This is a genomic window from Phaeobacter sp. SYSU ZJ3003, from assembly GCF_041300735.1.
GTDB classification, from domain to species: Bacteria; Pseudomonadota; Alphaproteobacteria; order Rhodobacterales; family Rhodobacteraceae; genus Phycobacter; species Phycobacter gallaeciensis_A.
Window position 1 is genome coordinate 1 of sequence record NZ_PXNU01000044.1, and the last position, 51,447, is coordinate 51,447.

The 51,447-nt window shown below is 60.8% G+C and carries 50 protein-coding genes and 2 tRNA genes; 29 read left to right on the top strand and 23 right to left on the bottom strand.

Translation table 11 applies throughout. The features are described from left to right. Window positions 1-195 (top strand): hypothetical protein (locus C6W91_RS15735; RefSeq protein WP_370571105.1); only part of this gene is annotated, 195 nt, incomplete at its 5' end. A 17-nt stretch (window positions 196-212) separates the two neighbouring features. On the opposite strand, the gene C6W91_RS15740 is transcribed toward C6W91_RS15735, so the two are convergent. Both C6W91_RS15740 and metF read right to left on the bottom strand, forming a co-directional pair. Beyond that, entirely contained in the window at window positions 213-704 is a 492-nt protein-coding gene (locus C6W91_RS15740) for a PaaI family thioesterase (RefSeq protein WP_274838515.1), read from the bottom strand. Window positions 705-806: 102 nt separating this feature from the next. Continuing rightward, complete coding sequence (gene metF, locus C6W91_RS15745) at window positions 807-1,676, bottom strand: methylenetetrahydrofolate reductase [NAD(P)H] (protein ID WP_065270680.1); 870 nt, start codon at window positions 1,674-1,676, stop codon at window positions 807-809. A 94-nt stretch (window positions 1,677-1,770) separates the two neighbouring features. Between metF and C6W91_RS15750 the strand changes: the two genes are divergently transcribed. Then, window positions 1,771-2,676, top strand: a complete 906-nt coding sequence (locus C6W91_RS15750; protein ID WP_274828422.1) for a LysR family transcriptional regulator — start codon at window positions 1,771-1,773, stop codon at window positions 2,674-2,676. Window positions 2,677-2,742: 66 nt separating this feature from the next. Here C6W91_RS15750 and C6W91_RS15755 read toward each other — a convergent pair whose 3' ends face one another. Further along, window positions 2,743-3,783, bottom strand: coding sequence for an NADP-dependent oxidoreductase (locus C6W91_RS15755; RefSeq protein ID WP_274838516.1), 1,041 nt, complete (start codon window positions 3,781-3,783; stop codon window positions 2,743-2,745). Window positions 3,784-4,027: 244 nt separating this feature from the next. Here C6W91_RS15755 and C6W91_RS15760 point away from each other — a divergent pair, with 244 nt between their 5' ends. Then, complete coding sequence (locus tag C6W91_RS15760) at window positions 4,028-4,813, top strand: inositol monophosphatase family protein (RefSeq protein WP_065270677.1); 786 nt, start codon at window positions 4,028-4,030, stop codon at window positions 4,811-4,813. Between the two features lie 120 nt (window positions 4,814-4,933). On the opposite strand, the gene C6W91_RS15765 is transcribed toward C6W91_RS15760, so the two are convergent. Both C6W91_RS15765 and putA read right to left on the bottom strand, forming a co-directional pair. After that, a complete protein-coding gene (locus C6W91_RS15765; protein WP_274838517.1) occupies window positions 4,934-5,716 on the bottom strand; it encodes a rhomboid family intramembrane serine protease in 783 nt (260 codons plus the stop codon). A gap of 72 nt (window positions 5,717-5,788) precedes the next feature. Continuing rightward, window positions 5,789-9,229, bottom strand: a complete 3,441-nt coding sequence (gene putA / locus C6W91_RS15770; RefSeq protein ID WP_274838518.1) for a bifunctional proline dehydrogenase/L-glutamate gamma-semialdehyde dehydrogenase PutA — start codon at window positions 9,227-9,229, stop codon at window positions 5,789-5,791. A 127-nt stretch (window positions 9,230-9,356) separates the two neighbouring features. On the opposite strand from putA, the gene C6W91_RS15775 reads away from it, so the two are divergent. From C6W91_RS15775 to C6W91_RS15785, 3 genes are all read left to right on the top strand, one after another. Then, a complete protein-coding gene (locus tag C6W91_RS15775; protein ID WP_274828426.1) occupies window positions 9,357-9,827 on the top strand; it encodes an Lrp/AsnC family transcriptional regulator in 471 nt (156 codons plus the stop codon). Window positions 9,828-9,949: 122 nt separating this feature from the next. Next, window positions 9,950-10,525: a histidine phosphatase family protein gene (locus C6W91_RS15780; protein ID WP_274835669.1), complete on the top strand. Its 576-nt coding sequence runs from the start codon at window positions 9,950-9,952 to the stop codon at window positions 10,523-10,525. Window positions 10,526-10,598: 73 nt separating this feature from the next. Then, window positions 10,599-10,674 (top strand) — tRNA-Val (locus C6W91_RS15785). A gap of 285 nt (window positions 10,675-10,959) precedes the next feature. On the opposite strand, the gene queF is transcribed toward C6W91_RS15785, so the two are convergent. The 7 genes from queF to C6W91_RS15820 form a co-directional block, all read right to left on the bottom strand. Then, complete coding sequence (gene queF, locus C6W91_RS15790; protein ID WP_274835668.1) at window positions 10,960-11,424, bottom strand: preQ(1) synthase; 465 nt, start codon at window positions 11,422-11,424, stop codon at window positions 10,960-10,962. A 16-nt stretch (window positions 11,425-11,440) separates the two neighbouring features. Further along, entirely contained in the window at window positions 11,441-12,148 is a 708-nt protein-coding gene (queE, locus tag C6W91_RS15795) for a 7-carboxy-7-deazaguanine synthase QueE (protein WP_274835667.1), read from the bottom strand. Then, on the bottom strand, window positions 12,145-12,498 hold the full coding sequence (gene queD, locus C6W91_RS15800; protein ID WP_274835666.1) for a 6-carboxytetrahydropterin synthase QueD: 354 nt from the start codon (window positions 12,496-12,498) through the stop codon (window positions 12,145-12,147). Before queD ends, queE begins: the two co-directional genes overlap by 4 nt. Next, window positions 12,498-13,199, bottom strand: a complete 702-nt coding sequence (gene queC, locus C6W91_RS15805) for a 7-cyano-7-deazaguanine synthase QueC (protein ID WP_065270659.1) — start codon at window positions 13,197-13,199, stop codon at window positions 12,498-12,500. Before queC ends, queD begins: the two co-directional genes overlap by 1 nt. 155 nt (window positions 13,200-13,354) lie before the next feature. Continuing rightward, on the bottom strand, window positions 13,355-13,690 hold the full coding sequence (locus tag C6W91_RS15810; RefSeq protein WP_274834222.1) for a hypothetical protein: 336 nt from the start codon (window positions 13,688-13,690) through the stop codon (window positions 13,355-13,357). A 330-nt stretch (window positions 13,691-14,020) separates the two neighbouring features. Then, on the bottom strand, window positions 14,021-14,827 hold the full coding sequence (locus tag C6W91_RS15815; protein WP_065270658.1) for a crotonase/enoyl-CoA hydratase family protein: 807 nt from the start codon (window positions 14,825-14,827) through the stop codon (window positions 14,021-14,023). A 72-nt stretch (window positions 14,828-14,899) separates the two neighbouring features. Further along, entirely contained in the window at window positions 14,900-16,669 is a 1,770-nt protein-coding gene (locus C6W91_RS15820) for an acyl-CoA dehydrogenase (protein ID WP_274838777.1), read from the bottom strand. A gap of 105 nt (window positions 16,670-16,774) precedes the next feature. Between C6W91_RS15820 and C6W91_RS15825 the strand changes: the two genes are divergently transcribed. Continuing rightward, on the top strand, window positions 16,775-17,809 hold the full coding sequence (locus C6W91_RS15825; protein WP_274838776.1) for an AraC family transcriptional regulator: 1,035 nt from the start codon (window positions 16,775-16,777) through the stop codon (window positions 17,807-17,809). A 15-nt stretch (window positions 17,810-17,824) separates the two neighbouring features. On the opposite strand, the gene C6W91_RS15830 is transcribed toward C6W91_RS15825, so the two are convergent. Next, window positions 17,825-19,420: a class I SAM-dependent methyltransferase gene (locus C6W91_RS15830; protein ID WP_274838775.1), complete on the bottom strand. Its 1,596-nt coding sequence runs from the start codon at window positions 19,418-19,420 to the stop codon at window positions 17,825-17,827. 248 nt (window positions 19,421-19,668) lie between these two features. Between C6W91_RS15830 and C6W91_RS15835 the strand changes: the two genes are divergently transcribed. The 4 genes from C6W91_RS15835 to C6W91_RS15850 all read left to right on the top strand — a co-directional run bounded on the left by C6W91_RS15835 (window position 19,669) and on the right by C6W91_RS15850 (window position 23,264). Then, on the top strand, window positions 19,669-20,127 hold the full coding sequence (locus C6W91_RS15835) for an Rrf2 family transcriptional regulator (protein WP_274838774.1): 459 nt from the start codon (window positions 19,669-19,671) through the stop codon (window positions 20,125-20,127). Further along, the gene (locus tag C6W91_RS15840) at window positions 20,124-20,810 is read left to right on the top strand and encodes a Crp/Fnr family transcriptional regulator (RefSeq protein ID WP_368981640.1); all 687 of its coding nucleotides are present in this window, start codon (window positions 20,124-20,126) and stop codon (window positions 20,808-20,810) included. Before C6W91_RS15835 ends, C6W91_RS15840 begins: the two co-directional genes overlap by 4 nt. A 197-nt stretch (window positions 20,811-21,007) precedes the next feature. After that, entirely contained in the window at window positions 21,008-22,681 is a 1,674-nt protein-coding gene (locus C6W91_RS15845) for a bifunctional protein tyrosine phosphatase family protein/NAD(P)/FAD-dependent oxidoreductase (RefSeq protein ID WP_065270655.1), read from the top strand. A 190-nt stretch (window positions 22,682-22,871) separates the two neighbouring features. Then, complete coding sequence (locus C6W91_RS15850) at window positions 22,872-23,264, top strand: rhodanese-like domain-containing protein (protein WP_065270653.1); 393 nt, start codon at window positions 22,872-22,874, stop codon at window positions 23,262-23,264. 57 nt (window positions 23,265-23,321) lie between these two features. Here C6W91_RS15850 and C6W91_RS15855 read toward each other — a convergent pair whose 3' ends face one another. After that, the gene (locus tag C6W91_RS15855; RefSeq protein ID WP_274838772.1) at window positions 23,322-24,080 is read right to left on the bottom strand and encodes an alpha/beta fold hydrolase; all 759 of its coding nucleotides are present in this window, start codon (window positions 24,078-24,080) and stop codon (window positions 23,322-23,324) included. Between the two features lie 115 nt (window positions 24,081-24,195). Between C6W91_RS15855 and C6W91_RS15860 the strand changes: the two genes are divergently transcribed. After that, window positions 24,196-24,561, top strand: coding sequence for a hypothetical protein (locus C6W91_RS15860; RefSeq protein ID WP_065270651.1), 366 nt, complete (start codon window positions 24,196-24,198; stop codon window positions 24,559-24,561). A gap of 5 nt (window positions 24,562-24,566) precedes the next feature. On the opposite strand, the gene C6W91_RS15865 is transcribed toward C6W91_RS15860, so the two are convergent. Together C6W91_RS15865 and glyA are read right to left on the bottom strand one after the other, a co-directional pair. After that, window positions 24,567-25,469, bottom strand: coding sequence for a DUF817 domain-containing protein (locus C6W91_RS15865; RefSeq protein ID WP_370571108.1), 903 nt, complete (start codon window positions 25,467-25,469; stop codon window positions 24,567-24,569). 179 nt (window positions 25,470-25,648) lie between these two features. After that, window positions 25,649-26,944, bottom strand: a complete 1,296-nt coding sequence (glyA, locus tag C6W91_RS15870; RefSeq protein WP_274834205.1) for a serine hydroxymethyltransferase — start codon at window positions 26,942-26,944, stop codon at window positions 25,649-25,651. Window positions 26,945-27,166: 222 nt separating this feature from the next. Here glyA and C6W91_RS15875 point away from each other — a divergent pair, with 222 nt between their 5' ends. Beyond that, window positions 27,167-27,922, top strand: coding sequence for an NAD kinase (locus C6W91_RS15875; protein WP_274828442.1), 756 nt, complete (start codon window positions 27,167-27,169; stop codon window positions 27,920-27,922). Between the two features lie 82 nt (window positions 27,923-28,004). Here the strand turns inward: C6W91_RS15875 and C6W91_RS15880 are convergent, their stop codons facing one another. Continuing rightward, on the bottom strand, window positions 28,005-29,441 hold the full coding sequence (locus C6W91_RS15880) for an amidase family protein (protein WP_274838770.1): 1,437 nt from the start codon (window positions 29,439-29,441) through the stop codon (window positions 28,005-28,007). A 394-nt stretch (window positions 29,442-29,835) separates the two neighbouring features. Here C6W91_RS15880 and prpE point away from each other — a divergent pair, with 394 nt between their 5' ends. Then, the gene (gene prpE / locus C6W91_RS15885) at window positions 29,836-31,728 is read left to right on the top strand and encodes a propionate-CoA ligase PrpE (protein WP_274835656.1); all 1,893 of its coding nucleotides are present in this window, start codon (window positions 29,836-29,838) and stop codon (window positions 31,726-31,728) included. A gap of 108 nt (window positions 31,729-31,836) precedes the next feature. Here prpE and C6W91_RS15890 read toward each other — a convergent pair whose 3' ends face one another. Next, on the bottom strand, window positions 31,837-33,225 hold the full coding sequence (locus C6W91_RS15890) for a methyl-accepting chemotaxis protein (protein WP_370571109.1): 1,389 nt from the start codon (window positions 33,223-33,225) through the stop codon (window positions 31,837-31,839). A 475-nt stretch (window positions 33,226-33,700) separates the two neighbouring features. Between C6W91_RS15890 and C6W91_RS15895 the strand changes: the two genes are divergently transcribed. Then, window positions 33,701-34,738, top strand: coding sequence for a calcium-binding protein (locus C6W91_RS15895; RefSeq protein WP_274838768.1), 1,038 nt, complete (start codon window positions 33,701-33,703; stop codon window positions 34,736-34,738). Between the two features lie 133 nt (window positions 34,739-34,871). On the opposite strand, the gene C6W91_RS15900 is transcribed toward C6W91_RS15895, so the two are convergent. Continuing rightward, complete coding sequence (locus tag C6W91_RS15900) at window positions 34,872-35,294, bottom strand: tellurite resistance TerB family protein (RefSeq protein ID WP_065270643.1); 423 nt, start codon at window positions 35,292-35,294, stop codon at window positions 34,872-34,874. A gap of 270 nt (window positions 35,295-35,564) precedes the next feature. On the opposite strand from C6W91_RS15900, the gene C6W91_RS15905 reads away from it, so the two are divergent. The 4 genes from C6W91_RS15905 to C6W91_RS15920 all read left to right on the top strand — a co-directional run bounded on the left by C6W91_RS15905 (window position 35,565) and on the right by C6W91_RS15920 (window position 41,131). After that, window positions 35,565-37,145, top strand: a complete 1,581-nt coding sequence (locus C6W91_RS15905; RefSeq protein ID WP_370571112.1) for a lysine--tRNA ligase — start codon at window positions 35,565-35,567, stop codon at window positions 37,143-37,145. Between the two features lie 273 nt (window positions 37,146-37,418). After that, the gene (locus tag C6W91_RS15910; RefSeq protein ID WP_274838766.1) at window positions 37,419-38,072 is read left to right on the top strand and encodes an RNA methyltransferase; all 654 of its coding nucleotides are present in this window, start codon (window positions 37,419-37,421) and stop codon (window positions 38,070-38,072) included. A 250-nt stretch (window positions 38,073-38,322) separates the two neighbouring features. Further along, window positions 38,323-38,727, top strand: coding sequence for a DUF4864 domain-containing protein (locus tag C6W91_RS15915; protein WP_274838765.1), 405 nt, complete (start codon window positions 38,323-38,325; stop codon window positions 38,725-38,727). A gap of 118 nt (window positions 38,728-38,845) precedes the next feature. Further along, window positions 38,846-41,131, top strand: coding sequence for a glycosyl hydrolase family 28-related protein (locus C6W91_RS15920; protein ID WP_274835650.1), 2,286 nt, complete (start codon window positions 38,846-38,848; stop codon window positions 41,129-41,131). Window positions 41,132-41,139: 8 nt separating this feature from the next. Here the strand turns inward: C6W91_RS15920 and C6W91_RS15925 are convergent, their stop codons facing one another. Continuing rightward, window positions 41,140-41,625, bottom strand: coding sequence for a HugZ family protein (locus tag C6W91_RS15925; RefSeq protein ID WP_274838764.1), 486 nt, complete (start codon window positions 41,623-41,625; stop codon window positions 41,140-41,142). A 23-nt stretch (window positions 41,626-41,648) separates the two neighbouring features. Beyond that, complete coding sequence (locus tag C6W91_RS15930; RefSeq protein WP_274838763.1) at window positions 41,649-42,317, bottom strand: hypothetical protein; 669 nt, start codon at window positions 42,315-42,317, stop codon at window positions 41,649-41,651. A gap of 147 nt (window positions 42,318-42,464) precedes the next feature. On the opposite strand from C6W91_RS15930, the gene C6W91_RS15935 reads away from it, so the two are divergent. Next, window positions 42,465-42,785, top strand: coding sequence for an antibiotic biosynthesis monooxygenase (locus C6W91_RS15935; RefSeq protein WP_065270639.1), 321 nt, complete (start codon window positions 42,465-42,467; stop codon window positions 42,783-42,785). Between the two features lie 86 nt (window positions 42,786-42,871). Beyond that, window positions 42,872-43,279: a universal stress protein gene (locus C6W91_RS15940; protein ID WP_065270638.1), complete on the top strand. Its 408-nt coding sequence runs from the start codon at window positions 42,872-42,874 to the stop codon at window positions 43,277-43,279. A gap of 107 nt (window positions 43,280-43,386) precedes the next feature. On the opposite strand, the gene C6W91_RS15945 is transcribed toward C6W91_RS15940, so the two are convergent. Further along, window positions 43,387-43,992, bottom strand: a complete 606-nt coding sequence (locus tag C6W91_RS15945; protein WP_274838762.1) for a hypothetical protein — start codon at window positions 43,990-43,992, stop codon at window positions 43,387-43,389. A gap of 116 nt (window positions 43,993-44,108) precedes the next feature. Continuing rightward, window positions 44,109-46,301: an excinuclease ABC subunit UvrB gene (gene uvrB / locus C6W91_RS15950; RefSeq protein WP_274835647.1), complete on the bottom strand. Its 2,193-nt coding sequence runs from the start codon at window positions 46,299-46,301 to the stop codon at window positions 44,109-44,111. 168 nt (window positions 46,302-46,469) lie between these two features. On the opposite strand from uvrB, the gene C6W91_RS15955 reads away from it, so the two are divergent. The 8 genes from C6W91_RS15955 to C6W91_RS15990 all read left to right on the top strand — a co-directional run. Further along, window positions 46,470-47,594, top strand: a complete 1,125-nt coding sequence (locus tag C6W91_RS15955; RefSeq protein ID WP_274838761.1) for a PepSY domain-containing protein — start codon at window positions 46,470-46,472, stop codon at window positions 47,592-47,594. 87 nt (window positions 47,595-47,681) lie between these two features. Continuing rightward, window positions 47,682-47,993 carry an ETC complex I subunit gene (locus tag C6W91_RS15960; protein WP_065270634.1) on the top strand — a complete coding sequence of 104 codons (312 nt, stop codon included), beginning with the start codon at window positions 47,682-47,684 and terminating at the stop codon, window positions 47,991-47,993. A gap of 195 nt (window positions 47,994-48,188) precedes the next feature. Continuing rightward, complete coding sequence (locus C6W91_RS15965; RefSeq protein WP_274838760.1) at window positions 48,189-49,124, top strand: MYG1 family protein; 936 nt, start codon at window positions 48,189-48,191, stop codon at window positions 49,122-49,124. Between the two features lie 33 nt (window positions 49,125-49,157). Further along, a complete protein-coding gene (locus C6W91_RS15970) occupies window positions 49,158-49,790 on the top strand; it encodes an alpha/beta family hydrolase (protein WP_274838759.1) in 633 nt (210 codons plus the stop codon). Between the two features lie 130 nt (window positions 49,791-49,920). After that, complete coding sequence (locus tag C6W91_RS15975; RefSeq protein ID WP_274838758.1) at window positions 49,921-50,226, top strand: hypothetical protein; 306 nt, start codon at window positions 49,921-49,923, stop codon at window positions 50,224-50,226. A 316-nt stretch (window positions 50,227-50,542) separates the two neighbouring features. Beyond that, a complete protein-coding gene (locus C6W91_RS15980; RefSeq protein ID WP_274835762.1) occupies window positions 50,543-51,019 on the top strand; it encodes a GNAT family N-acetyltransferase in 477 nt (158 codons plus the stop codon). 35 nt (window positions 51,020-51,054) lie between these two features. Next, window positions 51,055-51,131 (top strand) — tRNA-Arg (locus C6W91_RS15985). 47 nt (window positions 51,132-51,178) lie between these two features. Then, a partial coding sequence (locus tag C6W91_RS15990; RefSeq protein ID WP_370571113.1) for a hypothetical protein occupies window positions 51,179-51,447 on the top strand: 269 nt, incomplete at its 3' end.

Consider the following 51,447-nt stretch of genomic DNA (forward strand, 5'->3'; position numbering starts at 1 on the left):
CCTACGGCTCAGGGAAAGCAACGCCACCCTTCAAGCAAAGTTCAACATCAACAGGGACATCCCCAAAAGCTAGCCAAGGCTCTTTCTGCCGCGCTGTTGGAGCGAGGCATCTGTGAGGCACCGATGTGGATCGGCTGGCACCGGAGCGAGGAACAGGGTGGGCAAGCGGTTGGAGATCTGTTCGAACTAGACTGAAGATCACAAGGTATCGATCAGCCTTTTGCGGGCGGCAGTTTCATCACGATGCAGGTGGTTGAACCTGTCGCATAGAGCTTGCCATCCTCGACGCCGCGGATTTCGCCATGGGCCACGCCGGTCGACCGTCCCACGTGATCGGTGACGCCGATGCAATCCACTGTGACGCCCAGTGGAATTGAGCGCAGGATGTTGATCTTGTATTCCAGCGTTGTGTAGGCGGATCCCTTGGGCACGCGAGTCATCACCGCGCAGGCCATGGCGCTGTCCAAGAGCGTACCGTACCAGCCGCCATGAACGGTGCCCATGGGGTTGGTCATGGAAAACTCCGGCGTGCCGCGGAAGACGATGCGGCCGTCGCCAACCTCGTGCAGAGCATAGCCCAGCTGCGCGCCGATGGGCGGGCCGGGCAGTTTGCCATCCAGAATACCTTGCATGAATTCAAGGCCCGACAGCTGGGTGATTTCCGACATCGGCAGCAGGTCCGCAGGCGATTTTGCAATGAACATGAAAGAGATGCCCCATCCAATTGAAGTGCCCGGCGCCAAGGCCGGGCAATCAGAGTTCCATTTTGGAATGAGGCTAGGTGCGGCTTACGGCGCCAGCAAGTCTTACGCCACGTTCTCGAGCGAGACCTTGGGCGTGATGCCAAGGGCGAAACAGACATCGCGGGTAAGCTCGGGACGGTTCAGCGTGTAGAAATGCAGCTTTTCGACGCCGCCTTCGAGCAGCTCGGTGCAGAGCTCGCTGCACATCGCGGTGGCCAGCAGATCAGCGCGGTCATCGCGCAGCGCCTTTTCAAAGGCATCTTCGACCCAGGCGGGGATCTTGGTCCCGCAGCGGCGGGCAAAATTGCGGGCGCCTTTCCAGTTCTCGATCGGCAGGATACCCGGCGTCAGTTTCGAGCCGTCGATGCCCGCCTTTTCGCAGGCATCGCGGAAGCGGAAGAAGGTTTCGGGTTCAAAGAAGAACTGGGTCAGCGCTTCGTCCGCGCCTGCGTCCAGCTTGCGCTTCAGCCAGTCGACATCGGCCTGAGCGGTTGCAGCATCGGGGTGCTGGTCAGGGTAGGCGCCGACACGCACGGTGAACTTTCCGGTGTCCGCCAGGGCCTCGATCAGTTCAACCGAATTGGCGAACCCGTCGGGGTGCGGGGTGAACTTGCCTTCGCCCTTGGGCGGGTCGCCGCGCAGGGCAACGATTTCAGACACGCCTGCCTCGGCAAAGCGGTCCGCGATCTCCATCGTTTCGGCCTTGGTCGCCTGCACGCAGGTCAGGTGCGCGGCCACATTAAGGCCCGAGGATTTATGCAGCGTCGCCACCGCATCGCGGGTTAGATCGCGGGTGGTGCCACCGGCGCCATAGGTGACAGATACAAAGCGCGGGTCCAGCGGTGCCAGAACCTGAACCGTGTCCCAAAGGCGGAAAGAAGCCTCAAGCGACTGCGGCGGAAAGAACTCGAACGAGATGTCAGGGGTCTTCATTAGGGGATCTCCGACTGATTTGACCTCTTGTTGCACACGCAGCATTGTGAGACAAACTCATAATTCTCAAGAACAACATGAGCGACGCGATAGAATGCACATCGAATTCCGCCATCTGCGCACGATCAAGGCCATCCACGAAGCCGGCGGTCTGGCCCGCGCGGCCGAGCAGTTGAACATCACGCAAAGCGCGCTCAGCCATCAGATCAAGGGGCTGGAGGAACAAGCGGGGGTGGAGTTGTTCCTGCGCCGCTCCAAGCCGATGAAACTGTCGCCTGCCGGGCTGCGGCTATTGCGTTTGGCCGAACAGGTCCTGCCGCAGGTCGAGGCCGCACAGGCCGAGTTTTCCAACCTGCGCGAGGGTCACGCCGGGCGGATGCATATCGCCATCGAATGCCACGCCTGTTTCGAATGGCTGTTCCCCGTGCTTGAGGCCTTTCGCAAAAGCTGGTCGGACGTGGATGTGGATATCCGACCGGGCCTCGCCTTTGACGCACTTCCCGCGCTGCAAAAGGAAGAGGTGGATCTGGTGGTCTCCTCCGACCCGGACACGCTGCCGGGCGTCGAATTCATCGAGTTGTTTGATTACCGACCGGTCTTTGTCGCCTCATCGCAGAACCCGCTGGCGGCAAAACCCTATATCGAGGCTGAGGATTTCCGGGATCAGACGCTGATCACCTATCCGGTGGAGAAATCCCGTCTGGATGTGTTCAGCCAGCTCCTGACACCGGCGGGGGTCGAGCCTGCGTCTATCCGTCAGGTCGAGTTGACCGCCGTGATCCTCTTGCTGGTGGCGTCGAACCGGGGGGTGTCTGTTCTGCCAGATTGGGTGGTGCGCGAGGTCAAGTATTCCTCGGACTATGTGACCCGGCCGCTGACCGCAGAGGGGATTACCCGCAGGCTCTATGCTGCGGTGCGCAGCGAGGACCGCGAAAAGCCCTACATGCAAGAGCTGATCCGCCTGGCCAAGGTCGAGGCGCGCAAGCTGCAGCAGCAATAACGCGTTTGGCAGTGCCCCCGCCGGGCTGATCTCGGCGGGGGCGGTTTCTTGGACGTAAACAGGCGGTCAGATAAGTTTGACGATCTGCTTGCCAGTATTGCCGCCCTTCAGCAGCGAGCGGAACGCCTCGGGGGCGTTTTCCAGACCAGTGGCGATGTCCTCAAGGAAGCGGATCTCACCCGAGGCCACCTTGGGCGCGACTTCTTTCAGGAACTCCGGGTAGCGGTCGAAGTGATTCGAGATGATGAAGCCGTTCACCGACAGGAATTTCACCAGGATATTGCGCCAGATGTTCGGCCCGGTCAGCGCCACATCCGATGCGCCTGCGCCCAGACCGCCGGCGTTGTACCAGGCGATCATACCGCAGATCGGGATACGCCCATGCGGGTTCATCAGCGGTAGCACCGCCTCCAGCACCTTGCCGCCGACGTTCTCGAAATAGATGTCGATGCCCTTGGGGCAGGCCTCGGCCAGATCCTTGCGCAGGGATTTTGCATCCGCATAGGCACGGTGATCCAGGCAGGCGTCAAAGCCGAAGGTCTCGGTCGCCAGTTTGCATTTGTCGGCGCCGCCCGCGATGCCTACAACGCGCAGGCCTGCCAGTTTGGCCAGTTGTCCGACCATTGAACCAACGGGACCGGTTGCGGCGGCCACTACCAGGGTTTCGCCCGCTTCAGGTCGGCCATAGGCGGTCAAGCCATGCCATCCAGTAAAACCGGGCATGCCCAGCACGCCAAGCGCTGCGGTGATCGGACCCTGCGCCGAATCCAGCTTGCGCAGTTCCTTGGCTGGCAGGCAGCCGTGGCTGGCCCAACCCAGCATGCCAAAGGCGAAATCGCCCGGTTTGAAGTGCGGGCTGTTCGACGCGATGACCTCACCCACGGCGCCGGCCTCCATGGTGCCGCCGATAGGCACCGGCGCGGCATAGGATTTGGCATCGTCCATGCGGCCACGCATATAGGGATCCAGCGACATATAGTGCGATTTAACAAGCACTTCGCCCTCGCCGGGCTGCGGCAGGTCAACGGTTTCAAGGCGGAAATTGTCATCCGTTGGCTCGCCGTCCGGGCGGCTGGCCAGCACGATACGCTGCATCTGTTCGGTCATTTGGATCTCCCTATCCATTGTGTCACTGTCCGTCTCACCTGTGTCTCACTGGGGCGATGCGGCTTATCTGAACTGTGTAGTTCAGTTTTCCGGAATGCAACCATCCTCGAAAATAACCCGACGGCAAAGAAGGCGAAGACGCTGTCCCGGAATTGCAGGGTATTGGCTCTTGGCAAGAAGGGGCAGGGCGCGTATAGGCACGGTTTGACCGGCATCTCCCCGACCGACACAGGAGTCTGCAGATATGATTGGCAGCGCGAACCTTAATGTGATGATCAAGGCCGCCCGCAAGGCAGGCCGCTCCCTCGTGAAAGACTTTCGCGAGGTTGAGAACCTTCAGGTCTCGATGAAAGGCGCGGGTGACTTTGTGTCCCGGGCGGATATCGCCGCGGAAAAGATCCTCAAGGATGAGCTGATGGGCGCGCGTCCGACCTATGGCTGGCTGGCCGAAGAGGGCGGAGAGACCCCCGGCGAGGATCCCACCCGCCGCTGGATCGTGGATCCGCTGGATGGCACCACCAACTTCCTGCACGGCCTGCCGCATTGGGCGATTTCGATAGCGCTTGAGCACAAGGGCAAGATCGTGGCCGGGGTGATCTATGATGCCGCCAAGGACGAGATGTTCTTTGCCGAAAAGGGCGCCGGTGCCTGGATGAACGACACCCGCATCCGGGTGTCGGGCCGTCACCGGATGATCGAATCCATTTTTGCAACCGGTTTGCCGTTTGGTGGCCGCTCGGATCTGCCTGCGACTCTGCAGGATCTGGCGCGGCTGATGCCCGCCTGCGCCGGTGTGCGCCGCTGGGGCGCTGCGGCGCTGGACATGGCCTATGTGGCGGCTGGCCGCTACGAAGGGTTCTGGGAACGTCGCCTGAACGCCTGGGACATGGCGGCTGGCATCATCATCGTCAAAGAGGCAGGCGGGTTGATCGAGGCGCTGGACCCCGAGGAGAGCATTCTCGAATCCGGCGAAGTCGTTTGCGCGAACGAGCCGATGTTCGAAGCCTTCGCCAAGGTGATCCGGGGCTGATCCCAAGACAGGGGTGCCGGGGTTATCCCCAGGAACTCCACAAGAATTCCACATGAAGAAGCGCGTGCAATCCCAGCGGTTGCGCGCGCTTCTTCATTTATCCACCTGGGCAGGATTTGGTTATTTGCCCCAGGGACCCGGCCTTGAATGCGGATGGCGGCTCTTGCGGTGCAGGCGGGGAATGCGGCTGGGGCTATAGGTGTAATGGGTATCAGGATGATCGGGGCGACCATGGGTACGGTTCCAGAACACAGGGCCGCCGCGTTTCATCCACAGGGGCAGGCAGAGCGCCATGCCAACGACGAAACCGCCCGTATGCGCCCAATAGGCGACCCCGCCGGTGTTGGGATCAGCGCCAAGCCCGCCGATGAATTGCAGCGCCAGCCAGACCCCCAGCATGATGAAGGCAGGGATCGAAAAGACCCGGAAATAGATGATGAGCACCAGAAGGATATCCACCCGCGCCTTTGGAAACATCAGAAGGTAGCCCCCCATGACCCCGGCAATCGCACCAGATGCCCCGACCGTGGGCACGTTGGACATTGGGCCTGCCATCACGTGGATCAGTCCGGCGCCAAGCCCTGCCAATAGGTAGAAACCCAGAAACGGCAGGTGGCCCATCTCGTCTTCGAGGTTGTCGCCGAAAATCCAAAGGAACAGCATATTCCCGGCCAGATGCATGAAACCCGCGTGCAGGAACATCGAGGTGAACAAGCTACTGAGATGGCGACCGTAGGAGAGTTCAGCCGGAACGATGCCGTAGGTATAGTAGAAGCCTGCCATCAGCCGGGGGCTGGTGTAGGTGGTCACGGCATATAGAAACACCGCGATATTCACTGCCATCAGCAGGTAGACGACATAGGGCGTGCGCCCGGATGGATTGTGATCACGCAGCGGAAACATGCGGGAACGCTGGGCCGGTTTCGGCCCAGCGTCAAGCAGTTATCGGGCGGAGCTGTTGCCGGATCTTGAGCGTCAGGCGTTGCCGCCCAGCAGCGCGGCGTTGCCGCCGGCGGCCGTCGTATCGACGCAGACGTGGCGCTCGGCCAGGACCCGGGCACGGTCGGGCTGTCCGGGGATCAGCGGTACGATGGGGCCGTCCCGTTTGGCGAGGGTCTCTTCGATCTGGCGACCGGCGTCCTCATCGCCCCACCACAGAACACCCGCGATGTCCTGAAGGTTCACAAGCTGCTGCAGGTCGAGCATGCCGTTCGCCTGAATGGCGGTGCCGCCAAGCTGCATGACCGCCTTAGCCTGTGCGGCGGCAGCCTTGGCCCCCGGCCCCATGCACAGAAGCGGCGGGCGGGCGGTGACGGTCAGCCGGTTGGATTCGCCGGTCGGCCCGGGCAGAGAGGTGGTGACGGGCGCCGTCGCCGTCCCGAGTGCGCCGGGCAGCTGGCCTGCAGCGCCTGACCAGGTCTCTGCGCTGTTTTGACGATCCGGCGCGCAGAAGCGCGACAGGTAGAAGGGGCCACCCGCCTTGGGGCCGGTGCCGGACAGGCCTTCGCCGCCAAAGGGCTGGCTGCCGACAATGGCGCCGATCTGGTTGCGGTTGACGTAGATATTGCCCGCGTGGATCCGATCGCAAACGTGTTGCACCCTGTCGTCGATCCGGGTGTGCAGGCCAAAGGTCAGACCATAACCGGTGCCGTTGATCTCGGCGATCACCCGGTCCAGATCCCGCGATTTGAAACGCGCCACATGCAGCACCGGACCAAAGATTTCCTGCTCCAGGGCCGCGATGCCGGGCACTTCGATCAGGGTCGGTGCCACAAAGGTGCCGCCCTGCGGTGTCTGCATCTCTTTCAGCACCCGACCTTCGGCGCGCGCGGCGTCGATATGGGCCAGAATGCCCGCCCGTGCGGTTGCGTCGATGACCGGGCCGCTGTCGGTGGACAGATGCCAGGGGTCGCCAAGGGTCAGCGTGTCCATCGCGCCTTTCAGCATCTTCAGGAAATCATCCGCGATGTCTTCCTGCACATAGAGGCAGCGCAGCGCACTGCAGCGCTGGCCTGCGGATTGAAAGGCGCTTTCGAGGATCGATTGCACGGCCTGTTCCGGCAGCGCAGTGGAATCCACGATCATCGCGTTCAGCCCGCCGGTTTCCGCAATCAGCGGCGCGCCGGGTTTCAGGTTTGCCGCCATGGCGCGGCGGATACGCAGGGCTGTTGCGGTTGAGCCGGTAAAGGCCACGCCGCCAACGCGCGGGTCCGAGGTCAGGGCCGCACCAACGCGCGAGCCGGGGCCGGGCACCAGTTGCAGGGCGGACCGCGGAACGCCTGCCTCATGCAGCAGCTGCACGGCGCGATGGGCGATCAGCGGCGTCTGCTCGGCTGGTTTGGCCAGAACGGCGTTGCCAGCAGCCAGCGCTGCTGAAACCTGCCCCGAGAAGATCGCGAGCGGGAAATTCCAGGGCGAAATGCAGGTGAAGATCCCGGCTGGCGCAGCATCCGGAATGCGGGCGGCGTAGTAGCGCAGGAAGTCCACTGCTTCGCGCAGTTCGGCGACGGCATCGGGGATAGATTTACCCGCCTCCCGTGCCAGCAGCGCGAAGAGTTCGCCGTAGTTTGCCTCGTACAGATCCGCCGCCTTGTTGAGGGCCGCCGCCCGATCCGCAGCAGAGGCGTTCCAGGGCTGGGCGGATGAGAGCGCCGTTTCGATATCCGCCGCGCTCGATGGGGTGAGCTGTCCCACTGGCGTCAGATCCGAGGGGTTGGTCACATCCTCGGCGGCATCCGGTGTGGCTGTGCCTGCCAGCAAGGGACCTGCCTGCCATTGGTGATCGCGCCAAGGCGCGCGGGCGGCTTCGATGGCAGCCAGCGTCGGCGCGTGGCCCAGATCAAACCCCATGGAGTTGCTGCGTTCGGGCGCAAACATCTCGGGGCCGGTGGGGATGCTGCGGCTGACATCGGCAACTGCATCGAAGGGATCGGCGGCCACCACCTCGGGCGGGACGTTCTCATCGACGATCTGGTTCACAAAAGAGCTGTTGGCACCGTTTTCCAGCAGACGCCGCACCAGATAGGCCAGCAGATCACGGTGCGCCCCAACGGGCGCGTAGATCCGGCAGTTGGTGCCGTTCTGCTCCTTGACCATCTGGTGCAGGGTTTCGCCCATGCCATGCAGGCGCTGGAATTCGTAGACACTGCTGTCGCTGGCCATATGCAGGATGGCGCTGACCGTATGGGCGTTGTGGGTGGCAAATTGCGGATAGATGCGGTCGGTCATGCCCAGGAGTTTGCGGGCATTGGCGATATAGGACACATCGGTCAGCGATTTGTTGGTGTAGACCGGGAAGCCGTCGATGCCTTCGACCTGTGCGCGCTTGATCTCGGTGTCCCAATAGGCGCCTTTGACCAGCCGCACCATAAACCGGCGGTCGTATTTTTCGGCCATCTGGTAAAGCGCATCAATCGCCAGCCCGGTGCGCGGCCCATAGGCCTGCACCACGACGCCAAAACCGTCCCAGCCTGCCAGCGCCGGATCCGACACCACCGCTTCGATCACCTCCAGCGACAGCGACAGGCGGTCGGCCTCTTCGGCATCGACGTTTAGCCCCATACCTGCGGCCTTGGCCAGCAGCGCCAGCGCCTTCAGCCGCGGCACCAGTTGCTGCATCACCCGGGTTTCCTGCGCCAGTTCATAACGCGGGTGCAGCGCCGAGAGTTTCACGGAAATGCCGGGGTTCTTGCGGATGTCATCGCTGCCACAGGCCGCGGCAATGGCGGAAATCGCCTTTGAATAGGACAGGTGATAGCGGGAGGCGTCCGCTTCGGTACGCGCGGCCTCGCCCAGCATGTCGTAGGAATAGGTGTAGCCCTTGGCCTCCATTCCGGCGGCGCGCTTCATCGCGCCTTCGATGCTTTCGCCCAGAACGAACTGGCGGCCCATTTCCTTCATCGCGCGGCCCACGGCGGTGCGGATCACCGGCTCACCCAGACGTTTGACGGCGCCGCGCAATGCGCGCACGGGGCTTGGCTTGGCCTCATCCAGAACCTTGCCGGTCAGCATCAGGGCCCAGGTCGAGGCATTGACCAGCGAGGAGGAGGAGTGACCGAGGTGTTTGCCCCAGTCAGACGGCGCGATCTTGTCCTCGATCAGGGCATCGATGGTATCGGCATCCGGCACCCGCAGCAGCGCCTCGGCCAGACACATCAGGGCGATCCCTTCATCGGTCGACAGACCGTACTCCGCCAGGAACACCTCCATCAGCCCCGGGGCCGAATGGCCACGAATATCCCGCACCAGGGCGGCCGCATTGGCGCAGATCGCCGCACGTTCGGCTGCGGGCAAGGCGGCGGTGGCAACCAACTGGTCGCGCATGGCGTCCTGATCGACGTAGGTGCCTGCATCAATGCGATAACGCAGTTGATCCTGCTGTGTGTCGGGGCTCTGGGGGGCGGGGGCGTGTGTCATGCAGAAGGCTCCACTATGTTCCGCAAAAAGTCTGATGCCCAGAATACAGCAAATATTGCGGGACATTCGCCTGATTGTAGGAGATACTCAGGTCAATTGCCGCAAATTTGCGCTGTAGGAGGGTCAATTGAACTATAGCGATCTTGATGGATATGACCGCGCGATTCTGCATGTGCTGGGCGAGGATGGCCGGATTTCGGTTGCGGATCTGGCCCGCCGCATCGGCCTGTCCAAATCGCCAACCCAGACCCGGCTGAAACGGCTGGAGGCCGAAGGCATTATCACCGGTTACCGGGCCTTGCTGGATCCGATCCGGCTGGGGCTTGATCACGTCGCCTTTGTCGAGGTCAAGCTGGAAGACACCCGCGAGGCGGCGCTGGCGAAATTCAACGCTGCCGTGGCGCGGATCCCGGAGATCGAGCAGGTGCACTTGATGGCCTCCCATTTCGACTACCTTTTGAAGGTGCGGACCCATTCGATGTCGGCTTACCGCGCGGTGCTGGGAGAGAAGATTTCCTCGCTGCCGCATGTGGCCTCGACCTCGACCTATGTGGCGATGCAGGCGGTCAAGGAAGACGGCGCCCTCGCTCAACTTTAGGTGGCGTTCAGGGGGTGCTGTTGCGCGCGTGGGATGGACAGCCCCCGGAAATTCCCCCATCGTGCCTTCAACAGCGGGCAGGCCGGGGCGCCTCGCTCGGTAAGAAAATGAGGCAGCATTACATGAGCGAGTATCCCAAAATCTGGCTATTGCGCCACGGGCAAACCGAATGGAACGCCGAGCGCCGCGTTCAGGGGCAGTTGGAGTCCCGTCTCAGCCCGCTGGGGCTGGAACATGCGCAGCGTCAGGCAGAATTGATGCAGCCCATCCTGAGTGCGGAAAACCCGCCGTGCTATGTCTCGCCTCTGGGCCGGGCGCAGCAGACCGCAGAGATCGCTCTGGCAGGTCGCGAATTCACCACGGACGCCCGTCTGGCCGAAGTTCACGCCGGTGATTTTCAGGGCCACCGGCTGGTGGATCTGGAGCAGGACTACCCGGATATCTTTGCGCGGAACACCACGCCGCTGGATATGTTCTGCGCGGCGCCCGGCGGTGAGGGGTACGAGCGCTTCCAAGCGCGGACACTGGATTTCCTGCAAACGCTCAGTGCGCCTTCGGTCGTGGTGGCGCATGGTCTTCTGGGGCAGGTGATGCGCGGAATCATATGCGGATTGGACAGATCGGAGCAGGCAAAATTGTCGAATGGACAGGGCTGCGTCTATGTTCTGGAGCAGGGCCGTGAAACGGTTTTACGCTGAGCGAATTTTTGTGACAAAAAACGCGAGGAAGCTCTTGCGCTGCCACGGGGATTTCTCTAAATCCCGCTTCATCGGGTGATTAGCTCAGTTGGTAGAGCGCTTCGTTTACACCGAAGATGTCGGGAGTTCGAGTCTCTCATCACCCACCATTCCCCCTTCGTTTGTATGCCAAAATCATATCTGCGCGGCAGAAAAGTTTTCAGGCCAGTTCTCGCATGGCGATGCGTCTGCGCATAGCGTCGCAATCTCGGAAATCTGCTGCGGAGATCTGGATAGGGTGAATTCTGACCGGCGGCTGGTCAACCATTGGCCATAGCGACCCAGTGACACAATTGCGGCCTTGCGCGATGTCTTTTCCCTAGTCGTCGCGATTGGCTGGGGCGTCAGGCCTGACGCCCCCTAGGTGGATTGTTGTGTTTTTTGCCGCTAGGCGATCAACCCCGTCCGCGATAGGGCGGCACGCCTTGGTCCGGGATCCACACGCTCTCAGGCAGTGGGCCGGTTTGCCAGAAGACATCAATCGGAATGCCGCCACGCGGATACCAGTAGCCGCCGATGCGCAGCCATCTGGGATCAAGAAAATCCGCCAGCCGACGTGCGATGGAGATTGTGCAGTCCTCGTGAAAGGCACCGTGATTGCGGAAGGAGGTCAGAAACAGCTTCAGCGATTTTGATTCCACCAGCCAGTCGCCGGGCACATAGTCGATCACCAGATGGGCAAAATCCGGCTGTCCGGTCATCGGGCAGAGCGAAGTGAATTCCGGCGCGGTGAAACGCACGTTGTAGTCCACATCTGCCTGCGGGTTGGGCACCCGCTCCAGTTCCGCCTCTTCGGGGCTAGTGGGAATACGGGTTTCGCCACCCAGCTGTTTGAGATTGCTGTAGATATCGTTTGTCATGAAAAGCTCCAATCGGTCAGACGCCGCGCTTGTTGCCCCAGATCAGGACATGCAGTTGCGGCAGGATACGGGGGGCGAACCAGCCATCTGTCATGGCGCGTTCGTTCAGCCATTCCAGCCGGTCTGCAAGATCCTGGGGATCCACAGGGGATTCCGGATCCACATCGGGATTGCCCGGTTGCAGGTAAATTGGCAGGTCGGGGTGGCGCGCATGGGCCTCTTTGGCCCAAGAATAATCAGCCTCGTCAAAGATAACGATCTTCATAACCACCTGCCGGGCGCTCTGCCCGGCCTTCACGCAGGCGGTAAAGGCTGCCCAGTCGACGCTCTCACCGCTTGAGGGCGGTTTCGGGGACAACACCAGCGTATCAAGGTCGCCGAACCAGGGCCGGGACACCGATCCTTGCGTTTCGCAGGCGAACCGGTAGCCCGCCGCCCGGCCGCGCGCGATCAGTGGGCCGAAATCCTGGATCGCGGGGTTGCCGCCGCTGAGCGAGACGGTCAGGGCCTGCCCGCCTGACAGGCGCAAAACCTCGCCCCAGATCTCCGCGTCACTCATCGGTGTCCAGGTGTGGCGATAGGCACTGTCCACCGCGTGCAGGCTGTCGCACCAGCTGCAGCGATAGTCGCAGCCCCCTGCGCGTACGAATACGGTCGGCTCACCGATCAGGGCGCCTTCACCCTGGATGGTGGGGCCGAAAATCTCGGCAATTCGTAGGGTCATGGCCGGTATTCAGCCCAGGTTTTTGGCGTCTCACTCACTAGAACCGCGCTGGTTTCAGGCCAGCGGGCCGCGCACCAGTCGTGGAAATGGCGGGCCATGTTTTCAGCCGTCGAGGGCACATCCAGCACATCGTTCAGGTGCCGGTGGTCGAAGGTCTCGTCGATATAGGTCTTGAGCGGTTTGAGATCGTGATAATCGCGCACGAACCCATCCGCGTTCAGTGCCTTGGCAGCCAGTTCCACCACAACGATGTAATTGTGCCCATGCAGGCGCGCGCATTGGTGGTTGTCCGGCAGATGGGAGAGCTGATGCGAGGCGGAGAAATGAAACTCCTTGCGGATGCGGAACATCAGTGCCCCTCCTTTCCGGCAATGGCGGAGAGCCAGTAGTCCGGGTCGGTATAGGCTGTCGGATCCGCGACCCCGGCGAGGTGGAAGGCCTCGCGGCGCTCAACACAGGTGCCGCAGCGCCCGCAATGCAGATCGCCGCCCTTGTAGCAGGACCAGGTCTCGGCAAAGGGGGTGCCATGACGGGCGCCATCGGCGACGATGTCGGCTTTGCTGCGTTCCACAAAGGGCGTGTAGAGTTCCACGTCGGCATAGCCGTCTAGCGCGGCTTTCTGCATGGTTTCGAACGCGCGGGTGAACCCGGGACGGCAATCGGGATAGATGAAGTGATCGCCGCCATGTACGGCGGTGGCGACGGCCTCATCCCCGTTTGCGGCCGCAACGCCGAACCCGATGGCGAGCATGATGGCGTTGCGGTTTGGCACGACGGTGATGCGCATCGTTTCTTCTGCGTAATGACCGTCGGGGACGTCGATGTCGTCGGTGAGCGCTGATCCGGTCAGCGCGGCGCCGATGGGGCGCATGTCGATCAGGTGGTGGGGGACATTAAGGCGCTGCGCGGCAGCGGCGGCAAAGTCCAGTTCCTTGCGGTGGCGCTGGCCATAGTCAAAGGAAACAAGCCGGGTGAGCTGACGCTCGGCGGCGACGATATGCGCAAGCGACACGGAATCGAGTCCGCCTGAGCAGATGACAAGTGTTTTCATGTTGGGCCCTTGTTTTGGTATCCGGGTAGGCTGCGACCGGATTTCGTGGCGCTGCCTATCAACGCGTCGCGGGGGAGGCAAGACACCTATTTGGGATCCGGCGTTCGCCGGTCACTGCCTTACGGCACTGGCGCAACGCGCGCTGCGTCGCCTTATCAATCGCGCAGCTTGGTCAGGATCAGCTTGAACGGAATATCAGGGGCTTCTGGGCTGTGTCCGGTGCCAGCGATCCGGCCGCCTTCGATCTGCTTGCCCGTGATGCACAGGGTGCAACAGTCCGTTTTGAAAATCGGCTGCATTTGTCCCAGATGCGAATGGCGGCAGACCTCCAGGTCAAGGGTCACATCACCGCCTGAGCAGTCGCAACTGCCAACGTAGGACATGATCGAGTCGCCCCCGCGGGCGGTTCCATTCGCGATGGCCAGAACACCGAACCCGTGGTGCTCTGGTGTCATGAATTCGGCCCTGTAAAACCCTTCGATCGCGGTCATCTTGTCTTCTCCCAACCAGCAACGGCTTTGGACCCGGTGGAGAGGTGAAATTCAAGGCATTTATGATGATCAATTTAGAGCAAATAGTCCCGGATGTCCTACAGAAACCGGGGGGTCCGTGGACGGATTGGGGCAAGTGGTGCCGAATTTTAACGTCGGAACAGACAGTTGGTCTGTCGTAGCGGGGGATTTCAACTTGTGAGACACCAGCTGCTGCGATGTGCTCTCTGTCGAGCTGCGCGCATTCGTCGCTCGTCGGCACGCGCCGCCGGGGAGGCATGCGGTCCAGGCGGAGCCGCCTGGACCATTAGCACCAAAGGACGGCTGAGATCAGCTGTCGGGGCGCACGCGGGCGGCGCTTTTGTCGGCAAAGGCCGCGAGACGGGCGCGGGCGTCGGGCTGGGTGTTCACCACGCCGGCCACCACGGCCTCGGCATAGGCTGCATCCAGCGCCGACATGTTCTGCATGTGGCTGACGGCCGAACAGATGGCAAAGTTCGACAGGGGTAGGTTTTCGGCAGCGCGGCGGGCCAGTTCCATTGCCTTGTCCAGGCTGGAGCCTTCGACGATATATTGTGCGAGGCCCAGATCGCTGGCTTCCTGGCCTTTATAGACCCGGCCGGTCAGCATCATGTCGATCATGCGGGATTTGCCGACCAGATCGGTGACCCGGATGGTGGCGCCGCCGCCGGTGAACAGGCCGCGCTGGCCTTCGGGCAGGGCGAAATAGGTGGTCTGGTCCATCACCCGGATATGGGCCGAGCTGGCCAGCTCCAGCCCGCCGCCGACAACCGCGCCCTGCAGGGCCGCGATGATCGGAACGCCGCCGTATTCCATCTTGTTGAAGGCTTCGTGCCAACGCAGACAGACGTGCATGAAATCGGCCGGGCTGCGGTCTTCGTCGTGGTGCTCAATGAGGTCGAGGCCGGCGCAGAAGTGATCGCCAGCCCCGGCCAGCACCACTGCCCTGACCCCGGCGCGCGGCGCCAGTGAGAAGAACTCAACCAGTTCTTCGATGGTGTCGATATCCAGTGCGTTGCGTTTGGTCGGCCGGTTCAGTGTCACCACCCAGACGCCATCCTCCTGCGCGTCAATGGCCAGGTTGGTGAAACGGGAGATGTCGATTTCGACGGTCATGGGGATGTCCTTTCGGAAAATGTGGGAAAAGGGCGGCGGCCCCTAGGGCCACCTGCCAGGGATTGGGGGAGGTCAGAGCACCGCGGCCAGCAGGCTGTCCGAGCCCTTGAGGATCCGGTCGGCTTGCGCACCGACATCGATCAGGATGTGATCGGCGTAGAAACGCGCCGTGGCGATCTTGGCCTGCATGAAGGCCGGGTCCTCGCCGACCTGCAATGCGGTTTCGGCAGCCATCAGGGAGCGCGCCAGCTGCCAGCCTGCCACCAGGTTGCCCGCCAGCATCAGATAGGGCACTCCGGCGCCAAAGGCCGCCTTGGGATCTTCCTTGCCGGTTGCGGCCATGTGGCGAACCACAGCCTCAAAGGCTTGCCGCGCATCGGACAGCCGCGCGCCGACCGATTTCGCCTCGGCAGAGCCTTGCGCCAGATCCGTCTCGGTCTGCGCGATCATCCCGGCCAGCCGCAGCGCGGTTTCACCGCCATCGCGCAGTGTCTTGCGGCCCACCAGATCATTGGCCTGGATCGCGGTTGTGCCTTCATAGATCGGCAGGATGCGCGCGTCGCGGTAGTGCTGGGCCGCGCCGGTTTCCTCGATAAAGCCCATGCCGCCGTGCACCTGCACCCCGGTCGAGGCGACCTCGACGCCCATCTCGGTGCAGAAACCTTTTACCAGCGGTGTCAGGAACTCCGAGATTGCGGTGGCTGCAGCGCGCTCTTCGCCGCTGGCGGAATGTTTCGCCAGATCCTGCCAGCCGGCGGTGAAGGCCGCCATCGCTCGGCCGCTTTCGGTCACTGCGCGCATGCGCATCAGCATCCGGCGGACGTCGGGGTGGTTGATGATTGCCACCGCCTCGCGGCTGGAGCCATCGACCGGGCTTGATTGAATGCGTTCGCGGGCGAAACTGACGGCCTGTTGATAGGCGCGTTCGGCAATGGCAACCCCTTGCAGACCAACGGCATAGCGGGCGGAGTTCATCATCTCGAACATGTAGCGCAGCCCGAAGTTTTCTTCGCCGATCAAAAAGCCGGTGGCGCCTTCGAAGTTCAGGACTGCGGTCGGGCTGGCCGTGATGCCCAGCTTGTGTTCGATGCTGGCACAGTTCACGGCGTTGCGCGTGCCCGGGGTGCCGTCGGAATTGACCATATATTTCGGCACCAGAAACAGGCTGATGCCTTTGACGCCTGCGGGGGCATCCGGCGTGCGGGCCAGCACCAGATGAATGGTGTTTTCGGCCATGTCATGCTCACCATAGGTGATGAAGATCTTGGTGCCGGTGATCGCATAGGTGCCGTCGTCCTGCCGTTCGGCGCGGCTGCGCAACAGGGCCAGATCGCTGCCGGCCTGCGGTTCGGTCAGGTTCATGGTGCCGGTCCATTTGCCGGACACCAGATTTTCAAGATAGATCGCCTTGGTTTCCTCTGACCCGGCTGTCAGCAGCGCCTCGACCGCGCCATCGGTCAGCAGGGGGCAAAGGGCAAAGCTCATGTTGGCGGCGTTCAGCATTTCCGTAGCGGCGGCGCCGACGGCGCGGGGGAGGCCCTGACCGCCGAAATCCTCCGGATGGGGCAGGCTTTGCCAGCCCATTTCGACGAACTTGCCATAGGCCTCGGTAAAGCCATCGGGCAGGATCACCCGGCCATTTTCAAGACGTGCGCCGGACTGGTCGCCGGGTGCGTTGAGCGGGGCAATCTCTTCGGCCGTGAACCGCGCAAGTTCGGTGAGGGCAGCCGCCGCATCCTCGAGTTCCAGCCCGTCATAGGCAGGCAGGCTGGTCACCTCTGACCATCCCGCAAGATGCTGGATATTGAAAATCATGTCTTTGACCGGGGCATCAAATGTCATGGGGCGGCCTTTCTTTAGCGGTTGCCATTCCCGCCAGATAGACATTGGTCTGAGTGTGGTCTATATCCTCTGTGGACGCGAAACTTGCTAAAAGTGACAAATACCATGTCGCCGCTCCCCCCGGAACATGCGCAGGGCGCACTGATCCTGCCGACGGTATCGCGGGCCTTTCTCGAAGATTGGCTGTCGACCTTGCGGGTGCATTGCGCGCCGGGCCAGCTTGAAGGATTCCTTGATCAGATCGGATTGGATGATGCGGCGCAGCCGTTGGGGCGTGTCACCCATGACCAGATCGTGCGGCTTTACCAGTTGGTGGCCAGTGAAACCGGCGATGAAATGATGGGGTTGTGGAGCCGCCCGGTCCGGTCTGGGGCGCTGAAACTGCTCTGTACCTCGGTGCTCGGGGCGTCGTCGCTTTCGGCGGCCTTGTTTCGCTTTAGTTCGTTCTGGAACTTGGTCCTGGATGATTGCCGCGTGCGGCTTGAGACCGGAGAGGACAGGCTGCAGATTGTTCTGGAGCCGCAGGGTGATGGCGGCCAGAACAGGTTCGGGCATATGCTATTGCTGAAGCTTGCCCATGGGATTGCCTCATGGGTGGCGGGGCGAGAATTGCCGCTGCGGGAGGTCAGCTTTGCCTTCCAAAAGCCTGAGTTTGCGGAGGATTACCCTATCCTGTTTCCCGCGCCGGTCAGGTTTGGTGAGGTGAGTTCCTCGCTGACCTTCGACGGAACGCTGGACCGGCTGCCAGTGTCGCGCAGCGAGGCAGAGATGCAGGAGTTTTTGATCCGGGCGCCGCGGGACTGGATCTTTACCAGCTTCCGGGAGCATGCGGTGATGCTGCGCGTGCGTGAGCTGCTGCTGCAATCAGAGCGGCTGAGTTGCAATCTGGAAGATGCGGCGCGTACGCTTAACCTGACGCCCCGCACGCTGATCCGGCGTCTTGACGCCGAAAACACTTCGTTTCAGGAGATCAAGGATGGTTTGCGGCGCGATATTGCCATCCGCGATCTGTCACTTGGGGCAAAGAGCATCGAGGCGGTGTCGCAGGACGTGGGCTTTGCCTCTGCCGCGAATTTCCACCGCGCTTTCAAACGCTGGACGGGTACGACCCCCGGCAGCTACCGGAGGTCGGATGTGTAGGAGCCGCTGGCCCCGTCAGGCGACAGCCTGCGAGTGTGGCTGGGCCTCTGGGTTCGGCATTGGTGGCTCAAGCGTGAGGCCGAGGCTTTCGCAGAGCGGCAGGCGCTGAGCCGCAAATGTGTTGGCCCGCACCCGCAGAACCGCAAGGTTTTCCTCAGGCGTTTCCAGAATGCGACCATCGGCATGCAGCCGATAGCCTTGCGGCGCGAGGATCTGCCAGGCCAGCTCTGCCCATTCATTCGGCGTTTGTAGCCCTTCGCTGCGGGCCAGCAGGAACAGCTGTTCAAACCGGTCCATTTCGATGCCGCCGCCAGTCACGGGTGAAGCCAGAAAGCGCAGGGTTTCGCTGTCTTCAGCGCGTTTGCACACGGCGGTATTGAAGGCGCGGCAATGTGCGGCGCGTTCTTCCAGACCTTCCTGCGGCAAGCAGGGGGTGATGTGGCCTGCGCCGATCAGAACGGTCAGGATACGGGTGATGGCCTCCCATGTGTTTTGCCCGAAGGCGCCCTGATCCAGCAGATCGCGGACCGTTAGCGGGCCGTCCTGCAGGGCCGTCAGCACCGGCGCGTATTGCTCTGGTTGCAGCGGCAGGTCTCCCTGACGCCCCTTGAAGGTCAGTCGCCCACCGCCATAGCGGCGCGACAGCGCCAGCGTGGTTTCAAACCAGGCGCCGATGGCGCCGCGTGCCGTGTGGGGCAGTTCCCCCCGGATAAACAGGTCGGTGCGGAATTGCTCGTTCAGCAAAAGATCCCGCAGGCCCTGACGGCGCACCGGATCGGTTTGCGCGTTCAGAAGGGCCAGCTGCTCGGCGGAAAATGACACGTCGTCCAGATGATCCATCGGATCGGTCGAGGCCATGAAGGACAGTTTGGCCTGGGACATGTCGCTGGCCACATCCGCGAAATGGAACGGGGTCCAGTCCCTGTTGAGATACTCATGCGCCAGATAGTTGGGCGACATGTTCTTGATCTTTTCAATCCATGCAGACAGCGACGGGTTCGAGGAAATATACCCCGCTCCGGCCTGATCCAGTTGTTCCAGGTGCTGGATCGCATCGCTGATCCGCTCGGCTAGGGGACCACTGCCTTGTGCCGTGCGGTCCACCAGGATGCGGCGCAGGGGCACGGCCGCCGCCCAACCGGGCTGCGTGTTGTAGCTGATGTAGACCATGCCGCCGGATTTCAGCCGCTTCGACAGGAAGTCGAGGATATGCTGCTGGTTTTCCCTGGACACCCAGCTGTAGACCCCGTGTAGGGCGATCACGTCAAAGGTTTCGGGCAGGCCGGGGGCATTGGCGAAGTCTTCGAAGGATTGTTCGTGGAAATGCATGTTGTCCAGCTGTGCCTCTTCGGCCAGCGCCCGGGCGCCAACCATATGGGCCGGATTGAAATCCATCGCGTGGAATTCGATATGCGGGTTGGCCGCTGCCAGCAGATTTGCCGAAACGCCCTGGCCGCAGCCCAGTTCGCAATATGTCAGCTTGGATCGGTTCAGCCCGTGTTTCTTCCCTTGAGAGACGGCGCAGAAGGCGAGGTGGGACGGCGCCAGTTCGCGAAAAAAGTCATGTGTGTAATCAAGATCGGCCACATAGCCGGAAGTCCAGTCGTTCATATTGCGCCTTGTTGGTCCGAGGTTTGTTCGAATGCAGCGTGACGTGCTGGCTCACAAATTTCATAAAACTTGTAATAATAGAGTTAATGTCACTCAGCATTTTCCGGCCTCGCTATTCAGGCCGGATGCGCCGGTTTGGCCGCGTGGTGATAATGGGAGAACACGTGCGCCGCGGCTGCACTTTCGCTGCCGTGACTGCGGTTCTATACTGGCCCTGCTGCGTACCCTGCGGCGCCAGGGAGACAACCATGAAACTGACCAGATATACCAATTATGCCTTGCGTTCCCTGCAGTTGGCAGCGCTGAAGGCGCCCGCATTGGTGCGGGTCGAGGACATGGTGCAGATCCATGGGCTGTCGCGCCCCCACGTGGTGAAAATCGTGCATGAACTGGGCAAGGCGGGCTACCTGCAGACCCAGCGCGGGCGCGGCGGCGGTTTTCGTCTGGGGCGGCCTGCTCACGAAATCGTGGTCGCGGATGTGGTGCGCCTGACCGAGGGGCCGATGGAAGTGGTGGAGTGTTTCAACCCCGACAAGAATACCTGCCCGCTGATGGGGGTTTGCAAACTCTCCCGAAAGATTCAGGAGGCTACCCGGGCCTTCATGGCGGTGCTGGAAGAAGTGACCATCGCAGATATCGCTTCGAACAGGGACGACCTATTGGCCCGGATCGCGCCACTGGACCCCCGACCGGAGAGCGCAACGTGACGGCGGAGAGCGAAAGCCGGGATTGGGTCGATCTGTTCCCCGGTCTTTCGCAGCTGGAAACCCCGGCCAGACAGGTGCTGCTACAGCGCAGCACCCTGATCGATGTGCCTGCGGGCACTGTTCTGTTCGGGCCGGGCAAAACGGCCGAGCATATGCTGTTCCTGTTGGAGGGCACCGTTCGGGTTCAGCATTTGTCGGACAGTGGCCGTGAGATCGTCCTCTACCGTGTGGGCGGCGGCGAAAGCTGCGTTCTCACCACCGCCTGCTTGATGGGCTATGCGGAATATTCCGCCGAAGGTATCGCGGAAACCGAGGTGCGGGCCGCCGCCGTGCCACGTCTGGTTTTTGACGATCTGGTGGCGCAGTCACCCTCGTTCCGGAATTTTGTCTTCACCGCCTTTTCGCGGCGGATTACCGATTTGTTTCTGGTGATCGATGAAATCGCCTTTCAGCGAATGGACGTGCGGCTGGCGCAGCGGCTGTTGGAGATTTCCAAAGGCGATGACCGGATCGAGACCACGCACCAGCGGCTCGCCGTCGAACTGGGCACCGCCCGCGAGGTGGTGTCGCGGCAATTGCAGGAATTCCAGCGCCGCGGATGGATTCGGCAGGCGCGGGGAAGCGTCCATATTCAGGATCGCGGGGCTCTGCTGAGCCTGGCGGAAGACGCCGCAAAGGCGTGATGCCCCGGGGTGATGTCCGGCATCTGCGGCTTTGGTGACTAAGTCACCGACGGGTGTAGCGTCAAAACTTATAAAATGAATGTAGTTTTGTGAGAGGGGGCTGCAGTGTTTGCCGATGTCAGGTCCGGTGATCTGACTATCGGGAGCTGCACGGGCTGGTTTTGCTGGTCGCGCGCCACCAGACGTGAGGAGACACCATGGACTTCAAGACATTGACGAGCGGCCTGTCGGTCAGCCCGCAGATCACCATCGCGGACCTGCCCGCGATCCGCGATGCGGGGTATCGGGCGATCATCTGCAACCGGCCGGACGGGGAGGGGGCGGATCAGCCCACCTTTGACGAAATTCAGGCTGCGGCTGAAAAGCTGGGGCTTGAGGCGCGCTACCTGCCGATCGTGTCGGGCAAGGTCAGCGATGCGGACGCCGCCGGGTTCGGTGCGGCCCTGACGGAGTTGCCGGGGCCGGTGCTGGCCTATTGCCGCTCGGGCACCCGATCGGCAACCTTGTGGTCGCTGTCGCAGGCGGACCGGCTCAGCGTTGCGGATATCCTCGCCACGACCAATGCGGCTGGCTATGACATGGGCGGGGTTGTGCGCCGGATTGCCAATGGCGGCAAAACGCCGACCGACCGGGCGGATGCGCGGTTCGACGTGGTCATCGTCGGCGGCGGCGCGGCCGGGATCTCGGTGGCCTCCAGCCTGAAATCCCGCAAACCGGATCTTGACATCGCGATCATCGATCCGGCGGATATCCATTATTATCAACCGGGCTGGACCATGGTCGGTGGCGGCATCTTTGACGCGCAAGACACGGTGCGGACCATGGGATCGCTGATCCCCAAGGACGTGCATTGGATCAAGGCGGCGGTCGCGGCCTTTGAGCCCAAGGACGATGCCGTCGTTCTGGATGGCTGCCGGGTGGTGAAATACGACCGGCTGGTCGTCTGTCCGGGGCTGAAACTGGATTGGCACAAGGTCGAAGGACTGGTTGAAACGCTGGGCAAAAACGGCGTCACCTCAAACTACCGCTACGATCTGGCGCCCTACACCTGGGAGCTGGTGCGGGGGCTGAAAAAGGGGCGGGCGATCTTCACCCAGCCGCCGATGCCGATCAAATGCGCCGGGGCGCCGCAAAAGGCAATGTACCTGTCGGGCGATGCCTGGCTGCGAAACGGGGTGCTGAAGGATATCGACATTCATTTCAACAACGCCGGTGGCGTGTTGTTCGGGGTCAAGGACTACGTACCCGCGCTCGAAGGCTATGTGAAGAAATACGGCGCTCATCTGAACTTCTTCCACAATCTGGTGGCGGTCGATGGCGAGGCACGCAAAGCTTGGTTTGATGTGGCCAAGCCGGACACCCCAGTCGAACGGGTCGAGATGGAGTTCGACATGATGCATGTCTGCCCGCCGCAGACGGCGCCGGATTTCATCCGGGTGTCGCCGCTGGCCGATGCCGCAGGCTGGGTCGATGTGGATCAGTCCACGCTGCGCCACACGAGCTATGACAATATCTGGTCGCTGGGCGATGTGATGAACGCGCCAAATGCCAAAACCGCTGCCGCGGCACGTATTCAGGCGCCCATCGTGGCGGAAAACCTGGCGGCGGATATCGAAGGCAAGGCGCCGGTCGCGCAATACAACGGCTATGGCTCCTGTCCGCTGACCGTGGAGCGTGGCAAGATCGTGCTGGCCGAGTTCGGCTATGGCGGCGCCATGCTGCCGAGTTTCCCGAAGTTCCTGCTGGACGGCACCAAGCCTTCGCGCACAGCCTGGCTGCTGAAGGAGAAGATCCTGCCGCCGATCTACTGGAAGGCCATGCTGAAGGGGCGCGAATGGATGGCGAAACCGGAAAAGATCAGCGCGCGCTGAGGAAACCGGCCCATGGCAACCTTGTTCCGGTTGGCGTGGGCACACTTTCGGCAGGGCGGCGATCACGGCTGGTTGAGGCGCGGCCTTTGCGGGGTTGCTGCCCGGATGCCTTCGCGCGTAGCGTGCTGCGAGAGGAGCCGCCGATGATGGATGGGCGGCTGAACCTGCTGATCAAGAAAAGGAAACTGCCATGCCCCTGACACTGCAACAGATGATGCAAGACGCCAACGCCGCCGTGGAGCGCCTGCCGGTGGAAGAGGCGCAGAAACTGCTGGAGCAAGGCGCCTTGCTGCTGGATATCCGTGATGCGCCGGAACTGTCGGCCAATGGCCGGGTGCGGGGGTCGCACCATATCCCCCGCGGCATGCTGGAATTCCGCGCCGATCCGGCCAGCCCGTTCCACGACGACACCCTGAAGATGGATCGTCCGATCTTGCTGCATTGTGCTAGCGGTGGCCGGGCGGCCCTTGCGGGCAAGCTGCTCAAGGATATGGGCTATGAAACCGTTTACAACACCGGCGGCCTGTCCGATTGGGCAGCAGCGGGTGCCTCGATCGAAGAGCCGGTCGACAAGGGCATGTAATCGCGATCATCCGGGCCGTTCCAGGATCAGGGTGGCCCGGATCATGACACAGCCTGTTCAGGCGTTGAAAAAGGCCCGCGCCGTCTGTTCAAAGGCGCGCGGGTTTTCTGCATGCAGCCAGTGCCCGGCGTCGGGGATCTTGGCGAACCGTGCGTTGGGGAACTTGGCCCGGATCTGCGGCCTGTGCTCCGGCAGCACATAGTCCGAATTGGCGCCGGACAGAAACAGCGCAAGCCCGTCCCAGCTGGCCTCAACCTGCGGAAAGGACATGATGTCGGGCATATGATTGGCCAGCGCATCAAGGTTCAGCAGCCAGCGTTTTCCCTGAATATCAAGCGATTGCGTGAAGAAGCTCTGCAAAGCTGGTTCCACACCCAGTTTAGCTAGCTGTGCATGGGCATCCGAGCGACGCGTCACCTGTTCCAGATCCACCTGCCGCATGGCTTCGATGAACTGGATCTGACTGTGGGTGTAGCTGACCGGGGCAATGTCGGCGACCAGCAGGCGCCGCACCGCCTGCGGGTGCAGCAGCGCCAGCATCATCGAGGCCTTGCCGCCCATGGAGTGGCCGATCACATCCATCTGTACGCCGTGGGCCGCGATCACCTCGGCCAGATCCTCGGCCATATCAGGATAGCTGTGGTTGTCGCTCCAGGGGCTGTTGCCATGGTTGCGCATATCCACTGCGATCACCTGGCGCTCATCGGACAGGCGTTTGGCAATGACGCCCCAGTTGCGGGCCGAGCCATAAAGCCCGTGGGCGATCAGAAGAGGCGGGCGGTCAGTCGGGGCACCGTGCAGGATCGTGTTCAGCATGGGGGCAGGTGATAAACGCGATGTCGCAGCGGCGCCAGCCCCATTGAGCCAGCTATGTGAACGCGGTAGGTTGCGCCTTGGCAGGCAGGACGCCGCCAGACCGGAGCCCAGAACGATGTCACAGACCGTCCTTGAGGAAATCGAAGAAATTCGCAGCCTGCTGGCCGAGCGTACGCAGGCCTCGGGTGATCTGCCTTTGGCCCTACGCAAGGCGCGCCGCCAGTTGCCGCGACGGATCTACCGACAGGGAATGAGACTGGCCGAAGCCCTGCCGCTGCTGGAGCATCCGAAGCTGAGCCTGACGCTGGATCAGGCGGCGTTGCATGGAGCCAGCCGCGAGGTTACGGCTCATCTGCGCAGCATCAATCTGGCGGAGCGGCGCAAGGACCGGCTGTTGCAGATGCTGGGCAGCATGGCGTTTTCCCTGCTGGCCGTCGTGGCGCTGCTGATCCTCGTGTTGCGCTGGCGTGGGTTCGTCTAGCGCAGCTAGGGCGCCTTTGCTGCGCCGGTGGGGCCTTTGACACGGGGACGCGAGGCGTGCAGCGGCTTGTTGCTCAGCGCTTCGCGGAAAACCAGGGTAACCGTGGCAAAGCTTACGTACAGCAGCAGATACCAAGACCCCATCTTGGCAAGGCTCACCCAATCTGTCGGAGCCTGCCCATGATAAAGCCAGGTGCGCGTGCCGGTGCCGATGTTTTCAGCCAGCCACAGGAAAAAGCTGGATAGAAAGGCCGCAAGCGGGAGCGGCATCCAATAGCGGTTATGGCCGATGGTGAACCAGATACGGGTGCGCAGGAAAATGATCACCGTTGCCGCAAAAAGCGCGACGCGCATGTCCGGCAGGAAGTGATGGGCGAAGAAATTGCCATAGATCGCCACCGCAAGCAGAAGGGGCATCCAGTAGTGCGGATAGAGGGCAAAGCGCATATCGAACAGCCGGATAACCCGCGCCATATAGGAGCCCACCGAGGCATACATGAAGCCGGAAAAAACCGGTACCTGATATATCTTGAACAGACCGTCGCCCGGATAGCTCCAACTGCCCATATGGACCTTGAAGATCTCCATTGCGGTGCCGGTCAGGTGAAACAGCAGGATCACGCGAACTTCGCGCCAGCTTTCCATCCCAGTCCACAAAAGCAACGCCTGCAAGGCCAGCGCGTACATCAGCAGCGCGTCATAGCGCGCGAGCACCCAGTTCGGCTGCCAGATGTGATTGCTGAAGAGAATGCCGAACAGGAGCAAGGCTCCGAATATGGCGGCCCAGGCTTGCTTGAGGCCGAACATAACAAATTCTGCCACGGCAAAGGGCAGGCGGGCCCGCATGGCATCGCCAAGTCGGCGTTCAAGGCGGCGGGTGCGGTTGGGACCGGCGGGAAAATTCGCCATTCTACAAGATCTCAAACAAAATAAATGGTTACCAAACTGTGCAGGGCGGAGACGGTCCTGTCAGGCGCCGTACTCCCCCTTGAGAATATCCATTGCCCGATAAACCGACATTCGGCAAGAAAAATGCCCGGGCGATGTCATCGCGCCGGGCACTGGAAGCATAAAGAACCGTTCTGGGATCAGAGGTTCGGGTAGAGCGGGAAGCGGGCGCATAGGGCCGCGACCTTGCCGCGTACGGCCTCTTCCACGGCCTCGTTGCCGTCTTCACCGTTGGCGGCCAGACCATCGATCACCTCGACGATCAGGTCGGCGATGTGGCGGAACTCTTCCTCACCAAAGCCGCGGGTGGTGCCCGCCGGGGTGCCAAGGCGGATGCCCGAGGTCACGGTGGGCTTTTCCGGGTCAAACGGGATGCCGTTCTTGTTGGTGGTGATATGCGCACGGCCGAGGGCCTTGTCCACGATATTGCCGGTCACGCCCTTGGGGCGCAGGTCGACCAGCATGACGTGGGTGTCGGTGCCGCCGGTGACGATGTCCAGGCCGCCCTTGATCAGCTGATCAGCAAGGGCCACGGCATTGGCGCGCACTTGCTTCTGGTAGCTTTTGAACTCGGGACGCAAGGCCTCTCCGAACGCAACAGCCTTGGCTGCGATCACATGCATCAGCGGGCCGCCCTGGATACCGGGGAAGATGGCTGAGTTCACCTTCTTGGCGATGTCGGCATCGTTGGTCAGGATCATGCCGCCGCGCGGACCGCGCAGAGTCTTGTGGGTGGTGGTGGTCACCACATGCGCATGCGGGAAGGGCGAGGGATGCTCACCTGCGGCCACGAGACCGGCGAAGTGGGCCATATCCACGTGCAGATAGGCACCAACCTTATCTGCGATTGCGCGGAAGCGGGCAAAGTCGATGACCCGCGGGATCGCGGAGCCGCCGGCGATGATCAGCTTGGGCTGGTGCTCAAGCGCCATGGCTTCGACCTGATCATAGTCGATCAGGTTGTCGTCGCGGCGCACGCCATAGTGCACGGCGTTGAACCATTTGCCCGACTGGTTGGGCGCGGCGCCGTGGGTCAGGTGACCGCCCGAGGCGAGATCCATACCAAGGATGGTGTCGCCGGGTTTGATCAGCGCCTGGAAGACGCCCTGGTTGGCTTGGCTGCCCGAGTTCGGCTGAACATTCGCAAAGCCGCAGCCGAACAGTTCCTTGGCGCGTTCGATCGCCAGGTTTTCCGCCACGTCGACATACTGGCAGCCACCGTAGTAGCGGCGCCCCGGGTAGCCTTCGGCGTATTTGTTGGTCAGCACGGATCCCTGTGCTTCCATCACTGCGGCAGAAACGATGTTCTCCGATGCGATCAGCTCGATCTCGTCGCGCTGGCGGCCCAGCTCGTCAGTGATCGAAGAATACAGTTCGGGATCGCGATCGGCGAGGGACTGGGTGAAAAAACCGGGGTCACGGGTGGTCTCGGTCATGCTGGCTCCGTCGGGTTGGAGGTGGGATTGCGCGATTTCCTATCGGAAACACGGCCGATCTAAAAGCCCGTAAAGCGACTATTACCTGCGGCAGAACGGCCACTCTGGTCTTTGTGGGGCAGCTGTGCTTGTTTCGGAACCGAATGCGCACCACCGGAAACAGATTTCCGCGCCCTGCGCCCCCAGTCGTGACCTCAGGGTGGCCCCAATGAGAATAGCTTCATGAGAATCGCCTTTCTGGCCAGCTCCGCCAAGGTGGCGCAAACCGCGCTCAAGGCTTTGGTCGACCGCTATGGAAATGTTCCGCCGCAGGAGGCGGAAGTGATCGTGGCTTTGGGCGGAGACGGCTTCATGCTGCGCACCATGCACGAAACCGTCGATCTGCCCGCGCCGGTCTATGGCATGAACCGGGGCACCGTCGGCTTCCTGATGAACGAATATCACGAAGAGGCGCTGATCGAGCGGCTGCGGGAAGCGGAGCAGGAAATCATCAATCCGCTATCGATGACGGCAATGGACCGGGATGGAAAGATCCACCACGCGCTTGCGATCAACGAGGTGTCGCTGCTCCGCGCCGGGCCACAGGCGGCGCGGCTGAAGATTTCGGTGGATGGGCGACAGCGGCTGGCCGAGCTGGTTTGCGACGGGGCGCTGGTGTCCACGCCCGCCGGCTCTACCGCCTATAATTACTCTGCCCACGGCCCCATTCTGCCCATCGGCGCCGACGTCCTGGCTCTGACGGCGGTGGCCGCCTTTCGCCCGCGGCGTTGGCGCGGAGCGCTGCTGCCCAGTACCGCCAATGTGCGTTTTGACGTGCTGGAGGCCGACAAACGCCCGGTGATGGCCGAAGCGGATTCAATCTCATTCGAGAATATCGACTGGGTGGAGATCCGGACGGATACAAGCATCCGGCACAAAATCCTGTTTGATCCCGGCCACGGTCTGGAAGAGCGGCTGATCTCGGAGCAGTTCACCTGATCCAGAAGACTGAGATGTGAAAAGGGGCGCTGCGGTTTGCAGCGCCCCTTTATAAAGGTGTTCAAGGTTGGGGCAGGCTGTGTCAGCCCTGATCCATCATCTCCCACAGCGGCAGATGCATACGGCCAACGCGAGCCTCGATCGCGGCGCAGGCATCGACCGCCATGTCTTCGCGCCAGCGCGGCGATACGATCTGGACGTTGATCGGCTGCGGGCCTTGCTCCAGCTGCGCCAGCCGGGAGGGAACACAGCCCGCAGGTAGCCCCATGAAGTTCATCGCATAGGAATAGACCGCGCAGCCCAGCACCTCGTGCACGCCTTCAGCACCTTCGGTGTCGCGATCCGGTTTGAAGAAGGGCTGCGGCAGGAAGGGGGTCAGCACGAGCGGGTAGTCCTGCTGGAAAAGGGACCACTCCCGCGCGTAGTGGCTGCGTTTTGCCATCATCTGCAGCAGCTCATCGCCCATGAAAGGCGGGAACTCCTGGAAGTAGACCTCGAAGATGTCGCGTACGGTTTGCGATCCGGCGGCATCCACGTCCTTTTTCATCATCGCGTAGACCTCGCCCATCAGGGCGCGATAGCCGTTGCGGCCTGCCTCGAACACATTGGGCGGCTCGACCTCTTCCACCACGTAACCGGCATCGCTCAGCGCATCGCGGGCGGTCAGCAGCGCCGCCTCGACCTCGGGGTGTAGATCATAGCCGTGGGTGTTGCGGGTAAAGGCGACCTTGATCGGTCCTTCGGGGGCTTCCCCGCGCCAGGGCAGGGGGACGTGGAAGGGATCGCGCGCATCGGGGGCGATCATGGTCGGCATTGCCAGGTGCAGATCCTCGGCCGAACGGGTGATCAGACCCTGCACCGACATGGATTGCGCCAACATGCCGCGCTCTGCCTTCTGGCTGGGGTTCCAGGCAGGCACACGGCCCAGGCCCGGTTTCACCGTGACTGCGCCGTTGGCCGCAGCCGGAAAGCGCAGAGAGCCGCCGATATCATTGCCATGCCCCAGCGCGCCGATCCCGGCCATTACGGCTGAACCTGCGCCGCCAGAAGAGCCACCCGGCGAAATATGCCGCCCCCAGGGATTGTAGGTGCGTCCGTGCAGCGGGTTGTCAGTATCAGCACGGAATGAAAACTCCGGCGTATTGGTGCGCCCAATCACGACGGCACCGGCCTTGTGCAAGTTCTCGACTACCGGGGCATCCGCCGGGGCGATGAGATCCTTTAACGCGGTGACCCCGTTCGAGGTCGCATGACCCGTCTGATCGACGTTGATCTTGATGGTGACCGGCACCCCGTGCAGCGGGCCGGGCGCAGCGCCTGCAGCGCGTGCCTTATCGAGGGCCCGGGCGCGTTCCAGCGCCTCGGCGCTCAGGTCTTCGACCACCGCATTGAGCGCGAGATTTGCGGTCTGCATGCGGTCGATCGAGGACTGAACCGCGGCCTCGGCGGAAATGTCCCCGGCACGGGTCTGGGTGGTCAATTCGGTGGCGCTGAGACGCCAGATATCGCTTTGTGTCATATGTAATTCTCCTGCCGGCAGGTTAGACGCCGCGCGTCGGGTTGCAAGGGGATATGCGGCAAAACCAGGGATCATTTTGCGACTTGCTGCGGGAACGGGCAGGGCTGTGCGCATGCCGCGCGGAACGCAAGATGGGCGTCCTGACGCGTGGAGTGCTGCGCATTGATTCGAAGGCGTAGCGGCAGGCCTTAGCCAAATCGGCTTTGCAATTTTGCAGATTTCCAGAAATCGCGCCGTAATACGTAAGGCTCCGCCGCGTTTGCATATATTTGCAGGGCGCAGCCGCAAAGAATTGCAAATTTCTGCTACACTGTGACGCCACGTTCTTTCGGCGGCTTGCCCGGGTGCATCGGTTGGGCGTAACTCTTTTGCATCGAGGAGCGAGGAGGACGCCATGTCGTATCAAGACGTATATGCCAGCTGGAAATCGGATCCTGAGGGGTTCTGGATGGAGGCCGCGAAAGCGATCGACTGGGACCAGGCTCCGAGCCGGGCGCTGAGCGATCTTGGCGGCGGGCTGTACGAATGGTTCGCCGACGGCATGGTCAACACCTGCTACAATGCCGTTGACCGCCACGTGGAAAACGGACGGGGTGAGCAGACGGCGATCATCTATGACAGCCCGATCACCCATACCAAGCGCGAGATTTCATTCGTCGAGCTGCGCAACCGCGTCGCCACGCTGGCCGGTGCGCTGCGGGCCAAGGGCGTTGAAAAGGGTGACCGGGTCATCATCTACATGCCGATGATACCCGAAGCCCTTGAGGCGATGCTGGCCTGCGCCCGTATCGGCGCGGTGCATTCGGTGGTCTTTGGCGGTTTTGCGGCAAACGAACTGGCGGTGCGCATCGACGACGCCACTCCCAAGGCGATCATCGCTGCCTCCTGCGGGTTGGAGCCGGGCCGGGTGGTCCACTACAAGCCGCTCTTGGATGGGGCCATTGATCTGGCCTCGCACAAGCCCGACTTCTGCGTGATCTTCCAGCGTGAACAAGAGGTTGCCGAGCTGGTCGAAGGGCGTGATGTCAACTGGCATGGCTTCCAGTATGGGGTCGAACCGGTCGATTGCGTGCCGGTCGAGGGCAACCACCCGGCGTATATCCTCTATACCTCCGGGACTACGGGGCAACCCAAGGGCGTGATCCGCCACACCGGCGGGCAGCTGGTGGCGCTGAACTGGTCTATGAAGAACATCTACAACGTAGATCCGGGCGACGTATTCTGGGCGGCCTCTGATGTGGGCTGGGTCGTGGGGCACAGCTACATCTGCTATGGGCCACTGATCCATGGCAACACCACAATCGTGTTCGAGGGTAAACCTGTGGGCACCCCCGATGCGGGTACTTTCTGGCGGGTGATTTCCGAGCATAACGTCAAGAGCTTCTTTACCGCTCCTACGGCGTTCCGCGCCGTGAAGCGCGAAGACCCCAAGGGCGAATTCGTCGGTAAATACGATCTGTCCTGCTTGAAACAGGTGTATCTCGCAGGCGAACGTGCTGACCCTGACACCATCACCTGGGCGCAGGACCAGCTGAAGGTGCCGGTGGTCGACCACTGGTGGCAGACTGAAACCGGCTGGTCCATCGCAGCGAACCCGCTGGGGATCGAGGAGCTGCCGACCAAGCTTGGCTCGCCCGCCGTGCCGATGCCGGGCTATGAGGTGGATATTCTGGATGAGGGCGGCAATCCGATGCCTGCAGGTGAACTTGGCGCCATCGCGGTGAAGCTGCCCTTGCCGCCGGGCACCCTGCCAAACCTCTGGAATGCCGAGGAACGTTTCAAGAAAAGCTATCTCACCACCTTCCCGGGCTACTATGAAACCGGCGATGCAGGCATGAAGGATGAGGATGGTTACCTCTATATCATGGCGCGCACTGATGATGTGATCAACGTGGCCGGCCATCGCCTGTCCACCGGCGGCATGGAGGAGGTTCTGGCCTCGCACCCCGATGTTGCCGAATGCGCGGTGATCGGCGTCAGTGATCAGTTGAAGGGGCAGATGCCGGTTGGCTTTCTTTGCCTGAACGCGGGCACCAACCGCCCGGGCGAAGAGATCGTCTCTGAGGTCGTGAAACTGGTACGCGAAAAGATCGGCCCGGTTGCGGCATTCAAACTGGCCGTGGTGGTGGATCGCCTGCCCAAGACGCGGTCTGGCAAGATCCTGCGCGGCACCATGGTCAATATCGCAGACGGCACGCCCTACAAGATGCCCGCAACCATCGACGATCCGGCCATCCTGGATGAGATAAAGGACGCCCTGCAAAGCATCGGCTACGCCAAGGGCTGAACCAGTCTGAAGGCTAGAATACCAAACCGTGCCGCATTGCTGCGGCGCGGTTTGTTCGTTGGGGGTCGAAGAAAGCCAGTGCTCGCGGAGGGTTTTGAAACCCCCGTCTCAGGCCGCCGGACGGTGTGTTTGTAAGGGCGTTTCCGGGGTGGTTTGGACAGCCCGGACGGTGCCTTGCCCCGCGTCGCCGCCGACCTTGAAAGTAGCGACACGCTGCTGCAGCAGCCGGGCGTTGTGCGACAGGTCCAGACTGACCGCGCTGGTTTCTTCCACCATTGCGGCATTGCGCTGCGTGACCTGATCAAGCTGACCGATGCCAACGTTGATCTCTTGCAAGGCGGCTGCCTGTTCCTTGGCGCCACTGGCGATATGACCGATGCGTTCGGAGATGTCCGATGCGCCGCCAATGATGGTCTGAAGTTCCTGGCCGACCTGTGCCACGACATCCACACCCGAATGCACCTGCGAAGAGCTGCGTTCGATCAGCTTTTTGATTTCCCCTGCAGCGCTGCCCGAGCGTTGGGCCAGGGTTCGAACCTCGGCCGCAACCACCGAAAACCCCCTGCCTGCCTCTCCGGCGCGGGCGGCCTCGACGGCGGCATTCAGAGCCAGAAGGTTGGTCTGAAACGAAATGTCGTCAATGAGGGAGACAATGCTTCCGATTTCCTCGGAGGATTGCTTGATCGCCTCCATCGCGTCGACGGCCCGGTCCATGACTTTGTTGCTGTCCTTAGCAGTCCGCTGCGCCGTATCTGCGATGCCTTTGACGTCCTGCGCCAGATTGGCCGAGGAATTGACCGCTGATGACATCTCTTCCAGTGCGGCGGCGGTTTCTTCCAATGTCGCCGCCTGCGATTCCGTGCGTGACGACAGTTCCCCTGAAGCGCCCTCAATCCCGTCGGCGGCTGCGGAGACTGTCGATGCAACCTGTTTGACCGATAGAACCACTTGCTCCAGTTTTTCGATGGCCGCATTGAAGGTGGTGCCGAGGGTGCTCAGCTCTTTGATGTCTGATACCTCGACCCGGTGCCGCAGATCGCCCTGGCTGATGGCCTCTAGCCCGGTAAGGATGCCATCCATGGCTTCCTGGCGGGCGCTGGCATCGGACACGTCGGTGGCAATCTTGATGACTTTGCGCACCTTGCCTTCAGAGTCGAATACGGGCGCATAGGTTGCCTGTATCCAGACAGGTTCGCCGGATTTCGAAACTCGTTCGAAGCGGTCCGAATAATATTCCCCCGATGCCAATCCCGACCAGAAGGTCGCATAATCCGCCGATTGCGCGTCTTCGGGCTTGACGAACATCGAATGATGATGACCTTCGATCTCGCTGAGTTCATAGCCCAGGGTGTCGAGGAAATTCTTGTTTGCTTTTAGGATTGTGCCGTCAGTCGCAAACTCGATAACGGCCTGTGTCCTGTCGATGACGTCCAGAACCGCCTGCTGTTCTTCGAACTTTCTTTCCCGCCGAGTACGGGGCTTGATAATTTTCAGCATCAAATCGTCCTCACATAATAACTCTTGCCTTAGTAATCGGCAGGAAAAAGGGTCTGTCGATACGTGCAAAACGTTGAATTGTTGCAATCAATAAACGATTTGAGGTGCGGGCGTGTTTTTCAAAATTTTCGGTGAAACGGAAGGATGAACAATCTTTTCAGGATCTTCCGAAGTATTTTGTAATCCTTATGGTTGCAGTAGCCGCGGGCGGCTCCATTAACTTTTGCGAATTTTTTACGGCTGTTAATTCGCTATGCTGCTTTTGTGTATGCCTGCCGTGCAACAGTCGGCAAAGGTAATCGCCTAAGTTTTCAGCCGTCTGAACACGTTATCCGGTTTGAGCCGCTGGTTGTCTGCTTGGGTTACCGGTCGGCGAAACGGAGGCGAGGCGCAATACTTGGAACAAATCCATCGATCTGTTAGCGGTAGCTAGGTGTAGAGTTCAATCTGGTGACAGTATTAAGGGGTGGAAATAATGCGTGCGAAGGTTTCTTGGGGACAGAACGCAGACGAGATGGGGTTTGCCCAACCGCATAACATCTTCAATCTTTTCAACGGAATCGTCGGGAATGATGATTTCCCCATCAAGACATCAACTGACCGCGCCCTGGTCGTTGAGGGGCAGTTGGGGTTTGCGGGCTTTCCGCTGGACCTGCGGATGACGATCAAGGGCGTCGGTTTCACCTATCAGGGCGATGAGGTCACGGGCGGGGAGATCCGCCGGATCAAAGTCGAACAGCTGACCGATGATGGCGGGACCGCCAAGATCTTCAATATGCGCGGCTTGCGGATCGACGTGAACGATCTCACCGATGCGATGGATTTTGAAGACAACGGTGGCTTTGATGGCACCGTTGAAGAGCTGCTCTATGGCAAGGGCTGGGTTTACCGGGGCGTGCCTTCGGTGGATGTCATCGACCCGAATGAGATGTTTTTTGGCAATGGCACCCAATTCAGCATGGATGGGCGGGACAAAATCTTTGGCCGCGCCGGGGACGACACCATCCTTAGCGGTGAAGGGCGTGATTTCGTGAGCGGGGGGAACGGCAACGACTTCATTCGCGGCGGGTTGGGGAAAGACACCCTGAAAGGCGGCCGAGGGGATGATGAGATTTATGGCGACGTCGGCTACTGGGACGGGCGACGCGACAAGATCTTTGGCGGTGGCGGCGACGACTACATTGAGGCCGGCGCTGGCAACGACCGTGTCAACGGTGGCCGCGGAAACGATAAGATGGTTGACACTGTCGGGCGCGATACCTTTGTCTTTGGTAAGAGATCCGGTCACGACTGGATCCACGATACTGACAACAACGGTGCCGACTTGATTATCCGCACCGGCAAAGAGATCACGGTCACCTTCATCAATATGGAGGATGAGTTCAGCTCAGGCCCCTGGGCCGGGGAATACTTTGACCGCGGGTTCCTGCTGGAATGGGGGCGCAACAGCCTGCTGCTTGGAACCTATGGCGATATCGAAGATTTCGGCCTAACAGATTATACCATGCTGTGATGGTCAAAGGGCGCAGGGCGAGGAGTATCGCGCCTTGCGCCCGTCAGAAGCCGTCAGAATTTGCTTGCGAACGTCCCGAGCATAAAGCTGCTGCGGGCAGGTTATTGTGTGTGGGTCCTAAGTGGGGCCGTGCCTAAACCATGTGCCGCGCGCGGGCGCCGCGTTCAATGGCGGCGGCGTGCAAGCGGTCGATGTTCAGCTCATACCGCATTTCTTCCAAAAGACGCAGCTCGGATTCCGCCAGCGTGCCATCGGCAGCAGCCACGTCACAGGCCAGCGCATAGGCGGTTTCGAACAGGCGTTCTGGCAGGTTGTCCCGGATCAGGCCGAACAGGGCGTCCAGCCCGTCCTCCTGCTCGAATAGGTCGAAAACGGTCTGCGAGATCGTGTTGATCCGGTCGATGTCATAGTCGGCAAAGACCGGCAACATGTTGACTGCGGATTGGATCTTGACCAGCTCGGCGGTGCGGATGTTCTCGTCCGAGGCCGAAATCGCCACCATCAGCGCCACGAGGCAATCCTGCGGCGTCATCGGATGGGGGGCTTGCTCGCTCATGGGGGCAACCTTTTGTAAAACCACTGTACATCACGGACGATATGCGGGGTTTTCTGCGGGTGCAACCATGCCGGTCCGCAGGTCGGCCCCCGGGGCGGTGTTTTGCCGCCGACAGGCGGATCCTGCAGGTTTTGTTGCGCGGGGCGACGGGGTTTGGCGCCAGTGTTTATTGACTTATGCCGCACCGGCACAATAGAGGAGGAGGCCGGATGCAAGACGCATGCCGGTAAAGCGGATATAGGCCGATTGGCGGCCCCGATGGAGAACAACATGTCTGAACTGCGCGAAACCGCTCTGACGAGCAAAGCCTGGCCGTTTGAAGAAGCACGCCGCATTCTCAAACGTTATGCCAAGGGCGCGCCGGAAAAGGGCTATGTGCTGTTTGAAACCGGCTATGGTCCCTCGGGTCTGCCTCATATCGGCACCTTTGGCGAGGTTGCGCGCACCACGATGATCAAGCGCGCCTTCGAGGTGATCTCCGATATCCCGACCAAACTGATCTGCTTTTCCGACGATCTGGACGGCATGCGTAAGGTGCCGGGCAATGTCCCGAATGCCGAAAGCCTGCACGACCACTTGCAAAAGCCGCTGACCTCGGTGCCCGATCCCTTTGGCACCCACGACAGCTTTGGCCATCACAACAACGCCATGCTGCGCCGGTTCCTGGATACCTTCGGGTTCGAGTATGAATTCTACTCGGCGACCGAATTCTATGGCTCGGGCCAGTTTGACGAGATCCTGAAGCGTGCCTGTGAACGCTATGACGAGATCATGGAGGTCATGCTGAAATCTCTGCGCGAGGAACGGCGCCAGACCTATTCGATCTTCCTGCCGATCCACCCGGAAACCGGCCGCGTTCTGTACGTACCGATGAAAAAGGTGGATGCGGAAAACCACAGCATCACCTTTGACGATGAGGACGGCAGGGAATGGACCCTGCCGGTCACCGGCGGCAACGTGAAACTGCAGTGGAAACCGGATTTCGGCGCGCGCTGGGCGGCGCTGGAAGTTGATTTCGAAATGTACGGCAAGGACCACAGCACCAACACGCCGATCTATGACAAGATCTGCCGGATCCTGGGCTGGCGCGCGCCTGAACATTTTACTTATGAGCTGTTCCTCGATGAGAACGGCCAGAAGATCTCCAAGACCTCGGGCAATGGCGTGTCGATCGATGAATGGCTGACCTATGCCTCTTCCGAGAGCCTTGCCTACTTCATGTATCAAAAGCCGAAAACGGCCAAGCGGATGCATTTCGACGTGATCCCCAAGGCGATGGATGAATACCATCAGCAGCTTCGGGCCTACCACGGTCAGGATCTCAAGGGGCAGCTCAACAACCCGGTTTGGCACATCCACGGCGGCGACGTGCCGGAATCCAAAATGGTGGTGCCTTTCTCGATGCTGCTGAACTTGGCCTCTGTGGCGTCGGCGCATGACAAGGAAACGCTCTGGGGCTTTATCCGCCGCTATGCGCCCGATGCGACGCCGCAGACCCACCCCGATCTGGATGCGGCGGCGGGCTTTGCTGTCAAATACTACGAAGACTTCGTCGAGCCGCAGAAAGTGTTCCGCGCGCCGAGCGACGTCGAACGTGCCGCGCTGGAGGAATTCCGCGGCAAACTGGCACCCTGGGATGGCGAGACCACGGGCGAAGCGCTGCAAGGCATCGTCTTTGAAGTGGGCCGCGAGCATTTCGGCAAGGAGAACATGCGCGACTGGTTCAAGGCGCTTTATGAGGTTCTGCTGGGCGCCAGCCAGGGTCCGCGTTTTGGCGGCTTCGTCGCCCTTTACGGCGTAGAAGAGACTGTTGCCCTGATCGACAAGGCGCTGGCTGGCGAGCTGGTCTGAAGGTCACCGCAAGCCAAGGATGAGAAGGGCGCCCAATGCGGCGCCCTTTGCTGTTCATGGTGCAGCGTTGGTGCAATCGCGTTGTGGGTATGACGCCGTATTCCACAAAGGCGCGCGACACAATATTCGGGTGTCCCTTGCTCTTGAGGTTGGCTGTGATGGACGAAGCGCCATTTCAAGGCGATAGCTCGAACGTTCGCTTTTAGGGGGTAAGGATCGTTTCGTTGGACCCTACCAACTTGTTCACCAGTCTACGCGGCGTATAGTGCAGATATGGAAAATGAAGCCCCAAAGAAACAAAAGACGTCGGTCCGAAAACGAGCCGATGAAATCAAAGAGTTTCGATGCAAGAACTTGATTGCGGTCATTGAAGATCCCGTGGACATCAAGAATATCGGAACGGTCATCCGAAACGTCAACGCGCTCGGTGTAGAAAAGGCCTACGTTGTTGATCCACGCAAAGCGCTGCCAAACGATTGGCAGGCTATGCGGGAAAGAAAATCCTTGTCGTCAACTTCCGTGTCTGCGGTGAAATGGACATTCGTTAAACGGTTCGACAGCACCGAAGAGTGCATGGACCATCTCGAACACAAGGGCTTTGTGTCCGTGGTTACGTCTCCGCATGTTAAGGGGAAATCTAACGTCTACCTCCATGATGGTGACTTCACCAAACACACGAAACTTGCTGTTTGGTTCGGGAACGAAAAACGCGGGATTAGTGAAACTGCAGTCAGCCGTAGCGAAATGTGCGTCGCAGTACCCATGTTCGGCATGATCGAAAGCCTGAACCTTGGCACATGTTCGGGAATCGTTCTCTACGAGGTGACTAAACAGCGACGTGAGTATCAAAGCCAATACAGACGCGCTCGGCATAAGGGCAAGCGAACGAGACCGCTTCCAACCGTTATACCGCGTGAGCAAGAATAACGGCATCCGTTTGACCGGACGCAGCAGAAAAGCTGCCAATCGTGCAGACAGCAGCATCCGATACTCCGGCCTCTATGTGCTCATTGAGGTCCGAGTTCCAGCGCCATCTACGCGCGCCGCGAACTGCACAGGGCGCCCAATGCGGCGCCCTTTTTCTCGACGGCCCGCAAGCTACGCCCTTGTCATCTAATTTTTGACCTGCCGCATTCCTGGCCTAGCTAAGACATCTAGGTATCGTTGGAGGTCGCCAATGTTCAGGTTTGCAAGTTTTGTGTTTTCGCTGGTGCTTCTGGCGCTGCCTGCGGGGGCAGAGGACAGGGACCGGATCACTGGCGTGATCGGGGCCCAGATCGAGGCGTTTCGCGATGATGACGTCACGCGGGCTTTCGGTTTTGCCTCCCCCCGCATCCGCAGCCTGTTTGGCACGCCCGAACGCTTTGGCGAGATGGTCGAGCGCGGCTATCCCATGGTTCTGCGCCCAAACCAGGTCCGCTATCTGGAGCTGCGAGAGGTCGCCGGTAACCTCTGGCAACGGGTGCTGATCACAGATCAGGACGCGCGGCTGCACCTGCTGGATTATCAGGTTGTCGGGGAAGGCAGCGATTGGAAAATCAACGCCGTGCAAATCCTGAAAGTGCCACAAGGCAATGCCTGAAGGCATGAGGCCCGGTGCAGGAGCAGCGCGCGCCTGTCTGACGCCGGATTAAGCCGGACATTCTAAACCCTTTCTGATCTGCGCTGCTGGCGCGTCGTGGCATAGGAAAGGGTTTCCCATGAACAAGGTGATCACCGATGGGCTGCAACTGACGCCTTTACCGTTCGAGGAAGGGCTGGATCAGTGGTCCAGCGGCGATGGCACGCCGGGCTCGGATACTTATGACGGGGTGGTGAACGCGGCCTATGTGGCGGCGGATGCGGATTTTGGCGGCTGCCTTGAGCTACAAAAGCTCGACAGCACGCAAAAGCTGCGTTTCATGGGAAAGACGCCGATCTTGCCGGGGTGTTACCTGCAGGTCCGCGCCCGTATCAAGGCGATCAGCGGCGCGCTTCCGACGGTGCGGGTCGCGGGCTGGGCCGGGCAGGCCAATAACAGCCACCTGTCCGGGGTGGTCGAAACCGGCACCAGCACGACGCTGACCTCGTATGGGCAGGTGGTGGAGATCACGGCCATCGTCGGGACTGGCAGTCGCAGTGGGGTGGATATGCCCTGGGGCCTTGCGGCCGACCACGGGCATTTCGGACTGGACCTGATTGGCCCCAATGGCGGCGTTGTGCGGATCGACGATATCGAGATCACCGATATCACAAGCGCCTTTCTGCGTGATATGATCAGCCTTGTGGATGTGACGGATTTCGGCGCCATCGGGGACGGGGTTCAGGACAACACAGCCGCCTTTGAAGCCGCCGATGCTGCCGCCGACGGGCGCCGGGTTCTGGTGCCGGAAGGGGAATTCTATCTGGCCGAAACGGTGTCGATGTACAATGAGATGGTGTTCGAAGGCACGCTCTCCATGCCGACAGACAAAATGTTGCTCATGCGGCGCAATTTCGATTTTCCCGCCTATGCCGCTGCCTTTGGTGACGAAGAGCTTGCCTTCAAGAAGGCATTTCAGGCGCTGCTCAACAACGTGGATCATGAATCGCTGGATCTGCGGGGGCGCATGATCACCGTGACAAAACCGATCGACATGCAGGCGGCGGTGCCGAACCGCAGCTCTTATGCCACCCGCCGGGTGATCCGCAACGGTCAGTTTTCCGCCGTGGGCGGCGCGGCCTGGGATACCGAAACCGTGAGCTCTCAGGCGACCTACGACAGCGGCGATCCGCGCAAGCTGCGCAACGTGGCCAATATCGCCAATATCGCCATTGGCGCATTGGTCGAAGGCAGCGGGGTGGGGCGGGAAATCTACGTGCGGGCCAAGAACACCGGCGCGGGTGAGCTGACGCTGAACGCGCCGCTTTATGACGCGGTGGGCACGCAGAATTTCACCTTCAAGGACTTCAAGTATCTGCTGGATTTCTCCGGCTTCAGCCAACTCAGCAAATTTGGCATGACCGAGGTCGAGGTGCAGTGCAATTCCCATTGCAGCGCCCTGCGCCTGCCGTCGGCGGGCACCGTCTTCAGTCTCGATCATTGCTTCATCTCCAGGCCCAAGGATCGCGGGATCACCTCGATCGGGTCGGGCTGTCAGGGCATACTGGTCGACAATTGCCAGTTCCTGTCCGCCGAAGAGCCGCTTGATGTGCCGGACCGGAGCAGCGTGGCCATCAACGTCAACGCCAATGATGCCAAGCTGCGCAACAACCGTGCCAGCAAATTCCGCCATTTTGCGCTGTTGGCCGGGGCGAATAATACGGTCACCGGCAACCATTTCTTTCAGGGTGACAGTATCGCCAATGGCGTGCGCACCGCCGGGCTGGTGCTGACGAATACCTATTGTTCGACGACCGTGTCCGACAATTACATCGACAATTGTTTTGTCGAATGGACGAACGAACAGGACCCGACGCCGGATTTCAGTTCAGGCTTTTCCTTCAGCGCCCTGTCGATCACTGACAATGTGTTTCTGTCTGGTGAGGTCGCGCCCTGGTTCAGCTATATCGTGGTCAAACCCTATGGCACCGGGCATTTCCTGAACGGTGTCACGGTCTCGGGCAACAAGTTCCGGTCGATCAATGGTTTCATAGACCGGGCTGAACGGGTGGATACCAGTTTCTCCGGGCTGGATTTCAGCCGCAGCAAGATGGTCTTTTTCGAAGGCAATACCTTTCACGGGATCACCTCTCCCGCCGCCAGTCCTCTGCGGCTGGAATACACCCAAGGCAGCGCTGCCACGACCTGGACCATCGACACGGATGGGCAGCTGCCGTTTGAAGGCCACGCGCGCAAGGTGGATGCGATTACCGCTCTGGGGCCGATCAGCACCTCTGGTGGCAGCAAACGCTATGCCATGCCCTATGCCGAGGTCGAGCAGGGTAGCGGTAAGGACCGGGTCAAGCTGAACTGGCAGGACGCGGTCAAGGGAGAGGTGCAGGTGATCGTGCGGGTGGACCGCTAGCGCGCCACTCAGGCGGGGGCCGTAAGATCATCTGGGGTTAGGACAAAGGCCTTGCCAAAGCCGCCGTTCAGATGTCCTGCTGTCACGTCCAGCCGGACAAAGGCAAAATCGCCAAACCCGATGTAGAGCTTCGCCTTGGGGTGGTCCTGCAGGTAATGCGCGGCCAGGCGGGCGTGTTCTTCGCCGGTATTGGGGATGAACTGCGCATGACCCTGCAGGCTGAGCCGGGGATGCGTCAGGGGATCACCCTTGTCACCCGGCTCCCCGACGAGAAAGGAACAGGCCGCGTTGTTCTGCAAAGCACGCGTGTGGGCGGAGAGGGCCGAGATCAGGCTGATCGGATGCCCTTCTGGCGACAGGCCAAAGGCGACACGCGTGACCAGCGGTGTGCCATCCTCGGTAATGACTCCCAGGGCGGCGAAACGTGCCTTCTCCATCAGTGACCGGGCAAGGCTGCGGGCGTCGTCATCGGTGGGGCGGATTGGATCTGTCATCGGATTGTTGTCCTGAGCCTGTTTCAGAACCTATGCCACAGGGATATTTTCAGGCCAAGGCTCTGCCTGTCGGCCTGTTTGTGCTCCAGCCCCACAACCAGTTCCTGACCGGGTGCCGTCCGGTATCGCAGACTTGGGGTGATGGCATAGGTCAATGGCGCCCCGACGCTGCGGGAGGTTTCGATCTGCAGCATTGGCGACAGGGCCGATCGGGTGTTGAGGCCAAAGGTGGCATCAAGTTTCCAGATCGGATCGGGGAGGCTGGCCCGGTATTCGTAACTGGCATCCAGCGAAATCCAGCCGCTGGCGCGGGCGGTCGTGAAATCATGCCCGAAGGACAGGGTGGCGCGGGACATGGGACTCCAATAGCCACGCTGGTGACTGCCGCCACCTGCGACTGTCAGCGCCAGCCGGGGCCGGGTTTCCCCGGTGGTCAGCGGGATCCGGGCAAACAGCAGGGCGTGGCCCGTTTGCCGGTCGTTCTGGTTCAGATCCACCCCAAGGGTCAGCCACGGCGACCAGCCGTATTCCCCGAAATACCCCAGCTCATGGCGCAGAGTGCCATCCTCGGTCTGCCGCAGGGTGGCGCTGGTGGCAACAAAACCCTGGCCCGTCTGACGCAGCCAAGCCCCGGCCAGCGCGGGCGGCGCCAGAAGCAGGCTGAACAGGCAGGAGAGGATCCAGATCCGCAATTGAAACTCCCCTGGGTTGCTTTGTTGATTTGGAATCAACCTTTGTATGTTTTTGCCACAAACTCAAGTTGCACGCGGAAAACAGTCTTGTTTGCGGCAAAATCGTCGTAGGGTGGAGGTGTTCAGGGCCAATCACGGGAGGAAACGATGCCGACAATTTCCAAAACGGCCGATATTCAGACGGTCATCACCACTTTTGAAATGACACCGGGAACCTGTCAGGATCTGCTGGATGCGCTGACAGACGCCTATGACAATTTCATTTCCCGGCAGCCAGGGTTCATTGCGGCGGGGCTGCACGTGAATGATGCGCAAACCCGGATCGCAAACTATTCCCAGTGGAAACGGCGCGAGGATTTCATGGCGATGCTGCGCTCGGAGGAAATGCGTGAACGCAACCGCCAGATCAGCGCCCTGTGCCGCAGTTTCGAACCGGTGATGTACGAAGTTGCCGCCACCTTTGACTGAGATCTGCAAATAGACTGATATGGATCAAGGCCTTGGGGGCACGCGCCGGGCATGTTGTCCCCAAGCCCGAATGACTGGAGGACCCAATGTATCACAATATTCTTGTACCGATTTCCTTTGACCCTGACCGCGATGTATCCGCACCTTTGAAACTGGCGCGCCTCTTGGCGACGCCTGAGGCGAAGATCACCCTGCTGCATGTGGTGGAACAGATCCCGTCCTACGCGATCACCTATATGCCGGCCGATTACATGGCCGAGGCCCGCGCTGCGCTGGAAAGCGAGCTGTCGGCACTGGCGGATACCCTGCCCAATGCCAAAGGTCTGGTCATTGAAGGGCATTCGGGGCGGTCGATCCTCGATTGGGCCGAGCAGAACAACCCCGATCTGATCATCATCGCGTCACACCGTCCGGGCATGCAGGATCTGCTCTTGGGCTCGACCGCAGCGCAGGTGGTGCGGCACGCCGGTTGCGCCGTCCATGTGGTACGCTGAGGTGATCTGAAACGGTATTCCTGAACTTTCAGAAGCGAGAACGGGGGCGCGTGTATCGTGCCTCCGATCTGTTTTGATCCGATGCCTAACCGGACCGACAGGTCTGATCATCCAGCCAGCCCGACCAAACGGTGCAAAGCCACGGCGGCCAGCCGCACGGCTGTGCTGCCCGGCTGTACGCCCTTCAACAGAGCGGAGCGGAGCAGCGCCTTGTTGGAATTCAGCGCATCGGCAATGCGGGAATAATAGACCTGTTTTTCCTCTGGCGCCCGCAGCAGGATGGTTTCGGCTTGCTGGATCGCCTTCCGCGTCTGTTGTTTCATCCTCGGCAGGGCAGAGGGTTTGACCGGAGTGTATACCTCAAACCCACGACGTTTGGGTTTCGTACCCGGATCGCGGTTCTTGGCAATCGCAGCGCTAAGGGTGTTCTCGACAAGGTCCAGCGCCTTCTGCGCTTCGGAATAGGCCGTGTTGCCGCGCAGTTTGTCGCCAGACCGTTTGTAAACCAGCCGGTAGCAATCGTAGCGGTAGACCCATTCGACATTTTCGCAGCGGCTGAAGCCCCGCGATAGGGTATTGGCGACGCTTTTGCTTGTTGCGGCGGACAGGCCGACAGAGGACCCGCTGCCTCCGTAACCTGCATCGCCGCCAGCGTGAAGTGCTCCTGCGGAGATCACAAACAGGCCAAGGATGGCAACGCGAAAAATACTCATAAACAAAACTCCTGTGTACCAATGTCAGGCTAGCACAGAATGATGATCAGGCAAGGAGGCAAACCGGGGCAGGAGGCGTCTTGCAATCCCCTGCACAGGATCTGAACAGGCTCAGATCACTTCCATTTTCGTTTCACATTGCCGCCGCGTTGTCCTGGCTTGCCCGCCGTGGACCTGCCACGGGTTTTCACCGCAGCCTCAGCAGCCGCATCGACGGCGGACTGGCGGGCCAGCGGATCGTCTGAGACCGCCAGATCCACGGCCTCCAGCCGTTTGACCTCGTCCCGCAGGCGGGCGGCTTCTTCGAACTCGAGGTTCTCGGCGGCCTTGCGCATCTGCTCCCGCAGCCCGTTGAGGTGGGCTTCGAGATTGGCGCCATGCATCGGCTTGTCGATATTGGCGGTGACGCGGTTCATGTCCACATCGCCCTGGTAGAGACCCGCCATGACGTCCTCGACGTTCTTCTTGACGGTTTCCGGCGTGATGCCGTGTTCCTCGTTATAGGCGATCTGCTTGGCCCGGCGGCGGTCGGTTTCTCCGATGGCCCGCTCCATCGAGCCGGTGATCCGGTCGGCATACATGATGACACGGCCATCGGCGTTCCGCGCCGCGCGACCGATGGTCTGGATCAGCGAGGTTTCAGAACGCAGGAAGCCTTCCTTATCGGCATCCAGGATGGCCACCAGCCCGCATTCGGGAATATCAAGGCCCTCCCGCAAGAGGTTGATGCCCACCAGAACATCAAAGGCGCCAAGCCGCAGATCGCGCAGGATTTCGATTCGCTCCAGCGTGTCGATGTCGCTGTGCATGTAGCGCACCTTGATACCCTGCTCGTGCAGGTATTCGGTCAGATCCTCGGCCATGCGTTTGGTCAGCACGGTACAAAGCGTGCGGAAGCCATCGGCAGAGACCTTACGGATCTCGTCCAGCAGGTCGTCCACCTGCATGTCGACGGGGCGGATTTCGACCATTGGGTCCAACAGACCCGTGGGTCGGATCACCTGTTCGGCAAAAACGCCGCCAGCCTGTTCCAGTTCCCACGCGGCGGGGGTGGCCGAGACAAAGACCGACTGCGGCCGCATTGCATCCCATTCCTCAAACTTCAGCGGGCGGTTGTCCATGCAGGAAGGCAGCCGGAAGCCGTGTTCGGCCAGGGTGAACTTGCGCCGGTGGTCGCCCTTGTACATGGCGCCGATCTGCGGCACCGAGACGTGGCTTTCGTCAGCAAAGACAATGGCGTTGTCAGGGATGAATTCAAACAGGGTAGGGGGCGGCTCGCCGGGCGCGCGGCCCGTCAGATAGCGCGAGTAATTCTCGATCCCGTTGCAGTGGCCGGTGGCCTCCAGCATTTCAATGTCGAAATTGGTGCGTTGCTCCAGCCGCTGCGCCTCCAGAAGCTTGCCGTCTCCAACCAGCTGATCCAGCCGCATCCGGAGCTCTTTCTTGATCTCGATAACCGCCTGGTTCAGCGTCGGTTTCGGCGTCACATAGTGGGAGTTCGCATAGACCCGGATCTGTTCGAAACTGCCGGTGCGCTCCCCGGTCAGCGGATCGAACTCGGTGATCGCCTCCAGTTCCTCGCCAAAGAACGACAGTTTCCACGCGCGGTCTTCAAGGTGTGCCGGGAAAACCTCAAGCGTGTCTCCCCGCACCCGGAACGAGCCGCGCTGGAACGCCTGATCGTTGCGCTTGTACTGCTGGGCCACCAGATCGGCCATCACCTGCCGCTGGTCGTACATCTCACCGACCTTCAGATCCTGGGTCATTGCCGAATAGGTCTCGACGCTGCCGATACCGTAGATACAGGAGACCGAGGCGATGATGATCACGTCATCGCGTTCCAGAAGCGCCCGCGTGGCCGAGTGGCGCATCCGGTCGATCTGTTCGTTGATCTGGCTTTCCTTCTCGATATAGGTGTCGCTGCGCGGCACATAGGCCTCGGGCTGGTAGTAGTCGTAGAAGGATACGAAATACTCGACCGAGTTTTCTGGGAAGAACCCCTTGAATTCACCGTACAATTGCGCCGCCAGCGTCTTGTTCGGGGCCAGAATGATGGCCGGGCGCTGGGTTTTCTCGATCACCTTGGCCATGGTGAAGGTCTTGCCTGTACCAGTGGCGCCCAAGAGCACCTGATTGCGCTCGCCTTCGTTGACGCCGGCGCTCAGCTCCGCAATTGCGGTGGGCTGATCCCCGGCCGGGCTGAACTCCGTGTTCATCACAAAGCTCTTGCCACCTTCCAGCTTGGGGCGCTGGACGGCCTCGCGTTCGGTCATCATCGGCAGCGATTTGTCGGAATGGGCGTAGGGCATTGGCGCTCCTCAGTCTGGCGGCCATACACTTGATCTCTTTTTGTTCCAGATCAAGGGGGCAGGGGCAAGTCCTGGGCAAGTTCCCGAAAAATTGCACGGCACTGCGACGGAGCTTGCGGCCTGCTGCGTTGCAGAAAGAGTGGCGTAAAACGATCCGGGGACAAAACCATGCGGAAGCTTATTTTCTGGAGTCATTTGACGGTCGGCCTGATGGTTGCCCTTGTGGTGCTGATGCTGTCACTGACGGGGCTGTTGCTAACCTATGAGGCGCAGATCACCCGTTGGGCGCAGACACCCGCCGTGTCCGAAGTGGGCACAGAGAGGCTGTCTGCGGATGAACTGGCAGGCATCGCCCCGATTGAAACAGGGGGGCGGGCGACAGCGCTTCGTTTTGCAAAAGATCCGGATGCCCCCGTGGCCGTGCAGGTCGGGCGAAATTCCACACTGTTTCTCGATCCATTCACCGGCGATTTACTGCCGGAACAGGGTGCGGGAGTCGCTGCATTCTTTTCCACGGTTGAACATCTGCACCGCTGGTTTTCGCTCTCTGGCGATGGGCGCGATCTGGGCAGGGCGGTGACAGGGGCCGCGAACCTTGGCTTTCTGTTCATTCTGGCAAGCGGCCTCTACCTTTGGTGGCCCCGGGCGTGGAAATGGCGGATTGTCCGCATGAACCTGTGGTTTCGCAAAGGCCTGCCCAGCAGCAAGGCCCGCGATTACAACTGGCACCATGTCTTCGGCTTCTGGGCGCTTGTGCCCCTGCTGGCGATTGTGGTGTCAGGCGTGGTGATCTCTTACCCCTGGGCCAGCGATCTTGTGTTCCGCCTTTATGGCGAAGAACCGGTGCAACTGCGTCGGCGGGCAGGGGCCGGGCAGGGCGCGTCGGACGCCGTGGCCGAGGTTTCAGGTCTCGATCTGGCGCTGTTGCAGGCCAGCGCGAATATTCCGGACTGGCAGCGGATGGAAGTTGCGCTGCCGGTTGCAGAAAAAATCCGCATCACCGTCGACAGCGGCACCGGCCGCCAGCCGACGAAACAGGTAACGCTGACCATGGATGCCCGGGATGGGGCGGTATTGGATCGCAGTGACTTCTCTGACCGCAGCGCGGGTCAGCAGGCGCGGATATTCCTGCGGTTCCTGCATACCGGAGAGGTTTTTGGCCTATTGGGGCAGACTTTGGCGGGGTTGGCGGCCGCATTTGCTCTGGTGATGACCTATACCGGCGCGGCGCTCAGCTATCGCCGCCTGATCCAACCGCTGTTGCGGCGCAGGCGCAGCAGGCAGACGGGTTAGCATTGTCGCAATACTAAGGATAAATCGATCTTGCCGCAGCGCGCGTATCATCGCATATAGGCAGCATCGGATGAGTAGGAGACTGCAATGCAAGCGCGTATTTACCGGCCAGCGAGAAACGCCATGACCTCGGGCATGGCCAAGACGCGGAAATGGGTTCTGGAGTTTGCACCCGCAAGCGCCCGCGAGGTTGATCCTCTGATGGGCTGGACTTCCTCTGCCGATACCCAAAGCCAGGTCCGCCTGCGCTTTGACAGCAAGGAAGAGGCGCTGGAATACGCCAAGGATCACGGCATCACCGCCGAGGTGGTCGAACCGAAGACCCGCAAGACCAACATCCGCCCCGGCGGCTATGGCGATAACTTCGCCACCAACCGCCGCGGTCCCTGGACCCACTGAACCTGTAAATCGGGGCAAGGTTGTCGCGGAATCGGGGCAAAGATTTCGCGGAGCCTCAGATTTAGATATTGGTGAGCGCGGCGCACAGCATGTTGATGCTTGTCGCATCGCCGCCGGAATCCCCCCGAACACGATTCCCTCAGGGCGACCCAACCGGTCGCCCGTTGTATTTCCAGATCTGCCAGAGTGCCCATCATGATCATTACCCACCTCGTCACCCACAATGGCGGTTTCCACGCGGACGAACTTCTTTCCTCGGTCATCCTGACCCGCCTGTTCCCGCAGGCCGAGGTGGTGCGCACTCGTGACGCCGCGTGGATCACCCCCGGTGAGGGCAAGATCATCTATGATGTCGGCCGCGATTATGACGCTGAGGCGGGCATTTTTGACCACCATCAGCGCCCCAATCCCCTGCGTGAGGACGAACAGCCCTACAGTTCCTTCGGTCTGATCTGGAAGCATTTCGGCCTTGACTACCTCCGCGCTTTGGAGATCCCCGAGGCCGATCTGGAAGACATCCACGCCAGCTTTGAGCAGAGCTTTGTCCTGCCCATCGACCTGATAGACAACGGCGCGATGAACCCTTCGGTCGCAGGTCCGCTGACGCCTTTGACCCTCTCGGTCCTGTTGGAAAGCCTGAAGCCCGTCTTCGACAACCGCAGCGCGGACGCGGACGATAAAGCTTTTGCAGAAGCTCTGCCGATCGCGCGGGCGTTTGTCGAGGCGTCGATCACCAAGAAAGCCGCCAAGCGTCGTGCCGAAGCCATGGTCATCAAGGCGATCCAGGATGCTGGCCACTCGCGCATTCTGGAATTGCCCATGGGCATGCCCTTCCGCTCGGCCATTGAGGCGACTGGCGCGGACCACCTGTTGTTCGTGGTGGCCCCCCGTGACAATGACTGGTCCATCGGCGGTATTCGCATCAGCGGTGACAGCTTTGAGCAACGCGCCGATCTGCCCGCCGCATGGGCTGGCCTGACCGACAAGGCATTGGAAGAAGCCAGCAGCGTCAAAGGCGCAAAGTTCTGTCACAACGGACGGTTCATCGCGGTTGCCAGCAGCCGTGAGGCAGCCCTTAAGATGGCTGAACTGGCCGTCGAAGAGGCTAAGCGCACAGGCGCCGCAGCCTGATCTCGCCGCAGCCTGATCTCGTAGGAGGGCACGATGGATTTCCTGCTGAACGGAGACGAAACGGGGCGAACCACAATCCTTCTGGCCCATGGTTCTGGCGCAGCGATGGACACCCCTTGGATGGATACGGTTGCCGAAGGGCTGGACGCCCAAGGCTTCCGCGTCGCCCGCTTCGAGTTCAGCTACATGTCCGCCCGTCGCACTGGTGGCTCTAAGCGCCCACCGGCAAAGGCCGACACCTACGCGCCGGAATTTCTTGCCGCCATTGACGCGCTTGGCTGCGATGGTCCGCTGATCATTGGTGGGAAAAGTATGGGCGGCCGCGTGGCCAGCCTGATCGCTCAGGACCTTTATGACGCGGGGCGGATCAAAGGAATGCTGTGCCTCGGCTTCCCGTTCCATCCGCCGAAGAAGCCCGGCAATCGACGTGGTGAGAACCTTGCCGAGATAACCTGTCCAACCCTCATCTGCCAAGGCACCCGCGATCCATTCGGCACGCGGGAAGAGGTGCAGGAATACGATCTGTCCAATGCCGTGACCCTGCACTGGCTGGAAGACGGCGATCACGACCTGAAGCCCCGTAAACGGTTGACCGGAAAGACTCTTGAGGACCAACTCCTTGAGCTCGCGGAGCAAGTCAAGGTCTGGGCAAATTCCTGCTTCTGATTGGCTTCGTCAATATTCGACTGGAGAAATCTAGGCGCCAATTTCGGCCCAATCCGGCCCTGCGTGTGAGACAGCGCGTATGACCGCTCGAAGCCTTTACCCGTGTCGTAAGCTACCTGGAAGCGGGAAAATGGTATTTGACGCAGTCACAACGGTTTCGATGGTTGAGGCGTTCCAGACCGCGATCCCCCTTTGCGATCTCCCCGAATATCTCGGCGCAACGAAACAGCAAATTGAAGTTCTCTCTCTCGGCGGCATTGTTCTCCCGCTGACCCTAAGGACGAAACGCGGCTCGGTTCGGCACGTCCTCTTTGGTCGATCGCACCTTGATCAGCTACTGGCATTAATCGCCGGTTTGTCGGCAACACCGGTGTTCGGCGAAGGCGCTTCTGCATCCGATCTTTTATGCTTGCCAGCGTGGGGCCGACCGATTTGAGTACCTGTTTTCCGAAATTCTCAACGGAAACATCCCGGCATTCCGACATCCCCGCAAGCAAGGGATTGAATTACTCCTTGTAGATGTTGTCCCCTTGGTTTTCGCGAAAAACGCAGCCTGACCTACCCCCGCAGATCTTGAGATGGAGCCCGCTTCGGAGGACTTTTCTTTTCTATTTCAGGGAGTTCGCGGGATCTTGCCCCTATTCTCGCGGCATCCTTGCTCCGAGGGAGGAAAGGCGTAAAATAAGGCTTTGAAATCATGTTGAATTTTTTGCCGCGTGGAAACAACTTTGCCCCGACTTACAGAACCAAAGATGCCCGAAACCGTGATTGTACCGGCCCGTCCTTCGGATCCCGATGCGGCGGTTCTGATCCGGCGCCACCTGGATCAGATGGCCGCGCAATCACCGGAAGAGAGCTGTCACGCGCTGGACGGCAGTAGTCTTGAAGGTCCGGACGTGCAGTTCTTCCTGCTGCGCCGTGATGGTCAGGCGATCGGTATGGGCGCGCTGAAGCGGCTGGCGGATAACACCCGTGAGCTGAAATCGATGCACACGCTCTCTGAGGCCCGCGGCAGTGGCGCGGGCAGGGCCATTCTGGACCATCTCCTGAAGCTTGCCCGTCAGGAAAGCGCCTCTGGCATTTACCTGGAGACCGGCTCTACCCCAGAGTTCCTCCCGGCGCGAAAGCTTTATGAAAGCTACGGATTTTCGGAGTGTCCGCCCTTTGGGGACTACAGTGAAGATCCCTGGTCTGTCTTTATGCATCTGGACCTGTCAGCCGCGCCTTGACCCTTGCATTGCGGGTGTCGTAACTGGTCCTCAGCGGTCCCTTAGCTCAACTGGATAGAGCAGCTGACTTCTAATCAGCAGGTTCGGGGTTCGAGTCCTCGAGGGATCGCCATTATTGGGAATGTGCCAATTAGGCATAAGTGAGCTACTCCCCATTTGTTGGACAGGATCTGGCGCAATTTAAGCTACTCTTTGCATCTGCTGATCGGTTTGGGTTGTTTCATTTCGCTGCCAATAGATCACAGCGGGTGGTTGGCCGCCAAGGGCGGAATGTGGGCGCTTGCGGTTTTAGAACTCGATCCACTTTCCGACACCTGCTTTCGCTTCCGACCCGGTCTCCCAGGAATGCAGGTAGACACACTTGTAAATGCTGGATTGAATTTCCCCGGAAGTGCTGGCGCAAATTTCCCCACCTCGCGGGTTCGGCG

What these genes read in the sequence shown, in the direction of transcription:
- C6W91_RS15980 (WP_274835762.1), top strand. Translation starts at nt 50,543, where the DNA reads ATGCCCGAAACCGTGATTGTACCGGCCCGTCCTTCGGATCCCGATGCG.
- glyA (WP_274834205.1), bottom strand. Translation starts at nt 26,944, where the DNA reads ATGACCGAGACCACCCGTGACCCCGGTTTTTTCACCCAGTCCCTCGCC.
- C6W91_RS15895 (WP_274838768.1), top strand. Translation starts at nt 33,701, where the DNA reads ATGCGTGCGAAGGTTTCTTGGGGACAGAACGCAGACGAGATGGGGTTT.
- C6W91_RS15960 (WP_065270634.1), top strand. Translation starts at nt 47,682, where the DNA reads ATGCAAGCGCGTATTTACCGGCCAGCGAGAAACGCCATGACCTCGGGC.
- putA (WP_274838518.1), bottom strand. Translation starts at nt 9,229, where the DNA reads ATGACACACGCCCCCGCCCCCCAGAGCCCCGACACACAGCAGGATCAA.
- C6W91_RS15970 (WP_274838759.1), top strand. Translation starts at nt 49,158, where the DNA reads ATGGATTTCCTGCTGAACGGAGACGAAACGGGGCGAACCACAATCCTT.
- C6W91_RS15915 (WP_274838765.1), top strand. Translation starts at nt 38,323, where the DNA reads ATGTTCAGGTTTGCAAGTTTTGTGTTTTCGCTGGTGCTTCTGGCGCTG.
- C6W91_RS15925 (WP_274838764.1), bottom strand. Translation starts at nt 41,625, where the DNA reads ATGACAGATCCAATCCGCCCCACCGATGACGACGCCCGCAGCCTTGCC.
- C6W91_RS15945 (WP_274838762.1), bottom strand. Translation starts at nt 43,992, where the DNA reads ATGAGTATTTTTCGCGTTGCCATCCTTGGCCTGTTTGTGATCTCCGCA.
- C6W91_RS15750 (WP_274828422.1), top strand. Translation starts at nt 1,771, where the DNA reads ATGCACATCGAATTCCGCCATCTGCGCACGATCAAGGCCATCCACGAA.
- C6W91_RS15740 (WP_274838515.1), bottom strand. Translation starts at nt 704, where the DNA reads ATGTTCATTGCAAAATCGCCTGCGGACCTGCTGCCGATGTCGGAAATC.
- C6W91_RS15825 (WP_274838776.1), top strand. Translation starts at nt 16,775, where the DNA reads ATGTCGCCGCTCCCCCCGGAACATGCGCAGGGCGCACTGATCCTGCCG.
- C6W91_RS15850 (WP_065270653.1), top strand. Translation starts at nt 22,872, where the DNA reads ATGCCCCTGACACTGCAACAGATGATGCAAGACGCCAACGCCGCCGTG.
- C6W91_RS15860 (WP_065270651.1), top strand. Translation starts at nt 24,196, where the DNA reads ATGTCACAGACCGTCCTTGAGGAAATCGAAGAAATTCGCAGCCTGCTG.
- prpE (WP_274835656.1), top strand. Translation starts at nt 29,836, where the DNA reads ATGTCGTATCAAGACGTATATGCCAGCTGGAAATCGGATCCTGAGGGG.
- C6W91_RS15780 (WP_274835669.1), top strand. Translation starts at nt 9,950, where the DNA reads ATGAGCGAGTATCCCAAAATCTGGCTATTGCGCCACGGGCAAACCGAA.
- C6W91_RS15890 (WP_370571109.1), bottom strand. Translation starts at nt 33,225, where the DNA reads ATGCTGAAAATTATCAAGCCCCGTACTCGGCGGGAAAGAAAGTTCGAA.
- C6W91_RS15865 (WP_370571108.1), bottom strand. Translation starts at nt 25,469, where the DNA reads ATGGCGAATTTTCCCGCCGGTCCCAACCGCACCCGCCGCCTTGAACGC.
- queC (WP_065270659.1), bottom strand. Translation starts at nt 13,199, where the DNA reads ATGAAAACACTTGTCATCTGCTCAGGCGGACTCGATTCCGTGTCGCTT.
- C6W91_RS15845 (WP_065270655.1), top strand. Translation starts at nt 21,008, where the DNA reads ATGGACTTCAAGACATTGACGAGCGGCCTGTCGGTCAGCCCGCAGATC.
- C6W91_RS15855 (WP_274838772.1), bottom strand. Translation starts at nt 24,080, where the DNA reads ATGCTGAACACGATCCTGCACGGTGCCCCGACTGACCGCCCGCCTCTT.
- C6W91_RS15875 (WP_274828442.1), top strand. Translation starts at nt 27,167, where the DNA reads ATGAGAATCGCCTTTCTGGCCAGCTCCGCCAAGGTGGCGCAAACCGCG.
- metF (WP_065270680.1), bottom strand. Translation starts at nt 1,676, where the DNA reads ATGAAGACCCCTGACATCTCGTTCGAGTTCTTTCCGCCGCAGTCGCTT.
- C6W91_RS15955 (WP_274838761.1), top strand. Translation starts at nt 46,470, where the DNA reads ATGCGGAAGCTTATTTTCTGGAGTCATTTGACGGTCGGCCTGATGGTT.
- C6W91_RS15810 (WP_274834222.1), bottom strand. Translation starts at nt 13,690, where the DNA reads ATGACCGCGATCGAAGGGTTTTACAGGGCCGAATTCATGACACCAGAG.
- C6W91_RS15835 (WP_274838774.1), top strand. Translation starts at nt 19,669, where the DNA reads ATGAAACTGACCAGATATACCAATTATGCCTTGCGTTCCCTGCAGTTG.
- queF (WP_274835668.1), bottom strand. Translation starts at nt 11,424, where the DNA reads ATGACAAACGATATCTACAGCAATCTCAAACAGCTGGGTGGCGAAACC.
- C6W91_RS15935 (WP_065270639.1), top strand. Translation starts at nt 42,465, where the DNA reads ATGCCGACAATTTCCAAAACGGCCGATATTCAGACGGTCATCACCACT.
- C6W91_RS15765 (WP_274838517.1), bottom strand. Translation starts at nt 5,716, where the DNA reads ATGTTTCCGCTGCGTGATCACAATCCATCCGGGCGCACGCCCTATGTC.
- C6W91_RS15920 (WP_274835650.1), top strand. Translation starts at nt 38,846, where the DNA reads ATGAACAAGGTGATCACCGATGGGCTGCAACTGACGCCTTTACCGTTC.
- C6W91_RS15880 (WP_274838770.1), bottom strand. Translation starts at nt 29,441, where the DNA reads ATGACACAAAGCGATATCTGGCGTCTCAGCGCCACCGAATTGACCACC.
- C6W91_RS15910 (WP_274838766.1), top strand. Translation starts at nt 37,419, where the DNA reads ATGGAAAATGAAGCCCCAAAGAAACAAAAGACGTCGGTCCGAAAACGA.
- C6W91_RS15760 (WP_065270677.1), top strand. Translation starts at nt 4,028, where the DNA reads ATGATTGGCAGCGCGAACCTTAATGTGATGATCAAGGCCGCCCGCAAG.
- C6W91_RS15815 (WP_065270658.1), bottom strand. Translation starts at nt 14,827, where the DNA reads ATGACCGTCGAAATCGACATCTCCCGTTTCACCAACCTGGCCATTGAC.
- uvrB (WP_274835647.1), bottom strand. Translation starts at nt 46,301, where the DNA reads ATGCCCTACGCCCATTCCGACAAATCGCTGCCGATGATGACCGAACGC.
- C6W91_RS15940 (WP_065270638.1), top strand. Translation starts at nt 42,872, where the DNA reads ATGTATCACAATATTCTTGTACCGATTTCCTTTGACCCTGACCGCGAT.
- C6W91_RS15975 (WP_274838758.1), top strand. Translation starts at nt 49,921, where the DNA reads ATGGTATTTGACGCAGTCACAACGGTTTCGATGGTTGAGGCGTTCCAG.
- queE (WP_274835667.1), bottom strand. Translation starts at nt 12,148, where the DNA reads ATGACCCTACGAATTGCCGAGATTTTCGGCCCCACCATCCAGGGTGAA.
- queD (WP_274835666.1), bottom strand. Translation starts at nt 12,498, where the DNA reads ATGTTCCGCATCCGCAAGGAGTTTCATTTCTCCGCCTCGCATCAGCTC.
- C6W91_RS15830 (WP_274838775.1), bottom strand. Translation starts at nt 19,420, where the DNA reads ATGAACGACTGGACTTCCGGCTATGTGGCCGATCTTGATTACACACAT.
- C6W91_RS15905 (WP_370571112.1), top strand. Translation starts at nt 35,565, where the DNA reads ATGTCTGAACTGCGCGAAACCGCTCTGACGAGCAAAGCCTGGCCGTTT.
- C6W91_RS15965 (WP_274838760.1), top strand. Translation starts at nt 48,189, where the DNA reads ATGATCATTACCCACCTCGTCACCCACAATGGCGGTTTCCACGCGGAC.
- C6W91_RS15820 (WP_274838777.1), bottom strand. Translation starts at nt 16,669, where the DNA reads ATGACATTTGATGCCCCGGTCAAAGACATGATTTTCAATATCCAGCAT.
- C6W91_RS15900 (WP_065270643.1), bottom strand. Translation starts at nt 35,294, where the DNA reads ATGAGCGAGCAAGCCCCCCATCCGATGACGCCGCAGGATTGCCTCGTG.
- C6W91_RS15755 (WP_274838516.1), bottom strand. Translation starts at nt 3,783, where the DNA reads ATGACCGAACAGATGCAGCGTATCGTGCTGGCCAGCCGCCCGGACGGC.